The organism is Exiguobacterium sp. E4787, from assembly GCF_018618375.1.
Classification (GTDB): Bacteria; Bacillota; Bacilli; order Exiguobacteriales; family Exiguobacteriaceae; genus Exiguobacterium; species Exiguobacterium chiriqhucha.
The window spans coordinates 114,894-161,934 of sequence record NZ_JACSLY010000009.1 but is presented as its reverse complement, the minus strand read 5'-3'; the positions used below and the strand labels follow the sequence as shown (position 1 = coordinate 161,934).

Below are 47,041 nucleotides of genomic sequence, written 5' to 3'. Positions count from 1 at the left end.
TCATAAAAAATCCCTCACTTCGGATCATGTGTCTCACACTCCATTTTCAGGTTGTCAGACTCATTATCCATTAATTTGAGGGATTTTTAATACGTTGATATAAGGGATTTTAACAGCGTTGATTACAGCTTAAAAGGATACAAGGCAAATGTAATCTATTATACGACGGCTATGCTTAATGTTTTGCACGGTAAATCAATAAGCTTACATGAAATTTGGGAGTCACAATCTTTATCTGATAAGTGGGATGACGTTATAAAAGAACTTGCTCAATATACACTCGAATTTTTAAAAGATTCTGCAGGAGAACAAAATGTTACACAATGGGCAAAAAAAGAACAATGTTGGAAACAGTATCATGAAAAATGTCAACAACATTTAAAACTATTATTCTAATTTCTCATACGTGGACAATAATAACCTTATACACATAAACCACAACCTACAAACACATGACAAGTTTGTAGGTTGTTTTTTTACTCTAGAACTTCCTCTAAAAACAATCCCTTCTCAAACCCACCCTTCCGCTCCCGCTTCTCAGAACGGATTGCATTCATCTCTTCAAACGACGCCCCATGCATCTTCCCTAGCTCATACGCGAGTTCAAGGATATCGGCCAACTCTTCAAGACATTCCTTATCGATGTTTGCCTCTTCATATTCCTTCAACTCTTCATACAGCTTCAGTCGCGCTTTTTCGAAATGCTCGGCCTGATTCAAGTGTTTCACGATGACCTGTTTTCCCTCCGCTTGAATCAGTTCAGGCACACGGTCTCGAACCAACTTGTTATGCTTCACAATAGCTACCTCCTACTCCACCATCTCAAAAGCCTTCACATACACGACATGGTCGAGGAAAATGATCCACTCATCTTCGAACTGAACAAACCCGTCCGTCGCATGACGGAACGATTGATAAATCGATTCGAGCGCCGCATAACGACTCTCCGCCTCCACCACTTGCGTCAACACTTCATCATTAATCATATGGAACTCAATCTCGAACTGTTTCACCGTCTCCACTCCCTTTCACTCAATTCCGAACTCTATTAACTCTTTTCCCCGTTCCGTCCCATACTCCTCTCAAAACCAAGACGAAAATTTTCTCGGCTATCAACAGGAAAGTTTTTCCTATAAACTATGATAAATAGTCAGAAAATTACGTGTTCTTACATATTTAATAATGACTATTTCATTCCACCAAGAGAGGAAGCTTCCAATGGCCTATGATTTTGAATGCAAACATCTAACGAAACGGTTTGATAACGGCGACATCGCGACGCTCGCGCTTGATGATGTGAACCTTCACTTCGCCCACGGCGACTTCATCTCGATTATCGGTCCATCCGGTTCAGGAAAATCGACGCTACTCAGCTTGATTGGTACGCTCGATCGTCCGACCGATGGCACGCTCTTGTTCAACGGCGAACCGATCTCGACCTTGTCCGCAAAACAGCTCGCCGACTTCCGCTTCGACAACATCGGATTCATCTTCCAACAGTTCCACTTGATTCCGACATTGACGGCGCTCGAGAACGTCATGGCACCGCTGTTCGGCCGCAAAGTCGACTATGACGGGGAGGAACGGGCGCTCGAACTGTTGAAAGAAGTCGGCTTGAGCGACAAGGCGAACTCGCTGCCGTCGCAACTTTCCGGTGGTCAACAGCAACGGGTCGCCGTCGCCCGCGCTCTCATCCACCGTCCGAAGTGGCTGCTCGCGGATGAGCCGACCGGGAACCTCGACACCCATACGGGCGATATCATCTTCGACTTGTTGACGCGTCTGAACCGGGACAACGGCTGTGGCGTATTGTTCGTCACGCACGACCCGGAGCTCGCCGACCGGGCGAACCGAAAAATCGAGATGCGCGACGGGCAGGTCGTCGCCATGAGCGACGTCCATCATGCTTAAGTTCATTTGGAACTCATGGTGGCGGAATAAGGAACGGTTCATCCTGCTCATGGTCGGAATGCTCATCGTCAGTACCGGGCTCAGTTATCTACTCGGGGTGACGCAGGCGAACAACGGGACGGTCGTCAACGAGCTGCAGAAACGATGGGACTCGTCGTATCACATCGTCGTCCGGCCAGAAGGCAGCCGCAGCGTGACCGAGGACTTGAACCTGCTCGAACCAAACTATATGAGCGGGCTCGAGGGAGGCATCACGCGCGAACAATACGAGACGGTTCAACAGATTGCCGACGTCGATGTCGCGGCCCCGATCGCGATGATCGGGTCGACTTATTCTAGTTCGTTCACGCAAACGCATACGTTTGATAAAGCGGGTCTTTATCGCCTCAAGATGAATACACTCATCGATACGGGCATTGAAAAAATCAATGACTTCCAAGATCTAAAAGCTTATTTTTGGGTCGGCTGGATGCCAAACGGTGATTCGACCCATATCGGAATCGGTCCGACCGCCCTGTACGAGGAGTTTCCCCTCTCTTACGGGAGCGATGTCATGTTGGCTGGGATCGACCCGGTCGCCGAAGCGAAACTCGTCGGGTTAGACGATGCCGTACAAGCGACAGAGTTCAGTCGTTATTTCAATGATGAGGATATCCCAGAGCCTTACGATGAGGACATCACGACGATTCCGATTTTGATGAGTTCAAAAGACTACGTCGATGCCTCAATCAACTACACCATCGAAGAAATCGATGTCGATACAACTGATCAAGAGGCATTTATCAAAACGTATCTCGATCAAGGAAAAGATGAATACCTCGATAGATTGAAAGGGACGGAAGTCGCCTCATACGACTTTACAGCACAACAAATGCATGACAATATCACGAAACACATTTTAGAAGGGACACCACAACCGCAAGACCCTCGTGTCACAGTTGACTATACTTGGCTTGCCGAGAAGGCGTCACCGCTCGTCTATGAAGGCGTGACGAGCCCGTTCCCGAAACGTTGGCCGTACTCGTATCAAATCAAACCGTTCCTCGCTGAGGGTCAAGTGGCTTACGGCCAAGAAAGTATGTATCGCAAGTCAAATAAATACGCGGAAGACCTCAACGATGCGCCGAAAGTGAAATATAACTACATCGGCTTGTTCGATCCGTCGAAACTGAAGTTGTCGAAAGACCCGCTGACGGAACTGCCGATGGAGACGTATTTCCCGGCGAGCGCCGATTGGGTCATGAACTCGAAAGACGAGCCGGTCAACCCACCGACGACGGTCAAGCCGACGAACAACCCGTACAGCTTCCTCACGAAACCACCTTCGATGTTGACGACGCTCGATGCCGCGTTCGCCATCGCCGGCGACAAAGCTATCTCGGCGATTCGCGTCAACGTGAAAGGCGTGGACGTCTTAAACGAAGAGAGTGAGGCGAAACTGCAAGCGGTCGCCAAAGAGATTGAGGACAAGACCGGTCTTATCACCGACGTGACGCTCGGGTCGTCTCCACAATACGCTGTCACGTATCTGCCTGGACTCAAAGATTCGAGCGCACTCGGCTGGATTCAACAGCCGTGGATTAAACTCGGATCGTCGATTACGATTTTCCAAGAAGCGAAACTCGGCTTCTCTGGCGTCGTCGCGAGCGTCATCCTCGTCGCGATGCTGTATGTGTTCAGCTCGAACATCATCATGCTGTACGCGCGAAAGAAAGAGTTCGCCATTCTGTTGTCGCTCGGCTGGCGCCCGAGCCAACTGTCGAAACTGTTGTTCCTCGAAGCGACGATTCTCGGGTCGATGGTCGCGCTCATCTCGTGGATGATTCTCGGGACGTTCCTATGGACGGCAGCCGGTTCGACGTCGATCGCGCGCATCTTATTGATTGGTTTGGCCGGTCTGTTGATTTACTGGCTCGGGACGCTTATCCCGATTCGACTCGTGCGGAAAATCAAACCGTATGAGACGATGCAGTCGGGTGAGGTGTCGAAAGGGCGCCGCCTGCTCCGCTCCCGCTCGAGCGTCGGCATGAGCTTGAACCAGCTCGTGACGTATTGGCCGCGGACGACATTGTCGATTCTCGCCATCGCCTTACCGACGAGTCTGTTCGGTTTCTTCCTATTCGTCACATTCCGCCTCCAAGGCGTCTTGTATACGACATGGATTGGCGAGTTCGTCGCCCTTGAAGTCGGGACAATGCATTACGTCGCCATGGGGGTCGCGTTACTCATCGCGATGCTGACGACGACTGAAATCATGTGGCAAAACGTCTCGGAGCGCAAGCCACAGCTCGCTGTCTTGAAAGCGCTCGGTTGGCAGAACACGTCCATCCGTCGCCTCGTCTTGACGGAAGGCGCGTTGACCGGTTTCTTCGCCGGACTCCTCGGCGTGACAGTGACCATCATCATCGTTACCATCATGTATCAACAGTTCCCGACGTCCGAGTTGCCGTTCCTGTTCGCGACCATCCTCATCCCGGTCGTGACCGGTGTCCTCGGGGCGCTCCTCCCGGCGGAACGGGCCGTCCGCATCACACCGGCTGAAGCCATCGGCGGACACGTCGTTAACCAGAAGAAAGTCGAGAAACGGTTCCGTCTCGTCCTCGGGACGACTGCGACCGCTCTCGTCGTCGGCATCATCAGCTTGTTCGTCTTCACGTCACCTGAAGTGAAACCGGTGACGGAAGAAGCGAAGACGACACCAGCCCCGACCGCACAGACGACCGGTGCGAAACAGGCTGATTTAAAAGCAGATAAACCGAAAGAAACCAAAGCAACGACACCAAAAGAAGATGACCTTCAAAAAATCATGAACCTCGGCACGTTCCAAACGTTTATTGGGGATCCACGAATGAAGAAACGTGAATTCCAAGTCGGACAGCCCGTCTTTGCTTCACCGGATGGGACCGAATCGGAAGCTGGAAAACGATTCGTCAGCCTACCGATTTCTCTCTTTAATGAGGATGATCAATATGGTGGCACTATGGACTATCGACCGAACGGGTTCCGCATGTACACGCCAGACGGCACAGAGTACAGTCCGGTCGACATGGTCAACCACAACAAGAAAGCATTTCGGGGTGGATTCATTTACACACCAGGCGAGAAATCCGAAATCGATTTGGTCTTCCTCGTTCCAGAGAAAGAGAAAACGCTCGTCTTGTATGCTTCAAGCGGCGCCATGCCGAAAGTGTATACCGTTAAAATTGAAGTGCCGTAAACTAAAAAAAAACGGAGCGTCGTCCCTTGCTGGGATGGCGCTCCGTTGCGTTTACATTATTTTGGCTCATATCGAAATTCTGACACTTTTGCGTTTGATTGCGAGTAGAGCGTATCCATCGAGAATCGACTTGGACGGCTCGTGCCTCCACCGTATAAGGCCTCGATAGTTTGATCGATATACGCATTTTCCGCTTCTAAATATTCGCCAACGAGGTCTTTGAACTCATCGGCCGAGGAATCCTCATGCCGCAATTCCTCCAGTTCGGTCGAGTATATGTCGTTGTCTGCTTGCATACCTTGCAATTCTTTAACCGCTCCGGATATGGCGACGACATCGGTCGGAATGCTCGATAGCGTGAGCATTTTGATTTGATGGTCGCGGGCAGCCGAAATGATGGAAGCCGCATCGAAATGAATGACGGGTCTGTCGTCAATCGTTTCAACCGTGCCAACGCAACCGGTTAAAATAGACGTCATGCCGATAAATAGACATATGGATAAAACGAACTTATAGATACGCTTCCCTCCTCTGAACTTAATCACGCTTCTTCAAATGTCTATCCCCGCAAGAAGCACTTTCAGTGAACAAACTTGAACGTTCGCTTCCCAGCTGATTTTGCTTGATATAGCGCCTCATCCGCTTGTTTCAAAAGCGTGACCAACGTCGTACGCTTATCTCGTATGTAGGTGACGATGCCAATGCTCGTCGAGACTTGGTAACCCTCATCCCACCTGCTTAACTCATCGATAATCTGAGTCGCGATGTGGCCCCATTCGTCTCGACCCGCGGCCTGTGAAAAGTGGAGCACGAACTCATCTCCGCCTAACCGGACCGCGAACGCATCACCTTGTTCGTTCACAATCGTTTGAAGCCTTGCCGCCACTTCTTGCAGGACGGTGTCCCCGATGTCGTGACCGTACCGATCGTTCACGCTTTTGAATCCGTCCAAGTCGAGGAAAAAGAGCGCACCGTGCGTGTTCGAGTCGTCTTCAAAGTACTTCGTCAAGTAGCGTCGATTGTACAGCTCCGTCAACATATCTCGCCACACAAAACGTTCTAGTTCCAAATAATACGAGAACAGCTTGACGATTCGTTGGAGCAACGCGATACTCCTCGGATCCAACACACTCGCCTCATCATTGACGGCACACAACGTGCCAAACTTTTCACCGTTCGTCAGTGAGATTGGGATACCTAAATATGAGCGGATGTTTACGTCGTCGAGTAGCCGTTCCACTTCCTCCACATCACAGTCTCGCTTGATATCTTCATATCGCAACGGTTGATTGTTCTCGAAATCAATGCGATTACAAACAGAAGTGCTCAAATCGACGACCATGTTTTCCGTAATCTGAATCGATGATTTTTGATTGGACAGTTTCAAAATGACCTGTTGCGAGTCTGTGAACGCAGTCAAATAAAACATTTGCTCGGGCAAAATTTCATTTGCGAGATCAAGGACATCGTTCGCAAGCTCGTCAAAGCTCTCATACATCTTCAATTCTTCAAATTGTGTGTTCATACAATCTTCCACCCCATCCCATTCTATGTACAGCCTATGCATTGAAAGGTTATGCTTCTCTCTTCGTCTTCATCCATTTTACCATATGAGAATTGAAAGTAGAGAAAGGTGCAGGGATGAACTCTCGATTTGTACACTCGCTTCTTCTCCTTCGTTTATGCCTCGTCCACGACCTCGATGATGACGCCCGTATCCCCGACTTTCCCCAAGTCGAGCACGGTCGGATCTTCGTACGCCAAGACGTGAAACTCTTGTTCGAACGTTCGAATGACATAATGGGATAGTTCGCCTCTATACGTGTTGATCCGCTCCGTACCCATGTTCTCTGCGGCGAATCGTGTGAAGCGAGACGTCTTCAGTTTCACGATTGGGTAAGCATTACGTAGCCCTTCTTCATGTATACTATGGTCTTCGATTGTCCCGAGAAACACCGCATATTGCTCGAAACGGATCAGGATGCGGTCGCGCTCCTCGTCCCAAGTCAGCAACATTGTCGGGTCACTTGCCCCGCAAAACGTCCACTCGAGTGGATAATAGGTGACGCCCTTCATCTGGAACGACTCTGTCTCGAGCACATAGTCTTCCGTTGTCATCAAAAAATCTAAATCAATCACCATTCGTGCCTCCCCCAATTGATTCTTGTGATAAGTAAGTACCGCCTTCATTTTCTACCGATTGAGATGATTATAATTCAAATCAGATTTAACAATTGTCCAAAATTTAAATAGCAAGGATATGCGTTTTTTAGAAACCAATCAAAAAAGGAGCGCCCTTCTCGGACACTCCGCACTTCACTTCAATAAAAGATAAACCACAGTGCCGCTGCCACTAAAAAAAGGCCGGCCCCGATAAAGAGAATCTTTGCCAATCTCTCGTATACCATGTCTTCACCTCACCAACGCCGCGCCGACAACGAGAGAGACCCCAATCGAGAGCAGGAACGCCATCAGGCCGACGGCGATGTTCCCTTTCCCGATTTCCTCGTTCACTTTGAGCGACGGCGTCAAAAATTCGAATAGCCAATACGTCACCAACAAGAGCACGAAACCGAAGCTCCCGCCGACCAACACGTCCATCGTCTGGTCGTGATGGCTCTCGACGACGCGGAAGATGTTGGCGAGCCCGACGATTTTCCCGCCGGTCGCGAGTGCGACGGCGATATTGCCTTTTTGAATCTCGCGCCAATTGCTGTACGGCGTCGTCACCTCAAAGATGGCGAGACCGACGACAATCATGAGTCCGGCGATCGTATACAGGCCGAGCGACTCAAGCAATACGTTGATGTTCACATTCCCCATTACCATGTTCCCCTCACTTCAGTTCGACGACCGTGACACCGAGTCCGCCTTCACCCATCCCACCGGGGCGCTGACTCTTCACGTGACGATGTCCTTTCAGGTATTCCTGCGTCGCTTGGCGCATCGCCCCGGTCCCAAGACCGTGGATGATGCGGACGTTGTCGTACCCAGACACGAGTGCCTCGTCGATATATTTGTCGAGGCGGGAAAGCCCTTCTTCGACCCGGACGCCGCGCAAGTCGAGCTCCGACTTCGTCGAGCTCTGACGCTTGAGCGAGCTGCCTTTCGACTGGAGCGACTGCTCTTTCGAAGGTCCGATTTTTTGAAGGTCGTCCGCTTTGACGTTCACTTTCATAATCCCGACTTGGACGTTGTACTCGTTATCGTTCAATTGCTTCACGATATAGCCCTTTTGGTTGAACGTCGTCACTTTCACTTCTTCGCCTTTACTGAATGTACGTTTCTGTTGCGCTTTTTGTTTCACTTTTTGAATCTTTTTATCTTGGAGCGTCGGTTTCGCCGATTCGAGTTGCTTCTTCGCGGCGATAATTTCATGCTCTTTGACGATGCCTTCCTCACGAAGCTTCTTCAAGCGGTCGATGACTTCGTTCGCTTGGCGCTTCGCCTGCTCGACGGCTTTCTCGGCACGGGCCTCGGCCTCACCGTACATCGTGTCGCGCTCGCGTTCGAAATCGGTCAGTTTCGCCTCGAACGCTGCTTGCTCTTCTTCGAGGTCGTGGCGTTTGACGATGAGTTCTTTCTCGAGCTGTTCGGCGCGATGCTTGGCCGCCTCGAGCTCATTAATCATCGATTCGACCGACTCGGCGTCGGTGCCGACGTGGCTCCGCGCCTTGTCGATGACCTGTTCCGATAAGCCGAGACGTCGGCTAATCTCGAACGCGTTCGAACGTCCCGGGACGCCGATTAATAGACGATACGTCGGGCTGAGCGATTCGATATCGAACTCCATCGAGGCGTTCATGACGCCTTCCCGGTTATAGGCGTACGCCTTCAATTCCGAATAATGCGTCGTCGCCGCCACGCGGGCGCCACGACGTTTCACTTCGTCAAGGATGGCGATGGCAAGGGCCGCCCCTTCTTGCGGGTCGGTCCCGGCACCGAGCTCATCGAACAGGACGAGTGACATGAAGTCAATCTTGTCGAGCATGCTGACGATGTTCGTCATGTGCGAGCTGAACGTCGACAAGCTCTGCTCGATCGACTGCTCGTCACCGATGTCGGCGTAGATGGCGTCAAAGACGGACAGCTCCGTCCCGAATTCGGCCGGCACGTACAGACCTGACTGCACCATCAATTGGAGCAGTCCGAGCGTCTTGAGCGTGACCGTCTTCCCGCCGGTGTTCGGTCCCGTGATGACGAGCGATGTGAACGCCTCACCGAGTTCGACCGTGATCGGCACGACCTCGTCTTGCGGGATGAACGGATGGCGCGCCTGTTTCAACTTGATTTCGCGCTCGTCATTCAGTTTCGGTTCCGTCGCTTTGAGCTGATGACCGTAAGCGACTTTCGCGAACACGAAGTCGAGCGTGGCGAGCACGTCGAGGTTCGTCACGACCGAATCGGCGACACCGCCGACGAGGTCTGACAGTTCGCTCAAGATGCGGTCGATCTCGGCGCGCTCTTTCAAGCGGACTTCTTGAATCTCGTTGTTGATCGACACGATCGCCTGCGGCTCAATGAAGAGCGTCTGACCCGATGCCGATTGGTCGTGGACGATCCCGCCGAACGCTTGGCGGTACTCCATCTTGACCGGGACGACGTAACGGTCGTTCCGGATTGTGACGATGGCGTCTGACAGCATCTTCGCGTTGTTGCGGAGAATGTTGTCGATCCGTGAGCGGACGCTGCCTTCAAAGCTGCGGAGCTGAGTCCGGAGACCACGGAGACGGTCGCTCGCCGAGTCTTGGACCGTGCCTTGGTCGTCGATGGCGTGACGGATCGACTGTTCAACCTCGATCAGCTTCGTCAAGCGCTCGGCGTATTCGTCGAGGCGCGGGATGCGGAGGTCTTCATTATCCTTATGAAGCTTCTCGAAGAAGTTCTTCACTTGGCGCCCGCTGTACATGACGGCGGCGACGGCGAGCAGTTCGCTCGTCGAGAGGACCGAGCCGATGGCGGCCCGTTTCACTTCACTGCGGACGTCGGTCAGCCCACCGAGCGGGAGACGATCCCGGAGTCGGACGACCTCGGTCGCCTCACGGGTGACGTTCAAGTTCGACAATACCCGGTCGTACGTATAGTCGGGCTGCATGTTGAGCGCCCGTTCTTTGCCGAGCGAGCTCGCGGCGTGGGCAGCGAGCTGCTGGCGTAGTTTTTCATATTCTAAAACGCGTAACGCGTGATCCATCTAGCATGTTCCTTTCTGTCGCTTCGCGTCGATGAACGCCTTGGCGTCCTCGAACGAGAGGCAGTTGATGATGTCTGACGGTTCGAGATAGGCTTTCCGGGCGTGCAGGACGCCGAGTGCCATATCTTCCATCATATCAGGGTGGTGCGTGTCGGTGTTGATCATCAGTTTGACGCCGGCCGCCTTCGCTTTCTTCAGCGTCGAGGCCGTCAAATCGAGCCGGTTCGGGTTCGCGTTCAACTCGAGCGCCGTCCCCGTCTCTTTGGCGAGGGCGATCAAGCGCTCCTCATCGATCGGATAGCCGTCACGTCGCCCGATGAGGCGACCGGTCGGATGGGCGATGACGTTGACGTACGGCGAGCGGCAGGCGTTCTCGAGCCGGGCCATGATCTCGTCGACGGATTGGTCCATCTTCGAGTGAATCGAAGCGACGACGTAGTCGAGCGTCGCCAAGAACTCGGGCTCATAGTCGAGCGTCCCGTCCGGGCGGATGTCCATCTCGACACCGCGCAGGACGTGCATGTCGTGTTTCTTCGCGGCCTCAAGGATTTCTTCCCCTTGCGCCTCGAGCCGTTCCTCGGTCAAGCCGTTGACGAACGACATGTATTTGCCGTGGTCGGTGATGGCGATCCACTCGTAGCCGCGCGCTTTCATCGCCGCGACGAGCTCGTCGACCGTCAGCTTCCCGTCCGACCAGACCGTGTGCATATGGGCGTCGGCCTTGATTTCGTCGAGCGTCACGAGCTTCGAGATGTCGTGTTCGAACTCAAGATTCCCTGCCCGGAGCTCCGGCGGGATGAACGGCAGACCGTAGCGTTCGAACAGCTCGGCTTCCGTCTCCGGTTGCCAGAGGCCGTCCGCCGTCTCGACGCCATACTCGGAGATCGACTCGCCCTTCGCCTTGGCGAGCTGGCGCATGCGGACGTTATGGTCTTTCGAGCCGGTGAAGTGATGGAGCGTCGCAGCGAAAGCGCCCGGTTCGACCATGCGGAAGTCGACCGACACCATCTCCTCGCGCTCAAGGACGAGCGACACTTTCGTCTCGCCTGCCGCAATCACCTCGTTGATGAACGGGAGGGCGAGCAGCTTGTCACGGAGGGCGATAGGCTCTTCGGTCGCGATGATGAAGTCAAGGTCTTTACACGTCTCCTCGGCGCGGCGGAAACTGCCCCCGACCGAATGGCGCAAGACGAGCGGCTCGGCTTCAAGCACCGCTTCAATTTCTTCGACGACCGGACGCATCATGGCGTACGCGAGACGCTCCGGACGTGACTCGAGGTTCCGTGCCGCCGTGAGCAACTTCTCGACGCTCTTGGCGCCGAAGCCAGGCAGGCTCGCGGCCGTTCCGTCCTCTAATACGGTGATGAGCGTCTCGAGGTCGACGACGCCTACCTCACGGAGCTTGGCGAGCTTCTTGCCGCCGAGTCCTTGGATTTTGAGCAGTTTCATGAGACCGTACGGAATCTCTTCTTGGAGTGACTCGAGCACTTCACTGCGTCCCGTGTCCCGCCATTCTTCGAGGACGGCGGCCGTCCCTTTGCCAATCCCGGAGATTGTCGTCAAATCCTCGATGTCCTCGAGTTCGAGTTCCGTGTTCTCGAGCGCCGTCGCGGCTTTGCGGAAGGCGTTGATTTTGAACGGGTTCTCCCCTTTAATCTCCATATATTGCGCGATTTTTTCTAGCAGCATCATCGCTTCGACTTTATTCATCGTGCTTCCCCCTTTTCCATACAGAAAAGGCCGAGACACAAGCACTAGCTTGCATTCCGGCCTGTCGTGTTACAACATCTTATTCGAGAACCATTCAGAGAGATATGGCGTATCTTGAATGATGTACGTCGCAAGCGACGAGTTGTCGACGGCGCTCTGGACGCTTGCCATCGGTACGAACGCGATGACCCACAAAATAAAGAACGTGATCACGTACGCCTCGAAGAACCCGAGGACTGCTCCGATAATTCCTTTTAATTGACGCAAGATCGGCAAGTCCGTCAAGAAGTCAAGCATAGATAGGATGAGATGCAAGACGAGCTTCGTGATGACGAACAAGACGACGAACCAGAAGACGTTATAAAACGTCATCTCGAGTCCTGTCAGTGCGTTTAAATCGATGACACCTTCCGGAAGCGACCCATCGAGTTGCGACGGGTATGGAATCCATAGCTTGAACGCTTCGGCGAGATCACGGTAGTAGGCATTCGCGACGAGGAAACTGATGATGAGCGCGACCCAATGGCCGAGCTGCAAAATCGCCCCGCGGCGGAATCCGTTGATGATCCCGATGAACAAGAAAAACAGTATAAGTAGAGTAACCATAAAGTGATTTATTCTCCCGTATTTCGTTTAGTTTTGACGTGATCACTCGCGATTTGGATAGCGGCGAGCACCGCTGCCTGACGAGCGTCTAGATGAGGGGACTGTTCACGAATCTCACGGATCTTGCTATCGACCAGAAAGCCCACTTCCCTCACATGATCGGCCGGCTCTTCGCTGACGATCGTATAGTCCTGACCCGCGATATGAATCGTTGTTCGTTGTACCTGCACGCGTCACCCCTCCTTTACGTCTATTCAAAATTAATCATAACATCGTTTGTATATTAGGAAAAGAAGAAGGTCCCTCCCTTTTCCACTCCAACATTTTGTGATACCCTATTTCAAAGTTGTCAAACGTCAATCTTCGTTAAAAAATGAAAGATAGGGTGGCAACACCGCATGAAATGTGCGAAAATAGCAACAATTCAAACATTAAGAGAGGATGATTTATTTGAAATTACGCATTGGCCTTCTAGGTCGCATCATCATCGCTATCGCATTCGGGATTTTACTCGGTAGCATCGTACCAGAAAGCCAGAACTGGATTGTCCGGACGTTCGTCACGTTCAACACGGTCTTTGGACAGTTCCTAGGCTTCGCCATCCCACTCATCATTCTCGCCTTCATCATTCCAGGAATCGGGGAACTTGGAAAAGGCGCCGGGAAATTGGTCGGTTTGACGGCCGCCATCGCCTACATCTCGACAATCGTTGCTGGGACGCTCGCTTACTTCACGACGAGCAACTTGTTCCCGCAAATCTTGTCACGCAGCACGGCCTCTGCAGAAAACCCGGAAGAAGCTCTTTTGAAAAGCTTCATGGAGTTCGAGATTCCACCGCTATTCGGCGTCATGACGGCGCTCATTCTCGCCTTCGTCATCGGCATCGGGATTGCCGCCATCGAAAGCAAGCGCTCGCTCGATTTGGCCATGGATTTCCGCGATATCATTGAACTACTCATCAGCAAAGTCATCATTCCACTATTACCGATTCACATCGCCGGAATTTTCATGAACATGACGTATGCCGGACAAGTCGCTGAGATTCTCTCGGTATTCTCGCTCGTCTTCGTCACGATCATCGTCCTTCACTTGACGATGCTCTTGATTCAATACTCAGTCGCAGGTGCTCTCAACAAAGAAAACCCACTTCGTCTCTTGAAGACGATGATGCCGGCTTACTTCACAGCCATCGGGACACAGTCGTCAGCGGCGACAATCCCGGTCACACTTCGTCAGGCGAAAGCGAACAACACGGACGAAGGCGTCGCCAACTTCGTGGTGCCGCTCTGTGCGACCATCCACTTGTCAGGGTCGACAATCACGCTCACATCGGTCGGTGTCGCCCTCATGTACTTGAACGGCATGCCGATGTCATTCGCGATCGTGCTCCCGTTCATCCTCGCCCTCGGCGTCACGATGATCGCAGCACCAGGCGTACCAGGTGGAGCCGTCATGGCCTCGCTCGGTTTGTTCGGTTCGATGCTCGGATTCAGCGAAACGATGCTCAGTCTTGTCATCGCCCTCTACTTGGCACAAGATAGCTTCGGTACGGCGACAAACGTCACGGGAGACGGCGCCATCGCCAAAATCGTTCATTACTTCAAACGCAACACCAACATTTTGGATGACGCAAAAGAACGCGAAGAAATCGCGTAATCTCATCTATAATTTGATAGAATGAAAAAAACGGGCAAGCCATCAGGTTTGCCCGTTTCGTATACATACGATGAAAGGGTGTTCATATGGAACTGATTCGTTGGAACGACCTATCCGGATTTGCAGAACGTGTCATGCCCCACCTGCTCGAACATGAGGCCGAGAACAGCTTGATGATTGGCGTGCTCGATGCCATCAAACAAGGCCGATACGAGTCGTATCATCAACTCACCGTCGAAGATGACGGTGATGTGCTCGCGATCCTGCAAGTAACTCCGCCCCATCCGCTCAACTATGTGCTCGTGAAGCATGAGCGAGAGGATGACGTCCTTCGTCTGCTCGTACCTGAACTATTAAATGGTGATATCCCATTCACCGAGGTCGTCTCGCAAGCTGATCTAGCGATGAATTTCTACACGCTCTGGTACATCCTGACGGCGCGAGAGCCGAAAGTCTTCATGGAGCAAGGTCTGTATCGTCTTGATCGTGTCAACGACATCCCGCTGTCGGAAGGGTCGATGCGACGGGCGACCAAGGACGATGAGGCATTCCTCGTGAAGGCGTATAACGCGTTCGAAAAGGATACCGGTTTACCGGTATCGTCGAAGGCAAACGCGACACAAAAGATTGCGACGATGCTCGAGAATCAAGAAGTGTACGTCTGGGAAGTCGACGGCAAGGTCGTCTCGTGCGCGAAGAAATCGCGTGAGACCGCGAACGGCGTCACTGTCTCGTTCGTCTACACGCCAAAAGCGTTGCGCAAGCGCGGCTATGCCCGCTCGCTCGTCGCCGAGCTGAGCCGGGAGCTCTTGACGTCGAAACAATATTGTACGCTCTATACGGATTTGAGCAACCCGACATCGAACAAGATTTACAAAGAAGTCGGCTATCAAAAAATCTTCACCTCGGCGTGGATTCGATTGCCTAGCTGATTTGATGCGCCTCCCCTATACTGTAGGTGGAGGCGATTTTTGATGAACAGATTATTCGGTTGGTGGCTCCGCATCCCGCGCCGGGTACGGTTGACCGCCTTGACGGTCGTTACGTTCGCTGTGCTCGGCCATATGGTGTTTCTCGGAGGCCAGAGCATGCTCGACGACCCGAACTGGGACACGCTCTGGCTGAGCGTCATCGGCGCCGCCCTGCTGACCTTTATCGCGTACAAGGCAACAAAAAAGTGATCGACGCGTTCGTCGATCACTTTTTGTATAGGCTTAGAAGAATGAAGCTGGGTTGACCGTGCTGCCCGCGCTCGAAGATGAGTACGAGTAACCACCACGGTGGATTTCGAAGTGCAAGTGTGAGCCAGTCGAGTTCCCTGTGCTACCCATGCCGCCGATGTGTTGACCTTGTGTCACACGTTGGCCGGCCGATACCGATACCGAGCTCATGTGTGCGTATACAGTCGTCCAAACTTGACCGTTCAAGACGTGCGTGATGATGACGTGGTTCCCGTAAGCACCACCCCATCCAGCTGTCGTGACCGTACCTGTTTGTGCTGCGTTGATCGGTGTGCCGACCGGTGCTGCGATATCAAGTCCGTTGTGGAACGAGTAGCCGTTCGCACCGCTTGCCGCACCCCATCCTTGTGAGAGACGACCGTTTGCCGGACGTTGGAACATACCGCCGCTCGCTGGCACAGATGCCGCTGCCGAAGCTGTCGGTGTGCTTGCCGCGCTAGAGCCTGTGTTTGATGCTTGTTGTTTCTTCGCAGCCGCTGCTGCCGCTGCCGCACGTTTCGCTTCTTCAGCCGCACGACGCTGTGCTTCCATTTCAGCCTTGATGGCTTTCTCTTGTGCTTTGAGTGTCGACTCCATTTCTTGGAGGCTCATCAATTTCGATTCGAACTTCACTTTCTCAGCGTTGAGTTTCTTAATCTTCGCTGCGCGCTCTTTCATTTTTTGATTGAGCGTCTTTTGACGTTGTTCGAGTTCTTCTTTTTGTCTCACGAGAGCATCGCGCTCGGCTTTTAATTCAGCTTGCGCTGCAGCCAATTTTTCTTTCGTCGCTTGATACTCTTCGAAGATTTGTTTGTCGTTCTCTTGAATCGTACCCGCCGTGATCATGCGAGTAAGCAAGTCACCGAAGTCTTTCGATCCGAAGATGAACTCTGCCCAGTCGATCGAGCCGCCGCCATTTTTTTGCATCGTGGCCATGCGCTCTTTCATGAGCTCTTCTTGCGCCTTCATTTTTGCTTCATATTGTTTAATCTGCTTTTGGAGGGCTGCAATTTTTTGTTGTGTCGCACGAATCTCAGCTTTCTTTTGCGCGACGTCGTTGATGACGTCTTGGAGTTCAGCGTCTAACTTGTTGATTTCTTGCTGCTCTTTGCTGATTGCCTGTTCACGTTTTTGGATCGAGGCGTTCGCTTTGCTCTGTTCACTGTTATTCTGTTGTTGCTGCTGTTGCACCTTTTTCTGCTTGTCTGTAAGTGACGCTGCATAGCCAGGTGTCGTGCCGCTAATGAGAAGAGCTCCTAAAGTGACGGTTGCTGCAAGTTTCTTCAAGTTAACCAATGTGCTTCCCTCCGCTGAGTTCTCTGAATTTCTATATAATATAGATCGCATAAATTATAAATTAATAGGCGAAATTCGATATCGCTCTGAGACTCATTATAGCAATCTAAACCTAAAGTTATTTTACACTTATATTTCATTCCCGTTACATTGACCTGTTTTAGGTTTTATCCGTTAAAAAATGGGGGTATAAAGGGCTTTTGCAATTTTGCTTGTCACACAAACGTTATAAATCAAAAAGAAAAGCCCTTCATGAAAGCGCTTTTCAAATAACTACCTATACGATTTTTTTACCACCTCGGAGTTACGAATCCCGATCGTGACCGTTTATGACGTCCTTGTTTGAACAGCAGAAACCCGCCGATGAGGAGGATGCCACAGGCGGCACCAAAACTGTCGAGCAAGACGTCTTGGATGAGCGGCGTTCGCTCGGGCGTCAAACTTTGATGAAACTCATCGAAGATGGCGACCGTGTTCGCAAGTGCCCAGGCGAACAATAGTGTCAGCCCAGGATGGAGTCGCGTGCGCGATGCCGCTTTGACGAGAAGTGCCCCGAGCGCGAAGAAGACGGTGAAGTGCGCCGCTTTCCGAATCAAGAACTCAATCAAACCGACGCTGCCTTTCGCCTCGAGTGATACCGGTCCTCCAGCATACTCGAAATCGACGGTCGAGAGGACAGGTTCGGCCCACGTCCAATTGATGCGTTCGAGCGGTGAGACGATGCTTTGGTCCGAATACGGGGTCGCGCTCGAGAAGAATAAGCCAATCAGGATCAAACCGATCCATATAAATTCATTTTTCAATATGTACATGACACCTTTCCTTTCTACAACGAGTCTCATTATACGCCGTCCAATCCATTTCATTGTAACAACGACTTCATCATTTCATGACAATTTGATTGCGAACAACCGGTTCAAAGTCGTGTCTTGAAATCGCGATTGGTATAATGAAAAGAAAAAAGGGGGAATCAACATGATCTATCAATATGAAGCAGCCGACATGAGCGGCAAGCTCCAACCGCTATCCAAATACGAAGGTGACGTCCTATTAATCGTCAACACGGCGAGCAAGTGCGGCTTCACCCCGCAACTCGACGGGCTCGAGAAATTATATGAACGTTATCAGGGCCAAGGGTTCCATATCCTCGGCTTCCCATGCAACCAGTTCGGCAATCAAGACCCGGGGTCAAACGAGGAAATCAGCGAGTTCTGTCAATTGAACTACGGCGTGACGTTCCCGATGTTCGCCAAAGTAGACGTGAACGGCAAAGACGCCCACCCACTCTTTCAATACTTATCGAAAGAAGCACCCGGCCTGCTCGGTTCGAAGACAATCAAGTGGAACTTCACGAAGTTCCTCGTCGACCGGAACGGCAATGTCATCGAACGGTTCTCGCCGCAAACGACGCCGGATGAAATCGAGACGGCCGTCAAACGTCTCTTATAAGTAAAAGGATGGTCCGCCGCAATCCGGCAGGCCATCCTTTTTTATTAGCGTGGTGTGATGAAATTGATCGTATAGAACGGGCTCGACTCCTCATTGTAGACGAGACCGACCGACACGTGCGTGAAGCCATCTTTCAAGATGTTCTCCCGGTGGCCGAGAGAATTCATCAGACCCCAGTGGGCGTGAAAGACGCTCATCTGCCCCATCGCCAAGTTCTCGCCGGCGAGGGAGTAAGCGATACCGGCCTCGTTCATCCGCTCGAACGGGTCGCGGCCCTCGGGGTCGGTATGGCTGAAGAAGTTGTTCCGGGCCATGTTCTCACTATGGGCGCGCACGACCGGTAACAACGGCTCATAGTCAGCGAGTGCTGACAGTCCGAACTTCTGGCGGTCCCAGTTCATGAGCATCCGCATCAATTGTTCGTTCGCGACGAGATTGTCTTCCGATACGTCACCGTAATAGCCGTCACTCGACTCCTCGACGTCCCGGTCTACCGTGAGCACGGCTTTCAGCTTGTCTTCGTCGTGCTGATCGAAGAACAGCGTCACGTAGTCATTATCAATCGAATAGACGTTGAACGACGGGTCGTCCGGAATCAAATAGCGTTTCAATCCTTTATTGTATGACTTGACCTCATCGAAACCGATTTGCTCGACTTGTTGTCGTGTCGTTTCGCCCACGATGAGCCCTTCAAAGATACTGCCCGTCTCGAACTGATACTGGCCTTGCTTCGATCCGTCAGCATCGATCAACTCGAGGCTACGGTCGCCGCTCTTCTCGAGCAAGTACCAGTCGTGCCCGGCATATTGGCTCGTGAAGCGCGGGGCGTCGGTCGAGCGTTCTTGCTGCTCCTCCGCCACTTCCGTCGACTTCACTTGAATGCTCGTCGGCGCCGACACGTTCGGCACTTCAAATTTCCAGGCCGCATACATGCCGATTGCGAGCAATAAAATCACTAGTTTACGAAACATCGCGTCTCCTTTCGAAAACCTACTCCTCTCGCTCACCGAATGCACGCAAGCGCACCTTGATATCGATGAGCATCTCCATATAAGCGATATACGTCGCTTGATCTATATTCAGCATACCACTCACTTTGAGCGGTACCTCTTCGGCCTGCTCACGCAGTGCGCTCCCGGACGGCGTGAGTGACAAGAGGACACGACGCTCGTCGTCGGTCGCCCGCACTTTCTCCACGTAATCGAGTTGCATGAGCCGCTTGACGAGCGGTGACAACGTGCCCGAATCGAGCGTGAGTCGCTCCCCGAGCTGTTTCAAATCAATATTGTCCTCTTCCCACAAGACGAGCATGACCAAGTACTGGCTATATGTCAGGTTTAACGGCGCCAAAATTGGGCGATATAGTCTTGTAAGCTCTTTTGAAGCGGTATAGAGCTGAAAACAGATCTGATGCTCTAATGTTAATGAACTTTTCATAAAATTTCCTCCGGTTATAGTCTTAGGACAAGCATATCATTTGCTTATCTGTTTGACTGCCCTATAATTAGATTGTGCACAACTTAATTGCCTAAAAACGAAATGGAGGAATTGAATCATGAAACCATTATTCACAGCTTCTGCAACTGCAATCGGTGGCCGCGAAGGTCGCGTCACATCGACGGACGGCGTCATCGACTTGAACGTATCAATGCCTGGCTCAAAACACGCGGACGAAGCGACGAACCCGGAGCAACTCTTCGCAGCAGGTTACGCGGCATGTTTCGGTAGCGCCTTGAACCTCGTCATCGGCAAAGAACGTATTAAAACAGACGGCACGAACGTCACAGGACACGTGACGCTCAACCAAGACGATGAAGGTTTCTTCATCTCGGTCGAACTCGAAGTCGAAATCAAAGGTGTCGATCAAGCGACGGCGGAACGTCTTGTCGAAGCGGCACACCAAGTTTGCCCGTACTCGAAAGCGATACGCGGCAACGTCGACGTCAAGTTGACTGCCAAAGCAGCATAATTCGATGGCCCGCTTCCGAGCGGGCTTTTTTTGCGTCCGGAGCATCAACAGAGTAAACTGAAGAAACGAACGATTCATCGAGAGGAGGCGGACGATGTTCAAAGGCAAACGTAAATATGTGACGATCGGCGTCGGAGTCGCGTTCCTCCTCGCCGCTTTCTATAACGGACTGACCGTCCGGAACTACGCGATCGAGTCGGACAAGCTCGCGTCGGGACAATCGTTCCGGGTCGTCCTATTGTCCGATTTGCACGGCTATTCGTACGGGGACGACCAACGCGTCTTAATCGACAAAGTGCGGGAACAGGAACCGGATTTGATCGCCCTTCCCGGCGATATCCTCGACCGCTTCCGCTCACCCGATGCCTCCTTCGAATTGATTGAAGGGCTGCAGGGCATCGCGCCGATGTATTTCGTGACCGGCAACCACGAGATTGACGGCTCTGACGACTTTGTCCGTCACGACGTCAAAGACGTGTTCCGCTCCTACGGCGTGACGGTGCTCGAGAATGAGACGGCCTCAGTCAACGTCAACGGGGTCGATCTCCTCGTCGGTGGGCTCGAAGACCCGCTCCGGACGTATACCGAAAATATTCAGGCGAGCTGGGAAGAGACGGCCTTGACCTCGCTCGGCGATGTCGACACCGAGACGGCGTTCAGCCTGCTCTTGTCACACCGGGCCGAACAAGTCGAGACATACGCCGCCCTGCCGTTCGACCTCGTCCTGTCAGGCCATGCCCACGGCGGGCAGGTTCGCATCCCCTATTTATTGAACGGACTGTACGCGCCGGACCAGGGCTTCTTCCCGAAGTATGCCGGCGGCCTGTACGAACACGAGTCGTTCACCCACGTCATCGGGCGCGGTTTCAACTATAGCGTCAGCGTACCGCGCGTATTCAACCCACCGGAGATCGTCGTCATCGACGTCACTGGGACCGGGGCTCCTCAGTGAGTCCCTTTTCCTATTTTCCCCAAAAATCGGATTCGCATGCGTGCGGGAGGGGTACAGTACTCTTGTTGTGACTTACTTGTTTTTGAAAAAAGGGAGGAAGTGGACAAATGCGTGCTGTCACCTATCAAGGAGCGAAGAACATCGAAGTGAAAGACGTGAAAGACCCAGAGATTGAGAATCGGGAAGAGATTATCGTCAAAATCACCTCGACGGCCATCTGCGGATCAGATTTGCACATCTACTTAGGCAACATGCCGACCCGACATGGCTACGTCATCGGGCACGAACCGATGGGCATCGTCGAGGAAGTCGGACCTGACGTGACGAAAGTGAAAAAAGGCGACCGGGTCGTCTTACCGTTCAACGTCTCGTGCGGCCATTGTTTCTATTGCGAGAACGAGATGGAGAGTCAGTGTGACAATTCGAACCACGCCCCGCATACGGACGCGGGCGGCTATTTCGGATTCACCGAGCAGTTCGGGAACCATCCTGGGGGGCAGGCCGAATATTTGAAAGTGCCTTACGGCAACTTCATGCCGCTCGTCATTCCCGAATCGTGCGAACTCGACGACGAAGCACTCCTCTTCCTCTCCGACGTCATCCCGACCGCTTGGTGGAGTTTGGACAGTTCCGGGATGAAAGCCGGCGACACGGTCGTCGTCCTCGGTTCGGGACCGGTCGGACTAATGACACAAAAGCTCGCCTGGGTGCGTGGTGCGAAACGCGTCATCGCCGTCGACCCGGAATTGTATCGCTTGAACCGAGCCAAATTGTCGAACAACGTTGAGACCGTTCTCATGAAAGACCCGATTGATACGGGCAAATACATTTATGAGATCACGAACGGCGGTGCTGACGTCGTCATCGACTGTGTCGGCTTCGACGGCAAAATGTCTCCAATCGAGAAAGTAGAGCAAAAGTTGATGGTTCAAGGCGGCACGCTCAGCGCCATCAAAGTCGCCAAAGAAGCGGTCCGGAAGTTCGGGACGGTTCAATTGACCGGGATTTATGCGATGAACTATAACCAGTTCCCGCTCGGCGACTTCTTCACCCGTAACGTAAGCATCCGGACGGGACAAGCACCGGTCATCCACTACATGCCCGAGCTGTTCCAGATGATCGTCGACAAGAAGTTCGATCCGACCGACATCATCACGCACCGCTTGCCGCTCGAACAGGCGGCCGACGCATACAAAATCTTTAACGATCATTTGGACGACTGCGTCAAAGTCGTCTTGAAGCCATAACAAAAGCGGTCCCCGACTTCTGTCAGGGACCGCTTCTTCGTTTACCAAATCGTTCGTTTCTCACAACATTGCGCTTCCCGTTCGATTTGAACGGTTGAACGCTCGAACGTGGCGAATTGACGGATTCGTTCCGTCACATCATGCAAGACGCGCTGGTCGTCCGTGTCGGACTCGATTAAGACGTGACACGTGACAGCGAGTTCGTTCGATGAAATCGACCAGACGTGCAAGTCATGGACTTCTTTGACACCGTCAATACCTCCGAGCTCCCGTTGCATCGCCACGACGTCGACTTGGTCAGGTGTCCCTTCCATCAAGATGTGAATCGCCTCCCGCGTCACCCGGTAGCCGCTGACCAAGATGAGCACGGCGACGAACAGGCTCGCGATCGGATCGGCGAGCGTCCAGCCGAACGCCATAATCAACACGGCCGCGGTGATGGCCCCGACCGAGCCGAGCAAATCGCCGAACACGTGCAACAACGCACTGCGGACGTTCAAGTTGTCACGCTCGCCCCGCATGAGCAGCCACGCCGCGAGCACGTTGACAAGTAGCCCGATGATCGCGACCGTGAGCATGCCGCCGCTTAAAATCTCTGGCGGTGCGAACAAGCGTTGATACGCCTCGATGATGATATAGATGGAAATGACGAGCAACGTCAAGCCGTTGACGAACGCCGCCAAAATCTCGAAGCGTCGATAGCCGAACGTCCGCTCCGGCGTCGCTTGGCGTGCCCCGAACCGGACAGCGAGGAAACTGAGCCCGAGTGCCGCCGCGTCGCTGAGCATATGGCCCGCGTCCGACAACAGCGCCAAACTGTTCGTCCAGATTCCGCCGATGACCTCGACGACCATAAACGTCGCAATCAGGACGAACGACCAGAATAATGCCCGTTGGTTCGTCGTATGATGATGATGATGGTCGTCCCCGTGATGTTCGTGATGTGCGCCCATATTGTCGCCCCCTCTCTCTACTAGTTTATACCTTCCACCCCTAACATTCAAACGTTCATTTGAATGAATACATAAAAACAATCGCCGAAAGGGATGTCCTCTCGACGATTGTCGTTATTTCTGTTCGAGCCGGACCCGCATGACACCGTCATATGGGAACAACTTCAACTGGCGAGTCTCGCCCTCATACCAACTGCCGGCGTTTTGACTGCTCGTCGCTGTCACATCAGGCGTCGCGACCGCTTGTCGGTCCCAGTCGATTGCCCGCACTTGCTGGTCACGTACCATCAAGAAGAAGCCGTCATAGAAATGGTATTCGTTCACTTGGTCACGCTGGACCGCTTTCGGGGCACCGAGTGTGGCCCGGACACTGTCGATGTCTTGGCCGAGCACTTCGAGTGTCGCTTCATCAGCAGTCGGGACGACGGTTTTCCATGCCGCGGTCACATCGTCATCGGAAATGCTCGTCGCTTCTCCCGTCACTTGTGCTTCCGTCACCCATCCGGTCGTCTGCTCGTTCAATTGGAGCTTGACGAAACCACTGACGGCCTCGAGCTGTTCGAACCGGTCACCGAGGTCGGCCTCATAAATGACCGTCGCGCGGTCGTCGGCGAACACTTTCGTATAAGGTGCCGCGATATAGACGTACGTTCCCGCTGACTCGTCGGCCTCCGCTTCCGGCTCGTCTCCTTCTGTCGCCTCTGATTCATTATTGACCGACTCGGTCGCGATGTCGTCTGTCTCCGGCAACGCCGAGTTCTTCGTATCCATGAGGGCCGCGAAGGCGATGACGCCGACGAGTGAAGCAATCAATGCGATGACCGTCGCCGTTTGCCATAACCGCTTCCGCTTCCGTGATGCGGCCCGTGATGCCCGAACTTCTTCTTTCATATGATTCCACCCCTATTTGTTTCGTCTATTCTGTTCGGATTCGGCAAGGGGGATGCCGTTTCCTGCCTCGTCGAAGAAAATATGCGGTTCGCTCGTCAATGTCTCAAGCGTCTGGAGCGTCGCGTCAACGTCGACCGGCTTTGTATCTCCGGACTCGAGCACGCGTACCGTCTCCCCAAGCTCGATCGTCCGGTCCGTCAAGCGGTGGAACGTCCGGTCATGCGAGATGAGAATCAATCCGCCTCGATACACCTCGAGCGCGGCCTCGATTTGCTCCCGTGTGGCCACGTCCAAATAGTTCGTCGGCTCATCGAGGGCGAGCAGGTCCGCGTCCGAGAAGTACAAGATGAGGAAGGCGATGCGGCACTTCTCACCCATGCTCGCCTCTCGGATCGGCTTATACACCTCATCGCGGCGGAACAAGAAATGGGCGAGCAGCGTCCGCGCCTCCGTCTCGGTGATGTCACTTTCGGCCAGGAGCGCCTCGAGCAACGTTCCTTCGGCCGGTAATCGGGCGAGCGTCTGTGAGAAGTAACCGATTTTCAGTTTCGGATGACGCTTGATATCCCCTGCCTCCGGTGCGAGTTCGCCAATCAATAGTTTCAACAGCGTCGTCTTCCCGCTCCCGTTCGGTCCGACGATGGAGATGCGGTCAACCCGGTTCACCGTGAGCGAGAGTCGTTCAAAGAGGGGTTCGTCGTAACCGAACGAGATGTCGTCGACCGCAATCCACGTCTTCGCCTCGAGTGGGTCGGCTTGGAAGCGGACCGAGATATGGGCCGCATCTTTCGGACGCTCAGGTCGCGTCCCTTCGAGCTGTTCGAGTTTACGTTCCCGGGCCTTCATCTTGATGGCAAGGTTCGCCGCGCCTTTTTGAGCGCCTGGACTTCGCACGCTCGCCGTCGCTTTCGCTTTTAAATGCCAGCCCTTATATTGGGCGATCATATCGAGCAACTCCGACTTCCGCGCCATGTAGCGGGCATGGGCTCGCTCGTCGCGTACCAGTTCCTCAGCCTTCTGATGTTTATACGCCGTGTAGTTGCCCGGATAGCGGACGATGGTCCCCTCATGCAGCTCGAGGATGACGGTCGCGACGTCATCGATGAATTGACGATCGTGGGAGATGGCGAGCACCGTCCCCGAAAACTCGTTCACCCAGCGTGTCAGCCACTCGATCGAGTCCAAATCGAGATGGTTCGTCGGCTCGTCGAGCAGGACGATGTCGACGTGTCGCATCGTGAGACGGGCGAGTTGGACCCGTGTCTGTTCACCGCCGCTCAAATCGCGGAGTCGGCTCGCGTCATGTCCGTCAAGACCAAGTCGTTTGAGTGCTTGTCTCGCCTCAAGCTCGAGCGCGAAGGCGTCAACCGCGAGTGCTTCGTCATACGCTTCGAGCACGCGCGCCGAATCACCTGATGTGACGGCAAGGTAGAGATTGTAGCGCGCCAAGTCGCCTTGCATGACGTAGTCGAGCGCGGTCTCTTCTCCATCAAACACCGTCTGTTCGACGACACCGATCGTGCCCAAGACGTCAATCGAACCTGACTGTGGGGCCAGTTCACCTATGAGCAGCTTGAATAGCGTCGTCTTGCCGGACCCGTTCTGGCCGAACAAGACGGCCCGTTCGCCTGCAGCGACGTCGAACGAGACATTGTCGAATAAGGGTTGCCGGTCGTGGTCGAACCGGACTTGCTTCATACTTAACATATTGTTTCACCTCGCTAGTTTGTCTGATACGCGATGAAACAAAAAACACCATCCGCAACGTGCGGTGGTGTGAAGAGATCCGGTCAAGCGGAAAGAAGGGTCACCCCCGTAGCCTGAAATTGGACACACTTCACCCGTGACTGTTCGTGCGAACAGTGATGATTCGTTTCATCAGTTGAGTGAGTGTGACTTTTTCATGGCACGCGGTACCTTCCTTTCCTAAGTTACTGTCACCGTACCAAATTGAAAGCGGATTCGCAAGAGCCGGACCACAATCTCCCATTTTTTCTACACCTTCCGGCGGATGCGGGGGCGTCGGTCGAGCGGTATGATTAAACCATCTTAGATGATGAGGTGACTGTTATGCGATTACGAAACCTGCTCGTCCCGAGCGCCGTCTTGGCGAGTGTCGGTACGTTCTTATATACCCGATTGAAACGAAGACTGCCTCGACCGGCCTTCAAAGTCCCGACGGTCAAACCAGACCTCGCCTCGTTCGATGAGACGATGGTCAGTGCCACCTGGGTCGGCCATTCGACCGTGCTCATCTATTGGTACGGATTAAAAATTTTGACGGATCCGGTTTTCTCGAAGCGAATCGGCGTCCACGTCGGGCCGGTCACGTTCGGGATGAAACGTCATACCGCCCCTGCCCTCTCGATTGAGGAAATTGGGCACGTCGACGTCATCCTGCTCAGCCACGCCCATATGGACCACTTCGATCATAAGAGTCTGAAACGACTGATCACCCGCGACACGGTCGTCATCTCGGCCCCGGGCACGAGCAAGCTGTTACGTAAATACCCGAGCCTGCAGACGCTCGAGATGCATCCGCACGACAAGCTGACGCTCGCGAACGGGCTTCACGTCCAAGCCATTCCCGTCGCCCACTGGGGCAATCGTTTCCCGTGGGACAAACATATGGGCTATAACGGCTACGTCTTGAAATATAAAGGCGTCCGCATGTTGTTCGCCGGGGATACGGCGTTCACCGAGTCGTTCAACGGGCTCGCGAACAAAGAACCGATCGACCTCGCTTTCTTCCCAATCGGGGCCTATCAACCGGAGTCGTTCGAGGAAGCCCACTGCACGCCAGAACAGGCATGGACGATGTTCAAACAGAGCGGCGCGAAACGTTTCTTCCCGATGCATTGGGACACGTTCGTCTTATCGTACGAACCGGTCGAGGAGCCGTATGAGCGACTCGTCGCCGCTGCCAAGCTCGAACGTGACCAAATCGTGATCAAGTCCCACGGTGAAAGCATTCGGCTGTAGCTTTCGCTTTCACTTCCGTGCGATTTTCGGTAACGTAAGAGTTGAGAGGGAGGGAATCAATATGGAATGGACAACACTCAACAATGATGTGAAACTGCCGATGCTCGGGCTCGGCGTGTACAAAGTGGAAGACGGGGCGGTCACGGTCGAAACGGTCAAAGCAGCGCTTGACGCGGGCTATCGATTGATCGACACGGCCGCTATCTATCAGAATGAGGAGAGCGTCGGCCAAGCGATTCGCGAATCCGGCGTCCCGAGGGAAGACATCTTCGTGACGACAAAACTGTGGAACGAGTTCCACGGCTATGACGAGGCGCTCCAAGCGTTCCAAGACAGCCTCGACCGGCTCGATCTCGAGTACGTCGACTTGTTCTTGATTCACTGGCCGATGCCGCGCTTCGGTAAATTCGTCGAGACGTATAAGGCGCTCGAACAGTTGTATGAAGAAGGCAAGGTCCGGGCCATCGGGGTCTCGAACTTCGAGGTCAGCCACCTTGAACAGATCATCCAGTCGTGCTCGATCGTCCCGGCGGTGAACCAAGTCGAGATCCACCCATACTTGTCCCAAAAAGAATTAATCGCGTTCTGCCAGCGGTACGATATTCAAATCCAGGCGTGGAGCCCGCTCATGAAAGGGCGCGAGGCGCTTGAGGATCCGGTCATCGCCGAGATCGCGTCCAAGCACGGGAAATCACCGGCTCAAGTCATCCTGCGTTGGCACTTACAGAACGGTGTGGCCGTCATCCCGAAATCGGTCACGCCGAGTCGAATTCGTGAGAATATAGAGGTGTTCGACTTCACGTTGACGAAAGAAGAGATGCACGCGATCGACGGACTCAACCGAAACGAGCGGACCGGGTCTGACCCGAACGAGATGCACAAAATCCACTACTGAGGAGAGATTTGACATGTTCAAAAAACTAGCTTCTGATTTGACGGGCTTCAGCGATATCGGCGAAGTCATCGACCCGAAAGATTTCGATAAGGCGGATTCGGACGATTACGTCCTCCATGAGGATAACGAGAAGATTTACTTCTTAATCAAGTCGAAATCGGACGAGTACTGCTTCACGAACTTGGCGATGATTCACCTCGACGGAACGAGCGCGATGAGTTCGAAACGCGTCTTGTATCGCTATCCATACGCCCACTTCCCATTGAATAACGTCATGTTCGAGACGGCCGGCACGGTCGACATGGACGTCGAGATCAAATTCACCATCGGCGACAAGCCGTATTCGATTGACGTGAACAAGAAACAAATCGAGCATGTGAAAGACTTGTACAAATCGCTCCTCGCCATCGCCGAGAAACAACGCGAAGGCCGTAAGATGATGGAATACGCCAACGCCTCGCTCACGCATTCGGTGTCGATTTTGAGCGGGCTTCGTCAAGGCGATATGAATGTCGCCTCGACGTTCAAGGAATTGAATGAACAGAGCTTCGACTGGCTTAAAGGTCACTATCACGAGTGGAACCGCAAAGATTTCGGTGACGTGTTCGAGAAGTACATCAACAACTAATGAAAAATGGCCCACGATTCAGACGAATCGTAGGCCATTTTTAATTGCTTTCATCAATCAATTGTTCGGCGAGCCGTTGGAACAAGTGGCTCATATGGACGGCCGAGGCGATGGCGAGCGACTGTTGGATGCCGTTCGTCTCGTTCGTGCGCACGTTGGCGAGGAGCGTCTCGGCTTGTGCCTCGAACGCCTGCATGTTCTGTTCTTTCTGCACCTGGTACGCGTCATAGAAGTCCTCGAGCGAGAAGCCCTCGTCCGACTCGTTCAGCGGCCGGAGCGTCTCTTTGATGTCATTGATTGAGAGCAATCCTTTCATCTCGTAAATCAGGCTGAGCAACATCAAGTGCTCGTTCGTGTACTTCTTGTTTTTGACGGGATGGAACAGCTTACCTTTGGCGTAGTTGTTGATCATTGTCTTCGTCAAAATTGTCTCATCGTCACTCCGTTTCATCTTGCCGTAATGTTGCTCGAACAGCTGGATGACTTGGTCCATATATAAGTCGATCGTCGGGAGCACCTGCTTCGGGAGCGTCCCTTCCGTCTTTACAATTTCATGCGGTTTCATTGGATCACCTCCCCTTTAGTATACGGACAAACCGGATTTGTCGAAACAAAAACCTTGTCGTTCTGACGTATACAGCTTATCATGTAGTTATGGATACTACATGACGTGATAAGGAGTGTTTTACATGAATTCGATTTTTCGGGAACCGATTAACGCACTGACCCACTTGGCCGGTGCCGTGCTCGCGTTCGTCGCGTTGATTGCGATGACGGTGAAAGCGTCACTGCTCGGCGAGCCGCTCGCCATCATGGCTGCGATTTTGTTTGGCATTAGCCTCGTCTTTCTCTATTTGTCGTCCGGCCTCTACCACAGCATCATCGCCTCGCCGAACGTCATCGCCTTCTTCCGGAGAATCGATCATGCAATGATTTACGCCTTGATTGCCGGTACGTACGCCCCACTCACATTGCTTGCGCTCGAAGGGCCGACGCGTTGGGTGTTGTTCGGCACCGTCCACGCGCTCGCCTTGTTCGGGATCATCTTCAAGCTTGTCTGGTTCCACGCACCACGCTTCTTGTCGACAGCGCTCTATATCGGCATGGGCTGGTTATCGGTGTTTTTCATCGGACCGCTTCATGACGTCATCGGCAACGCCGGCATCTTCTGGCTCATCCTCGGTGGCGTCATGTACACGATTGGCGGGCTCATCTACGGCTTCAAGCCGAAGTTCGTCAACTGGCGCGGTTGGGGCTTCCACGAGGTGTTCCATTTGTTCATCTTGTTCGGCAGTTTCGCCCATTTCGTCTGCGTGTTCTGGTACGTCTTCTAAGTCCTCCTTGCGAGGGCTTTTTTCGTGAGCACATTCATTTACTTCGATTTCAAGACATCCTACACTGACTGTAGGAGGGATTAAATATGAAAATTGAAGTTTGGTCAGACTATGTCTGTCCGTTCTGTTATATCGGCAAGCGCCGTCTAGAAGAAGCGCTCGAACAGTTCCCGCACGCGGACAACGTCGAAGTGGAGTTCAAGAGCTTCGAGCTCGACCCGAACGCCCCGACGACCGACTCGCGTTCGATTTACGAAGCACTCGCGAAGAAATACAGCATGCCGCTCGAGCAGGCGAAAGGCACGACGGCCCAAGTCGCCGCCCAGGCTCGCACCGTCGGACTTGAGTACGATTTCGACAACATGGTCGTCACGGGCACACTCGACTCGCACCGGTTGACGCACTATGCGAAGACGGTCGGAAAAGAGAAAGAATTGTCAGAAGCGCTCCTTAAGGCGTATTTCGTCGACGCGAAACATATCGGCGACCACGACGTCCTCGTCGAGATCGCAACAAGTGTCGGACTCGATGCCGACGCCGTGAAAGACGTGCTCGCTTCAGACGTATACACGGAAGACGTTCGCGCTGAAGAGAAGCGTGCGAGCGACCTCGGCATCACCGGCGTCCCGTTCTTCGTCTTCGACAATAAATACGGCGTCTCTGGCGCCCAGCCGACCGAGGCGTTCACGCAAGTGCTCGAGAAGACGTGGGCCGAATCGGCACCGACGCTTCAAGTGCTCTCGGGCGGTGCGACGTGCACGGACGATAACTGCGATATTTGATGTTACACGAATAAAAGCAAAGCATTCGCCCATACTTGGACGAATGCTTTTTTGATTCAATTTACTTGTTCAAATCCTTTACCATATTATCAAATGAAATTGCCTCGGAATGCTTCTGGTGCACGCTCATCGCTTCACTATAAAGTTTTAAGTCGTGTTCATCCTCGATTCGTTTCAAGACAGCATCGCGAACGAGAGTCGAGAGGGACAGGTTGTTAGACCTCGCATACCCTCTTATGAGGCGCTCATCCTCCTCATTGAGTCGTACAGATATCATTCCCATACGATTAACCTCCTTTATACACATTGTATTACGAATTGAAATATTGATGTAGTCAGCTCAAATCCCGGCTTCTTTTTTGTAGCTTTCTAAATCGTTCTGAAGGATAATTATTATTACCTAATAAGAATCGAGGATTTAACCATATGTGGAAAAATCGCAACGTCTGGATCATCTTGACCGGGGAGTTCGTCGCCGGTCTCGGGCTTTGGCTCGGCATCATCGGCAACTTGGAATTCATGCAGGAGAAAGTGCCGTCTGACTTCGTCAAGGCGCTCATCCTCGCTGGCGGATTGCTCGCCGGGGTCGCCATCGGGCCGCTCGCCGGCCGTCTCACCGACCAAGGCTCGAAAAAGAAAATCATGCTCATCTCAAGTATTGTCCGGGCGCTGAGCGTTCTATTCATGTTCGTCGCCATCGAGACGGGAAGCGTGCTGTGGATGGTCGTCTTCCTCGTCTTCCTGCAAGGGTCGGCCGCGTTCTACTTCCCGGCACTCCAGGCCGCCATCCCGCTCATCGTCAAGGAACGGGAGCTGCTCGCCTTGAACGGGGTGCATATGAACGTGTCAACGCTGTCGCGTGTCATCGGGACGGCCATTGCCGGCATCTTGCTCACGCTCATCTCACTTCGGGACGTCTACGCGCTCTCGCTTGTCGCTTATCTGCTTCTCGCCGTCGCGACGTGGTTCTTGAAGATCGACGAGACGACCGTCCCATCTGCGAAGAAAGTGGACGCGAAATCGTCCGGCGGGTTCAAGGACGTCTTTCCAATCATCAAATCGATTCCGGTCATCTTTATGACACTCGTCATGACGCTCATCCCGCTCCTCTTCATCGGCGGGTTCAACTTGCTCGTCATCAACATTAGCGAGCTGCAAGATTCGACGGCGATCAAAGGATGGATTTACACGGCCGAAGGGATTGCCTTCATGGTCGGTGCGTTCCTCATCAAACGGATCGGTGAGAAGTTCTCCGTGTTCTCCATCTTGTTCACGTTCTCGTTTTTGATTGGGATCGCTCAGCTCATGCTTTACTTCGCCGACATCCCGGCCGTCTCGATCGCCGCATTCGTCTTGTTCGGCTTCTCGGTCGGTTGCTTCTTCCCGACGGCCGTGACGATTTTCCAGACACGGATGCCGAAAGACTATCACGGCCGCTTCTTCTCGTTCCGGAACATGCTCGACCGGATCGTCTTCCAAGTCGTGTTGCTCGTCACTGGCTTCTTCCTCGACTTGATCGGCTTACAGCTCATGGTCGTCTTGTTCGGGATCAGCTCGATCCTCATGACGGCAGCGTTCCTCGTCTATACGCTCAAACACAAACTTCATATCGAAACGGACGAGGCCGAACGCCTCTCTTCATAAAAACAAGCGGTGACCGATTCGGTCATCGCTTGTTCATGTCTTCGATGTCACGCCACCAGTTGGTCGTGTCGTTCCGTCCGTCGAGCGTGATCCGCTCACCGATACGCGGCGTGAGCACGTCCTCTCGTGGTAAGAGCCTCACCATCTGCTCAGCTGGGTCGAACCAGGCATGAAACGATAACGTGAACGCGCCCCAATGGATCGGCATCATCTTGTCGGCCCGCACGTCACGGAACGCCTGTGCCGTCTCACTCGGTTGCATGTGCACGTCCGGCCAGCGCTCATCGTATTGTCCGCACTCGAGCGCCGCGAAATCGAACGGTCCGTACGCATCGCCGATTTCTTTGAAGTGTGGCCCATACCCGCCGTCCCCGCTGAAGAACAGGCGGTCCGTCTCGCCAAGGACGACCCATGACGCCCAGAGCGTCGCGTTGCGGTCGGTGAGCGAGCGACCGGAGAAGTGCCGAGCCGGCGTACAAACGAACGTCCATGAGCCGAAGTCAAACGTCTCGCCCCAATCGCGCTCGACGATGCGTTCCGCCCCGACGCCCCACCGTTTTAAGTGGCTGCCGACGCCGAGCGGGACGATGAAGAAGGCGACCTTGTCTTGAATCGCTTGAATCGTCGCATAGTCCAAATGATCGTAATGGTCGTGCGTGAGCAAGACGACATCGATGTCCGGCAAGTCGTCGAGCTCGAACGGCAAGTCTTCGCTGAACCGCTCGTTTTTCGCGAACGGGAGCGGCGATGGGCTCCGGCCGAACATCGGGTCGACGAGCATCGTCTTACCGTCCATTTGGACGAGCATCGCCGAGTGTCCGAGCCAATAGATGCGTGTGAAGCTTGAACCGAGTTTCTCGCTGAAGTCGATCGGGACGACCGGTAAGCGCTCGCTCGGTTTCCGGAGCGAGTCCGGATTCAAATATTCCTTCGACATCGAGATCATGTCGTCCGATGAGAACCGCATCGGCGTCTCGAGCTGATTCTGGAACTTTCCGTTCACCAGGTTCGGCGACCGGAGCGCCTTCGGCTTCTTCCCGAGCGGTTTATATTGCGTGAGCACGGTACCTGTCACGGCAGCCAGGCCCATCAATGAAAATAATAGTGTCTTCTTCAATTCCATCCACTCCTCTACCTTATTCATTATACGGCACCAACGCCGATTCCCCTGTTTTCGAATACAAAAAAGACGGCACGGGCCGTCTTATGAGTTCTGTAAAATCTTGATGTCGCTGACGATGTCCTCGATTGGCACGTCTTGGAATCCTTGATACGCCTTGATGATTTTCCCGTCCTGGTCGACGAGATAGAACCACGTCGCGTGATCCACTTGGGTGCCTTCTGACGGTTTGCGGACGAGCGCTTTGAAGTTTTGTTGCGCGAACGACTCAATCTCTTCTTGCGAATAGCCCGTCAAGAATTGCCAATCGGCTTTCGCCAAGTCGTAGTCAGCCATGAACGCTTGAATCTTGTCCGGCGTATCGACGGTCGGGTCGACGCTGAACGACACGAACTGGACGTCTTCGACGCCTTCCTCGACGAGCGCTTCATTGAGTTTCGTCATGTTGTACGTCATCGGTGGACAGACCGTCTCACAGCTCGTGAAGACGAAGTCGGCCATCCAGACTTTGCCCTTCAAATCGTCCAGACTAACCATCTCTTCATTCTGATTCATATAGTCGAACGACTCGATCTCCCAATTGAGCGGGTCTTCAATCTCCTGGCCGCACGCGGCGAGCACCGCCATCAAGCTGATCAATCCGATGAGCATCCATTTCTTCACACGTTCCATCTCCTTCATTGTCAATTGCGTCTCACGCGCCAGACGAGGAGCGTGATCAAAGTAAATGCCGTCAAGGCAAGGAACGGAATCGTCACGAACCCGAACCAGTTGATGTATTGCACGTTGCACGGTACGCCTTGCACGCACGGCTTGATATCGGCGAAACCGGGTACTTTTTGAACCAAATAATGGTACAGTGAAACCAGACCTCCGAGGATGGAGAGCGGCAATACATACTTCTTCACCGCCCGGTCGTCCGTGAACACGGCGACCCCGAGCAAGATGACGAGCGGATACATGAAGATGCGTTGAATCCAGCAGAGCTCACATGGCACGAACTCGCGAATCTCGCTGAAATAAAGACTGCCGAGCGTCGCCGTGAGGGCGACGAGCCAAGCGAGATACAGACCATAACGGGTCAAGAATGAATGCTTCATGGCGTGCCTTGCTCAATCAATCGCTCAATCGTCTCGTAATCGAACGGGTCCTCGAGCATGACGCCGTTAATCATGATTGACGGTGTGAACTGGACACCGTGCTCTTTGACGAGCCCGTCATCGAGACTCACCTGTTCGAGCACCGTCGAGTTCTCACTCAAATCGTCCTCGAGCTTCGCCACATCGACCGATGTCGTCTCGCTCGCAATCTCTGTCAACCGCTCGACCGTGACCCATGCCTCGTCGTGCTGTTGACTCGCCGGTTGCGCGTCGTAAAGCGCCTTATGGAACTCCCAGAACGCGTCCGGGTCTTGTTTATACACCGACTCAGACGCGAGCGATGCCAAAATCGACTCTTGTCCGTGGAACAGGACGTTGATGTAGCTGAAACTGATTTTCCCAGTATCGATATAGTCTTCTTTCAACTTCGGATAGACCGTTTCGCCCCACTGTTTACAAGACGGGCATTTGTAATCCCCGAATTCCACGACCGAGACGGGTGCGTCCGCATCACCGAGCGTCGGCTGACCTTCCGTCGACACGTGTTCTGTCGTCGCCGGTGCCGCCGTCTCGGCTTGTTCGGTCGGTTGATTCATCAAGACGACCACGACGGCCACGAGGGCGACCGCGAGCAGTGTCGCGATGACCAATAGTTTGTTCTGTTTCAATCGTTTCACCTCTATTTGTATCGATTCGTCTTTCATTATAACGAAAGCGCTATCTGTTTCCACGAAATCGACCTTGTTTTTTCTCAACTTTGCTTCATGTCATGAAAAAAATGACGATGAACAAAGTGGATGTTGTGATTGTAGGAGGAATTTGTTCATGAAATCATTTTCGATGCGTCTCGGTCTCATTTTGGCGCTCAGCATCGCCACACTCGTTTTTTTACTCACCATCACGCTGACGTATATGACGAGTCAACGTTCCGCCGCCTCGCTCGAAGCGGAGATTGGGGAACGGTTGTCGATGACGTCGCATCAGCTCGTCGACAAGCTCGACTTTTACATGTGGTCACGCTATCAAGAAGTGCAATTACTTCAAGGGCTTGACGCCTTGAACGACCCTGCCTCGAGCCGGGCCCTGCTCGACCAGGTCCAGACGAACATCCCCGCTTTCTCGTGGATGGGCGTGACCGACGCGTCGGGGAACGTCGTCGCTTCGACGAACGGAATCTTAGAAGGCGCCAGCATCAAAGAGCGCCCTGTTTTCCTCGAGGCACAGACTGAGCCGTTCATCGGCGATGTGCATGAAGCCGTTTTGCTCGCCGAGCTGTTGCCGAACCCGAGTGGCGAAGTCCTCCAGTTCGTCGACATCAGCGTCCCGCTCGTCCGTGAGGGGATCTTCCAAGGCGTGCTCGCGACCCACCTCAGTTGGGAATGGGGCAATGAAGTGCTCCGCCACTTCAACCGGACGCTCCACCATCAGTCCGAGTATACCGACTTGTTCGTCGTCAGCGGACGTGACAACACGGTGTTGCTCGGTCCCGACCACCTCGTCGGCAAACCGCTCCCGACGTCATTGAAAGAAGGCTGGCACGTCGACACGTTGCAGGACGGAACTTCTTATTTGACTGGTGTCGCCATCGGTGAAGGTTATGAGGATTACGCCGGACTCGGTTGGAGTGTCGTCGTTCGCCAACCGACCGAAGTCGCGTTCGCCCCGGTCATCGAACTAGAGAACAAAATATTATGGATCGGTCTCATCGCCTCGCTCGTGACGTCTACGCTCGGATGGTTCCTCGCCTCGATTGTGACGCGACCGTTACAACGGATCACCGAAACGGCTGCTCTGATGAAGCAAGGGAAGGCCAAGACGTTCCCGCACCAGTCTGGGATTCATGAGATTGAGTCGCTCGCATTCGCCCTCGAGTCACTTGTCTCGTCTCTCACCGAATCTGAGACAGAACGTGTCCATTACGAGTCACTCGCCAACCGTGACGTCTTGACCGGACTCGCGAATCGGACGGCGCTTCGACACTATTTGAACGAAGCCCAAGCGACGAAGAACGAGTACGTCTGTTTCTATATCGACCTCGACGGTTTTAAAGCCGTCAACGACACGTATGGACACGCCACGGGCGACGATGTCTTGATTGAGATTGCCGAACGGTTGAAACGCGTGACGCTCGATGGTGCCTATCCGATCCGGTTGAGCGGTGACGAGTTCTTCCTCTTGTTCGAACGGAATGGAAAGAGTGAACGATTGATCACTCAAATCGGACAAGACCTCATCACTTCCCTGTCCGAACCGATTACCATTGAAGGCGGGACGACAAGCGTCGGGGCAAGTATCGGCGCCTCGCTCTGGCAGACGGAGACGGTGCCACACGCCGCCATCGAACGGGCGGACCAGGCGCTCTATCGCTCAAAGGCGAACGGAAAGCAACAAATCACGCTCGATGAGACGCTCATCGCATAAGCAAAGGTCCATGCCGCTCGGCATGGACCTTCTTGTATTACGCTTCGAACAACAATTGTTCTGGATCTTCAATCATGTCTTTAATGTGCTTGAGGAATGTCACGGCCTCACGACCATCGACGATGCGGTGGTCATACGAGAGCGCCACGTACATCATCGGGCGGTTCTCCATCGTTTCCGCGTCGATAGCGATTGGGCGGAGTTGAATCGAGTGCATCCCGAGAATCGCGACTTGTGGGCCGTTCAAGATCGGTGTCGACAAGAGTGAGCCGAAGACGCCACCGTTCGTGATCGTGAACGTTCCACCTGTGAGGTCGCTCAACCCGAGCTTGTTATTGCGTGCTTTATCGGCGAGGTGCAAGATGTCTTTCTCGATTTCACCGAAGTTCTTGCGATCCGCTTCGCGGACGACCGGGACGACGAGGCCGTCCGGAGCCGACACGGCGATACCGATGTCATAGTATTTTTTCAAGACGATCTCGTTGCCTTGAATCTCAGCGTTCAAGTACGGCATCCGTTTGAGTGCCGCAACGGCCGCCTTCGTGAAGAACGACATGAAACCGAGTTTGACGTCATTGTCTTTGATGAACTTCTCTTGGCGACGTTTGCGGAGCGCCATGACAGCCGACATATCGATTTCGTTGAACGTCGTCAGCATCGCTGCCGTCTGTTGAACTTCGACGAGACGGTTGGCAATCGTTTGACGACGGCGCGTCATTTTGATGCGCTCTTCGTCTTTGCCGCTCGCCGCCGGTTGCGGTGCCGCTGCTGGAGCTTTCGGTGCTTGTGGCGCTGGCGTCGGTGCCGGTTTCGACTCGTGGCTCGTCACGTCATGGACGTTGATGCGACCAATCGGGTCGTTCGTTTGGACGGCTGACAAATCGATGCCTTTCTCACGGGCCAATTTACGGGCCGCCGGTGTCGCGATTGGTCCTTTGCCTGGGCTCGCGACGTGCTCTTCACGGCGCTCGACTTTCTTCGCTTCTCCGACCGCTTCGACTTTCGTCTCGGCTGGTGCTGGAGCCGTCTCAGCAGGTGCTTCTGTCTTTGTCTTCGTCGCGACGGCCGTGCCGCCACCCGATCCTGAGCTGAGGCGAGCGATCACTTGTCCAACTTGGACCGTGTCCCCTTCGGCCGCCAATTGCTCGTCGAGCGTGCCCGACTCATCGGCCGGCACCTCGATGTTGACTTTGTCCGTCTCGAGTTCGACGATGGCTTCCCCTTTTTCGACGTGGTCGCCTGGCTGTTTGAGCCAAGACGCGACCGTTCCTTCCGTAATGGACTCTGCTAATTCAGGTACTTTGATTTCGATCACAATGAGTTCCCCCTTAACTTATTTACGATCTTTTTGGTATGTGCTCGTGCCGGCAGCAGCCGAGACGGCGTCACGTGAAATGGCGTCACGGATGATTCGTGCTTGCTCTTGTTTATGGGCTGTCGGATTCCCTTCAGCCGGGCTCGAACGGCGGCGACGGCCGACGTAGCGGACGTTCAGACGGTTCGATGTGACAGCTTCGAGACGAGGCTCGATGTACGTCCATGCCCCCATGTTCTTCGGCTCTTCTTGGACCCAGACGATCTCTTTCGCGTTCGGATAGCGGCTGATCAATTCACGGATCTCACGGACCGGGAACGGATAGATTTCTTCGACGCGGATGATGTGCAGGAAGTCGAGTGACTCCTCTGACTTCATCGTCGCTTCTTGCAAATCGATTGCCATCTTCCCTGAACAGAAGACGAGACGTTCGACTTGCTCCGGATTCTCACCGAGACCGACTTGTTCGATGATCGGACGGAAGTTATTGTCTGACAGTTCATCGACCGGTGAGGCTGCAAGCGGATGACGGAGCAGGCTCTTCGGTGTCATGATGATCATCGGACGGATTTGTTCCGTGCCGAGCATCTTCGCCTGACGACGCAAGATGTGGAAGTACTGCGCGGCCGTCGACAAATTCGCGACCGTCCAGTTTTTTTCTCCAGCGAGCGTCAAGTAACGCTCCATGCGGGCGCTCGAGTGCTCTGGCCCTTGGCCTTCATAACCGTGCGGCAACAGCATGACGAGACCTGACTTCTGTCCCCATTTGGCGCGGCCGGCCGAGATGAACTGGTCGAACATGACCTGGGCCGAGTTGGCGAAGTCGCCGTACTGGGCTTCCCAAAGCACGAGCGTGTCTTGGGCGAAGACGTTATAGCCGTATTCGAAACCGAGCACCGAGCCTTCTGAGAGCGGGCTGTTGTGGACCGAGAACGAGGCGTTCGCCGTCGACAAGTGATGGAGCGGCGAGAACTTCTTACCTGTCTCGACATCGTTCAACATGATGTTACGTTGCGCGAACGTACCGCGCTCCGAATCTTGTCCGCTCAAACGGATTGGTGTGCCGTCCGAGATGATTGAGGCGTAAGCGAGCGTCTCGGCATGGCCCCAGTCGACTTTCCCGTTGTCCGCGAACGCGTCACGGCGACGGTCGAGCACTTTTTGCAGCTTATGGAACACGCCGAAGCCTTCCGGCCAGACGAGCAATTCGTCATTCAATTGCTGGAGCACGTCACGTTCGACACCTGTCTCAACGAACGGGAAGCCTTTGTGGACCGCTTCCGGCAAGATGATGTCGGCATCTTCTTCTTCGGCCGGGACGAGGTCACGGGCCGATTTGAGACGGTCTTCAATCGATTGCTCGATCGTCGCTTTGTCTTCTTTCGACATGACGCCTTCCGCTTCGAGCATGTCGGCATAGACATGACGGACCGATTTGTGTTCTTTGATGGCCTTATAGAGCACTGGGTTCGTGTTCATCGGCTCATCCATCTCGTTATGACCGTAGCGGCGGTAGCCAACCAAATCGACGAGAATGTCTTTATGGAATTTGGCGCGATACTCGCTGCACAGTTTAGCGACAGCGACACACGCTTCCGGATCGTCCGCATTGACGTGGAACACCGGAATCTCATAGCCTTTGGCGATATCACTCGCATAACGTGTCGAGCGCGAGTCGCTCGGGTCGGTCGTGAAGCCGATCGTGTTGTTGGCGATGACGTGGACCGTCCCAGCTGTACGATAACCATTCAAGTTCGTCATGTTGAGCGTCTCGGCGACGATGCCTTGACCTGGGAACGCAGCATCCCCGTGAATCAAGATTGATGCCGCTTTGTCGTCATGTTGGACGGCCATCCCTTTCTCAGAGCGGTCGTCTTGCGCGGCGCGCGTATACCCTTCGACGACCGAACCGACGAACTCGAGGTGACTCGGGTTGTTTGCGAGGTTCAAGCGGACTTCTTTCTTCTCTTCTAACACTCTGCGGTCGAGACCGAGGTGATATTTCACGTCGCCGGACCAACCGAAGTTGATGCCAATCGATCCTTCCGACGGAATCAATTCTTTATTCGGGGCGTGCTGGAACTCAGCGAAAATCATCTCATACGGTTTGCCGAGCACGTGCGCGAGCACGTTCAAGCGTCCACGGTGGGCCATCCCGATGTTGATATGTTCTGACCCGCTCGAGATGAGGCCACCGACCATGGCGTCAAGGAGCGGCACCATCGCGTCGAGCCCTTCGATTGAGAAGCGTTTTTGTCCGACGTATGTCTTATGGAGGAACGACTCGAACAACTCTGTTTCCGCTAGACGTTGGAACAACTCGATTTTCTCGTTCTTCGAGTATTTCGCTTTCAATGCGCCCTGCTCGATGCGGCGGCGAATCCAACGCTTCTCTTCCATGTCATCCAAGTGACGGAGCTCGATGGCGACCGGGCCTGTATAGACGTCAAGCAAGTGACGAACGAGCTCGAGCGCGTTCGCACCCGGCTTCGGCACGTCTTCCGACAACAAGTGAGCCGGTACTTGCTCGAGGTCCGCTTCACTCAACCCGTAGCGGTCAAACGCAAATAAGCCGTGCTCGCGTGGGTGGTCTTTGAGCGGATAGATGTCGGCCGCTTTATGGCCGAGTGCCCGGATATCATTGACCAACCGTGTCGCTGCCACGACTTTCTCTAAATCAAACGATGCAGCCGGCGCGACAGGTGCGCTCGCTTCCGGGGCCCCGTGCTCGTCAAAGTATTGACGCGTCTCCGCATCGACTGATTCTGGGTCTTCCACATACTGCTCGTACAATTCAACGATATAGCCTAAGTTTGGACCATAAAATGCTTGTACTTCTTCGCGACCGTTTGACGACTCTCCCATTGAATAAATCCCCCTATCCGTTCCTGTGCGCCCGATGTGTGAACGCTTTCATTTTAACATTAAGCACGAAGCAGTTCATCCTTCTGATTCGTCCTGCAAAAAGAGCCAAATCTTGCCTCTTTCTCTCCTCTCCATACTACACCTTTCCATATGGAAAGACCCTTTCAAATTCACAATTCGTCCATACTATTTCAATAAGTTTTCCTTATCAACAAATTGTGAAATCAGGCGTTTGTTTCAACAATTTCAAAAAAAAGGTGAAACCTTATTTCAATCTGCTCCGTATAGTACGGTAATCCAGTTGGAAAATACTCTCAACGAAAGCAAGGTGATCTTATGTTATCCGTACAAAACGTACACAAGAAAATGGGGCAGACGAACGTCCTGACAAACGTCAGTTTTGACGTCACCCCTGGAGAAATCTTCGGATTCCTCGGACCGAATGGCGCCGGGAAGACGACGACGATCCGCATCATCACCGGACTCATGCCGGCGACACATGGCACCGTCACCGTCGACGGGTTCGACGTCTCAACAGATCGCCAACAAGCGCTCAGTCGCATCGGAGCCATCGTCGAGAACCCGGCCTTCTATCCATATTTGACGGGCCGCGAGAACTTGATTCACGCGATGAACTTGATTCCCGGCTTAAAGAAAGTCGATTTGAACGCCCTCGGCGCCCTCGTCGGACTCGAGACGAAACTTGATATGAAAGTGAAACAATACTCGCTCGGGATGAAACAGCGCCTCGGGATTGCCCGTGCCCTACTTCATAACCCGAAAGTCTTGATTCTCGACGAACCGACAAACGGGCTCGACCCGGCCGGAATCGCCGATTTGCGTAACTACTTACGGCATTTAGCCGACCATCGCGGCATCGCCATCCTCATCTCAAGTCATTTATTGAGCGAGATGGAACTGATCACCGATCGGTTCGCCATCATCGACCAAGGACAAATCAAATCGATTCAAGGTGACGGCGAAGCGAAGACGGAGAGTGTCATCCTCTGTAAGGTCGACCGCAAACAAATGAACGAGGCGCTCGATGTCGTCGCACTCGCGTTCGATGACGTGAAAATCATTCAACAATCGGCCGAGACGTTCATCGTCCCACGTCCGGAAACGGATATCCCGCACTTGTTGAAACATCTTGTCGATCGCGACATCGCGGTCTATCAAATAGGCATGAAGCACGAGACACTTGAGGAGCAGTTCTTGAAAGTGACGAAGAAAGAAGGAGGCACGAACAATGCGTTCATTACTGGCCAATGAATTTATGAAGTGGCGGCGCACGATCAAACCGTTGATCGCGCTCGGCATGTATACCGGGATTATCATCTTGACGTACTTCATCGTCCGGAGCGGCGACAATCCAGGTGACGCGGAAACATTCGTCAACTATGCGACGATGGCCGCCATGACGTTCCTCGGGATTTTCACGATCGTGTTCACAGCCGAGATGATTGGAAATGAGTTGAAATTTGATACGTTGAAGCACTTGCTCATGAGCCCGTACTCGCGCGACCGGATTTTACTCTCGAAACTTGTCGCCGCGCTCTTGATCATGCTCGTCCAATTCGTATTCATCATTGCTGTCACGTATGGCTTCGCCTGGACGCTCGACGGAGCATTGACGTTCGAGCAGTTCCGCAACGTCTTACTTAGTGTCTCGAGCGGCGTGTTCGTCATCTTCTTGACGCTCATGTTCTCGGTCGTCTTCAAGTCCGTTGGCGTCGTCATTGGTTTCACCGTGCTCGCGAACTTCGTGTCGACGATGATTGGCGGACTCCTCATCGCTTGGAAGCCGGACATCGCCAAATGGATCGTCTTCTTGCATACGGACCTGTCGATTTATTACCAGAGCCCTGGCTTCATGGAAACAATGGACGTAACGATTTGGTTCTCGGCGTTCTATGTGTTGATTCATATCGTCGCGTTCTATATCATCACTGCATTCGTATTCCGGAGCAAAACGTTCGCTGAATGACGATTAACGCCGTCGGCAGAGTGGTACTTCATAATGTGAGACTCACTTGGAATGGAGGGACCACGATGTCAAAGACGGCGTTACTCATCATCGACATGTTCAATGATTTCGACTTTGTCGGCGGGGAGGACCTACTTCGAAACACGGAGCCGATTGTCGACCCGATATTAAAACTGAAGCGGCATTTTAAGGCGAACGATTGGCCGGTCATCTATTGCAACGACAACTTCGGTCAGTGGAAAGACAGCACCGAGGATATCATCCGTCACGTCGAGTCGTCGAAAGGCAGCGCCATCGCAAAACGGATTGCACCGGAAGACAAAGAGTATTTCATCATCAAACCAAGGCACTCGACGTTTTACGGGACGCAGCTCGATATCTTGTTGCGTCAACTTGAGGTCACATCGCTCGTCCTGACCGGTGTCGCTTCGGACATCTGTATCTTGTTCTCAGCGAACGACGGGTACATGCGCGAGTATGAACTCCACGTCCCGCTCGACTGCGTTGCTGCCGAGACGGACAAACGAAATGATAGCGCCTTAATCGTCATCCATGAGGCGCTCGGCATTCCGATTGACGATGCTGAGACGTATATTAATCAGCAAGACGTGTGATAAAAGCCTCTGATTGTTGGACACAGAATCCCAACATTTCAGAGGTTTTTTCGTTTTGTTTTCAGCTATGCTAGAAGTATGAAGAAACTATGAAGGATGTGACAATATGTATCTCACAATTGGATTATCGTTACTCGTTTGCTTGATTGCCCTCATTTTTACGATCATGGTCGGACTCGGGAAAGACAAATCAGACTACAATCAAAAGAAAAGCTGGTCAATGGTGTCGTGGACGTATATCGTCTTGTTCCCGGTCTCATTTTTGGCGCTCGGCCTGTTATACTATTTCATTACCCGATGACCTCGTTCATCGGGATTTTTTATTTGACCGCGACGGTGATCCCGATTGGATAATGGCGCGTCCCCCGCTTCGGTTCGACGAGCACGCCTCGTTGGTAATAGAACTCGGTCGATGTGAATGACGTAAATAATTCCTCAAACTCGGCCTCAGTGAACTGATGGGCATGGAAGGGCTCATTCGTCGGTTGCCCGACGCCTTGACCGAACGGTGTCGACAACACCAAGATTCCGCCTGGTTTCAAAAAGTCCCACACGTTCGCCATGAATGTCTTATAGTCAGTCACGTGTTCAATCGTCTCAAAGCTGACGATGCAATCGAACATCCCGAGTTTGTCCGGTAACGTCCGGTCGACGACATCGCCTACGATATAGTCGACGTTCGGGTGGTGATAACGCCCTTTCGCATAGCGCGTCGCCTCTTCCGACAAGTCGACGGCGACGACCTCGGTCACGGTCCCTTTCAAGTTCTTCGCAATCAATTGACTGCCATATCCACTCCCACTCGCAAAATCGAGGACGCGTCCGTTCATGTATAACAATGCGAAATGGTAACGCGCGATATGTTCGAGTAACAATCCGTTCAGCGGGTCCATGCGATCTGGGATGACCCGTTCTCCCGTATAATCTAATGTCATAAATTCTCCTTTGGAAAGCTATTCTGCTTTCATCTTAGTCTTCCTAGCACGCAACGACCACAAAAAAGAGAAAAGATTGTCTCCAACCTTTTCTCTCCTCGTTATTAGTCTTGCTTGAAGCGGAGTAAATCCGAATAGATGAGCTGGTCGTTCATCTCAAGGATTTTATTCGCTTCTTCTTCAAGTGGCGTACATGCTGCACCATCTTCAGCGACTTCGCCAGTCTTGGCGTCATAACACATCGACTGCGTGAACAGATGGTCTTGCGTCACGACCGTTCCATCACGGAAGATGGCGCGGTCATAATGCTCTTTCGAGAACAAGTCATTCCCGAATCCGACCTGTTCAGATGTATCGATTCCGAGCAAGTGCTGAATCGTCGGGTTCATGTCGACGTGACTTCCGATTGTCTCATGCACTTCACCCTTGTCTTGGCCCGGTAAGTGGATTGCGAACGGGACCGCTTGGAGCTTGGCCACATCGTATGGCGTCAACTCGTCTTTCCCGAGCAAATCAGCCATAGCGGCATTATGGTTCGTCGAGATGCCATAATGGTCACCGTAGACGACGAAAATCGTGTCGTCCCACATGCCGTTCGCCTTCAACTCGTCGATGAACAAGCCGAGGGCGTAATCTTGGTAAGCGAGCGCTTGCGGGAAGTTGTTGAGCGTCGTCGAGTTCGTCTCAAATTTTGGAACGAGCTCGTGCTTCTCACTCGGCATCGTGTACGGGAAATGGTTCGTAAGCGTGATGAACTTCGCGTAGAACGGTTCCGGAAGCTCTTCGAGCATCGGTACCGATTGGCGGAAGAACTCATCATCGAGCAGACCCCACTCCGTCATATCCTCGGGGTTTCCGAGGTCATAGCTGGCTTCGTCAAAGAACTTGTCGACGCCGATGTTTTGATACATCTGGTCGCGGTTCCAGAACGATTTGTTGTTGGCGTGGAACACGGCCGAGTAATAGTTGTCATCTTTGATGACTTCTGGTAACGCGTTATATTCGTTGTCGGCGTTCGTGAAGTAGACTCCTCCACGTGACAGACCGTAAAGCGAGTTATCGAGTGCGAACTCGGCATCTGACGTCTTCCCTTGGCCAGTCGTATGGTAATAGTTCGGCCAGTAGTGGGACTCTTCGATCAGTTTGTTCAAGTTCGGCGTGATGTACTCGCCGTTCGACGCTTTCATGTTGTGCGTGAAGTTTTGGGCCGACTCGAACGAGACGACGACCACGTTCTTGCCTTTATACTTCCCGAACATCTCCGGGTCCGGAGCCGCATAGTTCTGACGAGTGAAGTTCTCGACTTCATCCAGTTCAGAACCGTCTGCGAGCGCCTTCTGGGCCGATGTCTTCGTTTGGAGCATGGCGTCGTAGACGTGGAAGTTGAACGTTCCTAAGTTTTTAACCAACAGCTCTCGGTCGAACGAGCGCGTCAACAGTTCTGGACGCTCCGTTTCGGCGAGGACGAGGTTAAACCCGAACAAGGCCGCGGCCGCACCGAACGTGATTAAGACGCGGCGTTGCGATGCCTGGCTCGTCTCGTTCATCTTCCATAGTAGGAATGGAAGCACGACGAGGTCTCCTAATAGGAGCAAGTCTTTCCATTCGAGAAGCGAGAGGAACGAAGACGAGAGCGTCTCCATGTTCGACGACTGGAACAAGACCGGTACGGTCAAGAAGTCTGTGAACTCACGATAGTACGTCGTATCCGCGAACAAGATAAGCGAGGAGACGAGGTATAGACTGTACAGTGCCCACTTCCGCTTATTCCCCCCGAAGAAGAAGCTGAACGCGAACAGGAACAACGTGAAACTGAGCGGGTTGATGAATAGGATGAATGCCTGGACCGCGTTCTCGGCCGGTATATTGAAGAAGAACTGATACGCGATCAGCGACTTCGTCCATAACAGGATGGTGAACATCCAAAACAGACGGTGTGTCTTGAACGAGTCGAGCGCCGTCTGACGGAAGCGGTCCATCCTTCCTTTCGATTGATTCGTGTGATTCATGTAAACACTCCTTATATGGAATTCAAGTTAAAGATTCATTTTCTTTTTAGAAGTATAAGCTATATTTTAACGTTCCCTTGAACTCAATTCAACTAATTGACGTTTACAACTATACACAAACTTAACAATCCGATTGCAATGT

General features: G+C 53.2%; 48 protein-coding genes. 21 read left to right on the top strand and 27 right to left on the bottom strand.

Annotation, left to right across the window (positions count from 1 at the left end; genetic code table 11):
• Positions 1-99: 99 nt before the first annotated feature.
• Positions 100-396, top strand: coding sequence for an AIPR family protein (locus KNP80_RS11615; protein WP_214834785.1), 297 nt, complete (start codon positions 100-102; stop codon positions 394-396).
• Between the two features lie 80 nt (positions 397-476).
• Here KNP80_RS11615 and KNP80_RS11610 read toward each other — a convergent pair whose 3' ends face one another.
• Together KNP80_RS11610 and KNP80_RS11605 are read right to left on the bottom strand one after the other, a co-directional pair.
• The gene (locus tag KNP80_RS11610; RefSeq protein ID WP_353047999.1) at positions 477-797 is read right to left on the bottom strand and encodes a nucleoside triphosphate pyrophosphohydrolase; all 321 of its coding nucleotides are present in this window, start codon (positions 795-797) and stop codon (positions 477-479) included.
• Between the two features lie 12 nt (positions 798-809).
• Entirely contained in the window at positions 810-1,022 is a 213-nt protein-coding gene (locus tag KNP80_RS11605) for a hypothetical protein (protein WP_251132387.1), read from the bottom strand.
• A 196-nt stretch (positions 1,023-1,218) separates the two neighbouring features.
• Between KNP80_RS11605 and KNP80_RS11600 the strand changes: the two genes are divergently transcribed.
• Both KNP80_RS11600 and KNP80_RS11595 read left to right on the top strand, forming a co-directional pair.
• Complete coding sequence (locus KNP80_RS11600) at positions 1,219-1,911, top strand: ABC transporter ATP-binding protein (protein ID WP_214830906.1); 693 nt, start codon at positions 1,219-1,221, stop codon at positions 1,909-1,911.
• A complete protein-coding gene (locus tag KNP80_RS11595; RefSeq protein ID WP_214834780.1) occupies positions 1,904-5,128 on the top strand; it encodes an FtsX-like permease family protein in 3,225 nt (1,074 codons plus the stop codon). The genes KNP80_RS11600 and KNP80_RS11595 overlap by 8 nt, the downstream gene beginning before the upstream one ends.
• Before the next feature lie 56 nt (positions 5,129-5,184).
• On the opposite strand, the gene KNP80_RS11590 is transcribed toward KNP80_RS11595, so the two are convergent.
• From KNP80_RS11590 to zapA, 8 genes are all read right to left on the bottom strand, one after another.
• Positions 5,185-5,607, bottom strand: coding sequence for a hypothetical protein (locus KNP80_RS11590; RefSeq protein ID WP_214719981.1), 423 nt, complete (start codon positions 5,605-5,607; stop codon positions 5,185-5,187).
• A 101-nt stretch (positions 5,608-5,708) separates the two neighbouring features.
• Complete coding sequence (locus KNP80_RS15940; RefSeq protein ID WP_214834779.1) at positions 5,709-6,653, bottom strand: sensor domain-containing diguanylate cyclase; 945 nt, start codon at positions 6,651-6,653, stop codon at positions 5,709-5,711.
• Between the two features lie 155 nt (positions 6,654-6,808).
• Positions 6,809-7,267: a hypothetical protein gene (locus KNP80_RS11580; RefSeq protein ID WP_214719983.1), complete on the bottom strand. Its 459-nt coding sequence runs from the start codon at positions 7,265-7,267 to the stop codon at positions 6,809-6,811.
• 273 nt (positions 7,268-7,540) lie between these two features.
• Entirely contained in the window at positions 7,541-7,957 is a 417-nt protein-coding gene (locus tag KNP80_RS11575; RefSeq protein ID WP_214834778.1) for a DUF350 domain-containing protein, read from the bottom strand.
• Between the two features lie 7 nt (positions 7,958-7,964).
• Positions 7,965-10,319, bottom strand: a complete 2,355-nt coding sequence (locus KNP80_RS11570) for an endonuclease MutS2 (RefSeq protein ID WP_214834777.1) — start codon at positions 10,317-10,319, stop codon at positions 7,965-7,967.
• Positions 10,320-12,029 (bottom strand): DNA polymerase/3'-5' exonuclease PolX, encoded by a 1,710-nt coding sequence (polX, locus tag KNP80_RS11565; RefSeq protein WP_214834776.1) that lies wholly within the window; start codon positions 12,027-12,029, stop codon positions 10,320-10,322. It lies immediately after the preceding gene.
• A gap of 69 nt (positions 12,030-12,098) precedes the next feature.
• Positions 12,099-12,635 (bottom strand): CvpA family protein, encoded by a 537-nt coding sequence (locus KNP80_RS11560; RefSeq protein ID WP_021066786.1) that lies wholly within the window; start codon positions 12,633-12,635, stop codon positions 12,099-12,101.
• An 8-nt stretch (positions 12,636-12,643) separates the two neighbouring features.
• Positions 12,644-12,865, bottom strand: a complete 222-nt coding sequence (gene zapA / locus KNP80_RS15840; protein ID WP_021066785.1) for a cell division protein ZapA — start codon at positions 12,863-12,865, stop codon at positions 12,644-12,646.
• A 211-nt stretch (positions 12,866-13,076) separates the two neighbouring features.
• On the opposite strand from zapA, the gene KNP80_RS11550 reads away from it, so the two are divergent.
• The 3 genes from KNP80_RS11550 (at position 13,077) to KNP80_RS11540 (ending at position 15,472) form a co-directional block, all read left to right on the top strand.
• The gene (locus KNP80_RS11550) at positions 13,077-14,291 is read left to right on the top strand and encodes a dicarboxylate/amino acid:cation symporter (RefSeq protein WP_214834775.1); all 1,215 of its coding nucleotides are present in this window, start codon (positions 13,077-13,079) and stop codon (positions 14,289-14,291) included.
• Between the two features lie 86 nt (positions 14,292-14,377).
• Complete coding sequence (locus tag KNP80_RS11545; RefSeq protein WP_214719987.1) at positions 14,378-15,223, top strand: GNAT family N-acetyltransferase; 846 nt, start codon at positions 14,378-14,380, stop codon at positions 15,221-15,223.
• Between the two features lie 42 nt (positions 15,224-15,265).
• Complete coding sequence (locus tag KNP80_RS11540; RefSeq protein ID WP_214832495.1) at positions 15,266-15,472, top strand: hypothetical protein; 207 nt, start codon at positions 15,266-15,268, stop codon at positions 15,470-15,472.
• Between the two features lie 33 nt (positions 15,473-15,505).
• Here KNP80_RS11540 and KNP80_RS11535 read toward each other — a convergent pair whose 3' ends face one another.
• The gene (locus KNP80_RS11535) at positions 15,506-16,807 is read right to left on the bottom strand and encodes a murein hydrolase activator EnvC family protein (RefSeq protein WP_214834774.1); all 1,302 of its coding nucleotides are present in this window, start codon (positions 16,805-16,807) and stop codon (positions 15,506-15,508) included.
• A gap of 290 nt (positions 16,808-17,097) precedes the next feature.
• Positions 17,098-17,619, bottom strand: a complete 522-nt coding sequence (locus tag KNP80_RS11530; RefSeq protein ID WP_214719990.1) for a VanZ family protein — start codon at positions 17,617-17,619, stop codon at positions 17,098-17,100.
• Between the two features lie 163 nt (positions 17,620-17,782).
• On the opposite strand from KNP80_RS11530, the gene KNP80_RS11525 reads away from it, so the two are divergent.
• Entirely contained in the window at positions 17,783-18,256 is a 474-nt protein-coding gene (locus KNP80_RS11525) for a glutathione peroxidase (RefSeq protein WP_029595900.1), read from the top strand.
• 44 nt (positions 18,257-18,300) lie between these two features.
• On the opposite strand, the gene KNP80_RS11520 is transcribed toward KNP80_RS11525, so the two are convergent.
• Both KNP80_RS11520 and KNP80_RS11515 read right to left on the bottom strand, forming a co-directional pair.
• Positions 18,301-19,227: a CAP domain-containing protein gene (locus KNP80_RS11520; RefSeq protein WP_214834773.1), complete on the bottom strand. Its 927-nt coding sequence runs from the start codon at positions 19,225-19,227 to the stop codon at positions 18,301-18,303.
• A 19-nt stretch (positions 19,228-19,246) separates the two neighbouring features.
• Entirely contained in the window at positions 19,247-19,693 is a 447-nt protein-coding gene (locus KNP80_RS11515; protein ID WP_214719992.1) for a MarR family winged helix-turn-helix transcriptional regulator, read from the bottom strand.
• 118 nt (positions 19,694-19,811) lie between these two features.
• Here KNP80_RS11515 and KNP80_RS11510 point away from each other — a divergent pair, with 118 nt between their 5' ends.
• From KNP80_RS11510 to KNP80_RS11500, 3 genes are all read left to right on the top strand, one after another.
• Positions 19,812-20,225 (top strand): organic hydroperoxide resistance protein, encoded by a 414-nt coding sequence (locus tag KNP80_RS11510; RefSeq protein WP_214828681.1) that lies wholly within the window; start codon positions 19,812-19,814, stop codon positions 20,223-20,225.
• Between the two features lie 94 nt (positions 20,226-20,319).
• Complete coding sequence (locus tag KNP80_RS11505; protein ID WP_214719994.1) at positions 20,320-21,177, top strand: metallophosphoesterase; 858 nt, start codon at positions 20,320-20,322, stop codon at positions 21,175-21,177.
• A 107-nt stretch (positions 21,178-21,284) separates the two neighbouring features.
• Positions 21,285-22,424 carry a zinc-dependent alcohol dehydrogenase gene (locus KNP80_RS11500; protein ID WP_058763103.1) on the top strand — a complete coding sequence of 380 codons (1,140 nt, stop codon included), beginning with the start codon at positions 21,285-21,287 and terminating at the stop codon, positions 22,422-22,424.
• Between the two features lie 41 nt (positions 22,425-22,465).
• Here KNP80_RS11500 and KNP80_RS11495 read toward each other — a convergent pair whose 3' ends face one another.
• From KNP80_RS11495 to abc-f, 3 genes are all read right to left on the bottom strand, one after another.
• Positions 22,466-23,377 carry a cation diffusion facilitator family transporter gene (locus KNP80_RS11495; RefSeq protein WP_214719995.1) on the bottom strand — a complete coding sequence of 304 codons (912 nt, stop codon included), beginning with the start codon at positions 23,375-23,377 and terminating at the stop codon, positions 22,466-22,468.
• 114 nt (positions 23,378-23,491) lie between these two features.
• Positions 23,492-24,268, bottom strand: a complete 777-nt coding sequence (locus KNP80_RS11490) for a hypothetical protein (RefSeq protein ID WP_214832499.1) — start codon at positions 24,266-24,268, stop codon at positions 23,492-23,494.
• Between the two features lie 12 nt (positions 24,269-24,280).
• Positions 24,281-25,975, bottom strand: coding sequence for a ribosomal protection-like ABC-F family protein (abc-f, locus tag KNP80_RS11485; protein ID WP_214719997.1), 1,695 nt, complete (start codon positions 25,973-25,975; stop codon positions 24,281-24,283).
• A gap of 363 nt (positions 25,976-26,338) precedes the next feature.
• On the opposite strand from abc-f, the gene KNP80_RS11480 reads away from it, so the two are divergent.
• From KNP80_RS11480 to KNP80_RS11470, 3 genes are all read left to right on the top strand, one after another.
• Positions 26,339-27,250, top strand: a complete 912-nt coding sequence (locus KNP80_RS11480) for an MBL fold metallo-hydrolase (RefSeq protein WP_214719998.1) — start codon at positions 26,339-26,341, stop codon at positions 27,248-27,250.
• A gap of 61 nt (positions 27,251-27,311) precedes the next feature.
• Positions 27,312-28,145 carry an aldo/keto reductase gene (locus KNP80_RS11475; protein WP_214719999.1) on the top strand — a complete coding sequence of 278 codons (834 nt, stop codon included), beginning with the start codon at positions 27,312-27,314 and terminating at the stop codon, positions 28,143-28,145.
• A 13-nt stretch (positions 28,146-28,158) separates the two neighbouring features.
• A complete protein-coding gene (locus KNP80_RS11470) occupies positions 28,159-28,773 on the top strand; it encodes a PH domain-containing protein (protein ID WP_021066768.1) in 615 nt (204 codons plus the stop codon).
• Positions 28,774-28,813: 40 nt separating this feature from the next.
• Here KNP80_RS11470 and KNP80_RS11465 read toward each other — a convergent pair whose 3' ends face one another.
• On the bottom strand, positions 28,814-29,338 hold the full coding sequence (locus KNP80_RS11465; RefSeq protein ID WP_214720000.1) for a DUF1836 domain-containing protein: 525 nt from the start codon (positions 29,336-29,338) through the stop codon (positions 28,814-28,816).
• Positions 29,339-29,462: 124 nt separating this feature from the next.
• Between KNP80_RS11465 and trhA the strand changes: the two genes are divergently transcribed.
• Together trhA and KNP80_RS11455 are read left to right on the top strand one after the other, a co-directional pair.
• Positions 29,463-30,107 carry a PAQR family membrane homeostasis protein TrhA gene (gene trhA, locus KNP80_RS11460; protein ID WP_029595912.1) on the top strand — a complete coding sequence of 215 codons (645 nt, stop codon included), beginning with the start codon at positions 29,463-29,465 and terminating at the stop codon, positions 30,105-30,107.
• A gap of 86 nt (positions 30,108-30,193) precedes the next feature.
• Positions 30,194-30,889, top strand: coding sequence for a DsbA family oxidoreductase (locus KNP80_RS11455; protein ID WP_021066765.1), 696 nt, complete (start codon positions 30,194-30,196; stop codon positions 30,887-30,889).
• 61 nt (positions 30,890-30,950) lie between these two features.
• On the opposite strand, the gene relB is transcribed toward KNP80_RS11455, so the two are convergent.
• The gene (relB, locus tag KNP80_RS11450; protein WP_214720001.1) at positions 30,951-31,172 is read right to left on the bottom strand and encodes a type II toxin-antitoxin system RelB family antitoxin; all 222 of its coding nucleotides are present in this window, start codon (positions 31,170-31,172) and stop codon (positions 30,951-30,953) included.
• Between the two features lie 143 nt (positions 31,173-31,315).
• Between relB and KNP80_RS11445 the strand changes: the two genes are divergently transcribed.
• Complete coding sequence (locus KNP80_RS11445) at positions 31,316-32,533, top strand: MFS transporter (RefSeq protein WP_214834772.1); 1,218 nt, start codon at positions 31,316-31,318, stop codon at positions 32,531-32,533.
• Positions 32,534-32,555: 22 nt separating this feature from the next.
• Here KNP80_RS11445 and KNP80_RS11440 read toward each other — a convergent pair whose 3' ends face one another.
• Genes KNP80_RS11440 through KNP80_RS11425 form a run of 4 tightly spaced genes read right to left on the bottom strand, consistent with a single transcriptional unit; the run spans position 32,556 to position 35,421 of the window.
• The gene (locus KNP80_RS11440; RefSeq protein ID WP_251132379.1) at positions 32,556-33,677 is read right to left on the bottom strand and encodes an MBL fold metallo-hydrolase; all 1,122 of its coding nucleotides are present in this window, start codon (positions 33,675-33,677) and stop codon (positions 32,556-32,558) included.
• A 60-nt stretch (positions 33,678-33,737) separates the two neighbouring features.
• A complete protein-coding gene (locus tag KNP80_RS11435; protein ID WP_214834771.1) occupies positions 33,738-34,325 on the bottom strand; it encodes an SCO family protein in 588 nt (195 codons plus the stop codon).
• An 11-nt stretch (positions 34,326-34,336) separates the two neighbouring features.
• Complete coding sequence (locus KNP80_RS11430; protein ID WP_214704245.1) at positions 34,337-34,753, bottom strand: disulfide oxidoreductase; 417 nt, start codon at positions 34,751-34,753, stop codon at positions 34,337-34,339.
• Complete coding sequence (locus KNP80_RS11425; RefSeq protein ID WP_021066759.1) at positions 34,750-35,421, bottom strand: DsbA family protein; 672 nt, start codon at positions 35,419-35,421, stop codon at positions 34,750-34,752. Before KNP80_RS11425 ends, KNP80_RS11430 begins: the two co-directional genes overlap by 4 nt.
• 157 nt (positions 35,422-35,578) lie before the next feature.
• On the opposite strand from KNP80_RS11425, the gene KNP80_RS11420 reads away from it, so the two are divergent.
• A complete protein-coding gene (locus tag KNP80_RS11420) occupies positions 35,579-37,174 on the top strand; it encodes a diguanylate cyclase domain-containing protein (protein ID WP_214834770.1) in 1,596 nt (531 codons plus the stop codon).
• 37 nt (positions 37,175-37,211) lie between these two features.
• Here the strand turns inward: KNP80_RS11420 and odhB are convergent, their stop codons facing one another.
• Together odhB and KNP80_RS11410 are read right to left on the bottom strand one after the other, a co-directional pair.
• A complete protein-coding gene (gene odhB / locus KNP80_RS11415) occupies positions 37,212-38,489 on the bottom strand; it encodes a 2-oxoglutarate dehydrogenase complex dihydrolipoyllysine-residue succinyltransferase (RefSeq protein ID WP_214832511.1) in 1,278 nt (425 codons plus the stop codon).
• 18 nt (positions 38,490-38,507) lie between these two features.
• Positions 38,508-41,354 (bottom strand): 2-oxoglutarate dehydrogenase E1 component, encoded by a 2,847-nt coding sequence (locus tag KNP80_RS11410; RefSeq protein WP_214720491.1) that lies wholly within the window; start codon positions 41,352-41,354, stop codon positions 38,508-38,510.
• 336 nt (positions 41,355-41,690) lie between these two features.
• On the opposite strand from KNP80_RS11410, the gene KNP80_RS11405 reads away from it, so the two are divergent.
• From KNP80_RS11405 to KNP80_RS11390, 4 genes are all read left to right on the top strand, one after another.
• Entirely contained in the window at positions 41,691-42,626 is a 936-nt protein-coding gene (locus KNP80_RS11405; RefSeq protein WP_214720492.1) for an ABC transporter ATP-binding protein, read from the top strand.
• A complete protein-coding gene (locus KNP80_RS11400; RefSeq protein WP_214720493.1) occupies positions 42,604-43,341 on the top strand; it encodes an ABC transporter permease in 738 nt (245 codons plus the stop codon). Before KNP80_RS11405 ends, KNP80_RS11400 begins: the two co-directional genes overlap by 23 nt.
• Before the next feature lie 65 nt (positions 43,342-43,406).
• Positions 43,407-43,955, top strand: a complete 549-nt coding sequence (locus tag KNP80_RS11395; protein WP_214720494.1) for a cysteine hydrolase family protein — start codon at positions 43,407-43,409, stop codon at positions 43,953-43,955.
• Between the two features lie 106 nt (positions 43,956-44,061).
• A complete protein-coding gene (locus tag KNP80_RS11390) occupies positions 44,062-44,256 on the top strand; it encodes a hypothetical protein (protein WP_214720495.1) in 195 nt (64 codons plus the stop codon).
• A gap of 19 nt (positions 44,257-44,275) precedes the next feature.
• Here the strand turns inward: KNP80_RS11390 and KNP80_RS11385 are convergent, their stop codons facing one another.
• Together KNP80_RS11385 and KNP80_RS11380 are read right to left on the bottom strand one after the other, a co-directional pair.
• Entirely contained in the window at positions 44,276-44,890 is a 615-nt protein-coding gene (locus tag KNP80_RS11385) for a class I SAM-dependent methyltransferase (RefSeq protein WP_214720496.1), read from the bottom strand.
• 104 nt (positions 44,891-44,994) lie between these two features.
• Entirely contained in the window at positions 44,995-46,899 is a 1,905-nt protein-coding gene (locus KNP80_RS11380; protein WP_214720497.1) for an LTA synthase family protein, read from the bottom strand.
• Between the last annotated feature and the right edge of the window lie 142 nt (positions 46,900-47,041).

Coding starts and splice junctions, on each gene's coding strand:
- KNP80_RS11600 (WP_214830906.1), top strand. CDS start 1,219: ATGGCCTATGATTTTGAATGCAAACATCTAACGAAACGGTTTGATAAC.
- KNP80_RS11595 (WP_214834780.1), top strand. CDS start 1,904: ATGCTTAAGTTCATTTGGAACTCATGGTGGCGGAATAAGGAACGGTTC.
- KNP80_RS11590 (WP_214719981.1), bottom strand. CDS start 5,607: ATGACGTCTATTTTAACCGGTTGCGTTGGCACGGTTGAAACGATTGAC.
- KNP80_RS15940 (WP_214834779.1), bottom strand. CDS start 6,653: ATGAACACACAATTTGAAGAATTGAAGATGTATGAGAGCTTTGACGAG.
- KNP80_RS11575 (WP_214834778.1), bottom strand. CDS start 7,957: ATGGTAATGGGGAATGTGAACATCAACGTATTGCTTGAGTCGCTCGGC.
- KNP80_RS11570 (WP_214834777.1), bottom strand. CDS start 10,319: ATGGATCACGCGTTACGCGTTTTAGAATATGAAAAACTACGCCAGCAG.
- polX (WP_214834776.1), bottom strand. CDS start 12,029: ATGAATAAAGTCGAAGCGATGATGCTGCTAGAAAAAATCGCGCAATAT.
- KNP80_RS11560 (WP_021066786.1), bottom strand. CDS start 12,635: ATGGTTACTCTACTTATACTGTTTTTCTTGTTCATCGGGATCATCAAC.
- KNP80_RS11550 (WP_214834775.1), top strand. CDS start 13,077: ATGATTTATTTGAAATTACGCATTGGCCTTCTAGGTCGCATCATCATC.
- KNP80_RS11545 (WP_214719987.1), top strand. CDS start 14,378: ATGGAACTGATTCGTTGGAACGACCTATCCGGATTTGCAGAACGTGTC.
- KNP80_RS11540 (WP_214832495.1), top strand. CDS start 15,266: ATGAACAGATTATTCGGTTGGTGGCTCCGCATCCCGCGCCGGGTACGG.
- KNP80_RS11530 (WP_214719990.1), bottom strand. CDS start 17,619: ATGTACATATTGAAAAATGAATTTATATGGATCGGTTTGATCCTGATT.
- KNP80_RS11525 (WP_029595900.1), top strand. CDS start 17,783: ATGATCTATCAATATGAAGCAGCCGACATGAGCGGCAAGCTCCAACCG.
- KNP80_RS11520 (WP_214834773.1), bottom strand. CDS start 19,227: ATGTTTCGTAAACTAGTGATTTTATTGCTCGCAATCGGCATGTATGCG.
- KNP80_RS11515 (WP_214719992.1), bottom strand. CDS start 19,693: ATGAAAAGTTCATTAACATTAGAGCATCAGATCTGTTTTCAGCTCTAT.
- KNP80_RS11510 (WP_214828681.1), top strand. CDS start 19,812: ATGAAACCATTATTCACAGCTTCTGCAACTGCAATCGGTGGCCGCGAA.
- KNP80_RS11505 (WP_214719994.1), top strand. CDS start 20,320: ATGTTCAAAGGCAAACGTAAATATGTGACGATCGGCGTCGGAGTCGCG.
- KNP80_RS11500 (WP_058763103.1), top strand. CDS start 21,285: ATGCGTGCTGTCACCTATCAAGGAGCGAAGAACATCGAAGTGAAAGAC.
- KNP80_RS11495 (WP_214719995.1), bottom strand. CDS start 23,377: ATGGGCGCACATCACGAACATCACGGGGACGACCATCATCATCATCAT.
- KNP80_RS11490 (WP_214832499.1), bottom strand. CDS start 24,268: ATGAAAGAAGAAGTTCGGGCATCACGGGCCGCATCACGGAAGCGGAAG.
- abc-f (WP_214719997.1), bottom strand. CDS start 25,975: ATGTTAAGTATGAAGCAAGTCCGGTTCGACCACGACCGGCAACCCTTA.
- KNP80_RS11480 (WP_214719998.1), top strand. CDS start 26,339: ATGCGATTACGAAACCTGCTCGTCCCGAGCGCCGTCTTGGCGAGTGTC.
- KNP80_RS11475 (WP_214719999.1), top strand. CDS start 27,312: ATGGAATGGACAACACTCAACAATGATGTGAAACTGCCGATGCTCGGG.
- KNP80_RS11470 (WP_021066768.1), top strand. CDS start 28,159: ATGTTCAAAAAACTAGCTTCTGATTTGACGGGCTTCAGCGATATCGGC.
- KNP80_RS11465 (WP_214720000.1), bottom strand. CDS start 29,338: ATGAAACCGCATGAAATTGTAAAGACGGAAGGGACGCTCCCGAAGCAG.
- trhA (WP_029595912.1), top strand. CDS start 29,463: ATGAATTCGATTTTTCGGGAACCGATTAACGCACTGACCCACTTGGCC.
- KNP80_RS11455 (WP_021066765.1), top strand. CDS start 30,194: ATGAAAATTGAAGTTTGGTCAGACTATGTCTGTCCGTTCTGTTATATC.
- relB (WP_214720001.1), bottom strand. CDS start 31,172: ATGGGAATGATATCTGTACGACTCAATGAGGAGGATGAGCGCCTCATA.
- KNP80_RS11445 (WP_214834772.1), top strand. CDS start 31,316: ATGTGGAAAAATCGCAACGTCTGGATCATCTTGACCGGGGAGTTCGTC.
- KNP80_RS11440 (WP_251132379.1), bottom strand. CDS start 33,677: ATGAATAAGGTAGAGGAGTGGATGGAATTGAAGAAGACACTATTATTT.
- KNP80_RS11435 (WP_214834771.1), bottom strand. CDS start 34,325: ATGGAACGTGTGAAGAAATGGATGCTCATCGGATTGATCAGCTTGATG.
- KNP80_RS11430 (WP_214704245.1), bottom strand. CDS start 34,753: ATGAAGCATTCATTCTTGACCCGTTATGGTCTGTATCTCGCTTGGCTC.
- KNP80_RS11420 (WP_214834770.1), top strand. CDS start 35,579: ATGAAATCATTTTCGATGCGTCTCGGTCTCATTTTGGCGCTCAGCATC.
- KNP80_RS11410 (WP_214720491.1), bottom strand. CDS start 41,354: ATGGGAGAGTCGTCAAACGGTCGCGAAGAAGTACAAGCATTTTATGGT.
- KNP80_RS11405 (WP_214720492.1), top strand. CDS start 41,691: ATGTTATCCGTACAAAACGTACACAAGAAAATGGGGCAGACGAACGTC.
- KNP80_RS11400 (WP_214720493.1), top strand. CDS start 42,604: ATGCGTTCATTACTGGCCAATGAATTTATGAAGTGGCGGCGCACGATC.
- KNP80_RS11395 (WP_214720494.1), top strand. CDS start 43,407: ATGTCAAAGACGGCGTTACTCATCATCGACATGTTCAATGATTTCGAC.
- KNP80_RS11390 (WP_214720495.1), top strand. CDS start 44,062: ATGTATCTCACAATTGGATTATCGTTACTCGTTTGCTTGATTGCCCTC.
- KNP80_RS11385 (WP_214720496.1), bottom strand. CDS start 44,890: ATGACATTAGATTATACGGGAGAACGGGTCATCCCAGATCGCATGGAC.
- KNP80_RS11380 (WP_214720497.1), bottom strand. CDS start 46,899: ATGAATCACACGAATCAATCGAAAGGAAGGATGGACCGCTTCCGTCAG.